The following is a 57671-nucleotide window of genomic DNA, read 5'->3' on the forward strand; positions in this document are numbered from 1 at the left end:
GGAGTAATTGCTCCATCAGATAACGGTTTACCAGCACGAACGAAATCGTTCTCTTGTGTTAAGATGTGCTTAGATAATGGTACTAAGTACTTACGTTTCTCACCTGTCTTAGACTCGATGATTACCTCACGGTTACCACGTTTGATTTTACCGTAAGAAGCAATACCGTCGATTTCAGAAACCACAGCTGGGTTAGATGGATTACGTGCTTCGAAAAGCTCAGTTACACGAGGAAGACCCCCTGTAATATCCCCTGTCTTACCACCTGTTCTTGGTATCTTAACTAAGAAGTCACCCGCTTCTACTTTGTCACCCTCGTTTACAGAGATGTGAGCGTTAACTGGGATAGAGTATGATTTCAATACTTCTCCTTTGCTGTCAACGATTTCAATAGTAGGGTTTTTCTTCTTATCCTTCGTTTCAGTAATTACCTTCTCCGTAAATCCTGTTTGCTCATCGACTTCTTCACGGTAAGTAATCCCCTCGATAATGTTATCGAATTGGATTTTACCTTTCACCTCAGATAAGATAACGGCGTTATAAGGGTCCCACTTACAGATAACGTCACCTTTCTTCAAGTCTGCGTTGTTATCTGCGATCATGATAGCACCGTAAGGGATGTTACCCGTCATTGCTAACGAACCATCTCTCTTGTCTACCAATTTCATTTCAGCTGAACGACCAATAACGATTTCTTGTTTGTTACCGTCTTTATCTGTTTTCGTAATTGTTCTAAGCTCGTCGATTTCTAATTTACCATCTGCTTTCGCTTTGATATCATTTTCATCGGCAATGTTAGAGGCAGTACCCCCAACGTGGAACGTACGAAGTGTAAGCTGTGTACCAGGTTCACCAATAGACTGTGCTGCTACTACTCCAACAGAATCACCATTTTGTGCCATTCTGTGTGTAGACAAGTTTCTACCGTAACATTTCGCACAAACTCCTCTTCTTAACTCACATGTTAATACTGAACGAATTTCTACTTCTTCAATGTCTGCAGCATCAATTGCCTTAGCAACTTTTTCATCTATCAATCCACCAGCTTCAACGATTAAGTTGTCTTCATCATCGTAGATATCATTTACTGAACATCTACCGATAATTCTGTCTGCTAATGGTTCAAAAATTTCATCATTTTTCTTCAATGCAGTTGTTGCTAAACCTCTTAAAGTTCCACAATCTTCTGCATTAATAACCACGTCTTGTGCAACGTCTACCAATCTACGTGTCAAGTAACCTGCATCGGCTGTTTTTAAGGCTGTATCGGCCAAACCTTTACGGGCACCGTGAGTAGAGATAAAGTACTCAAGGATAGAAAGACCTTCTTTAAAGTTCGATAAAATCGGGTTTTCAATAATCTCTTGAGCTGAAGCTCCAGACTTCTGTGGTTTCGCCATCAATCCACGCATTCCAGATAACTGACGAATCTGCTCTTTAGATCCACGTGCTCCTGAGTCGAACATCATGTAAATTGAGTTAAATCCTTGGTTATCGTTTTTCAACTGCTCCATTAACGTGTGCGTTAATCTTGAGTTGGTACGTGTCCAGATGTCAATAATTTGGTTATAACGTTCGTTGTTTGTAATAAGACCCATGTTATAGTTCTCCATTACTTCACGTACGTTTTCATCCGCTTTAGCAACTAATTCATCTTTTTCTTTCGGAATGATGATATCGTCAAGGTTGAATGATAATCCACCTCTAAATGCCATCTCGTATCCTAAAGATTTGATATCATCCAAGAACTGAGCAGTTCTTGCTGTACCAGAAATCTTCAATACGTGTCCAATGATATCTCTTAACGCTTTCTTCGTTAATACTTCATTGATGTATCCTACTTCTCTTGGAACTCTTTCGTTGAATAAAACTCTACCTGCAGTAGTTTCTACCAACATTAATTCTGGTTCTCCTTGCTCATTTAAATCGTAAGTTTTCACTTTGATATGTGCGTGAAGATCCAATGCTCCCTCGTTGTAAGCAATAGTTACCTCTTGTGGAGAGTAGAAAATTCCACCTTCTCCTTTTACAATTCTTTCTGGTGTTGACTTTCTACCTTTTGTAATGTAGTAAAGACCCAAGACCATATCCTGAGATGGTACGGCAATAGGTGCACCATTCGCAGGGTTCAAGATATTGTGTGATGCCAACATCAACAACTGTGCTTCCAAAATTGCAGCGTTACCTAATGGTAAGTGAACCGCCATCTGGTCACCGTCGAAATCGGCGTTAAATGCTGTACAAACCAATGGGTGAAGACGAATTGCTTTTCCTTCGATCAATTTCGGTTGGAAAGCCTGGATACCCAATCTGTGCAACGTAGGTGCACGGTTTAATAATACTGGGTGACCTTTCAATACGTTTTCAAGAATATCCCATACAACTGGTTCTTTTCTATCAACAATTTTCTTAGCAGATTTAACTGTCTTTACGATACCTCTTTCTATCATCTTACGGATGATAAATGGCTTGTAAAGCTCAGCCGCCATGTTTTTAGGTAAACCACACTCGTGTAACTTCAATGTTGGTCCAACAACAATTACCGAACGTGCTGAGTAATCCACACGCTTACCTAATAAGTTTTGACGGAAACGACCTTGCTTACCTTTTAACGAGTCAGATAAAGACTTTAATGGTCTGTTAGACTCTGTCTTTACTGCACTTGCCTTACGAGAGTTGTCGAACAATGAGTCAACAGACTCTTGCAACATACGCTTCTCGTTACGTAAGATTACCTCAGGAGCTTTAATCTCGATCAAACGCTTCAAACGGTTGTTACGGATAATTACTCTACGGTAAAGGTCATTTAAATCTGAAGTAGCAAATCTACCTCCATCTAAAGGAACTAACGGACGTAATTCTGGTGGAATAACCGGAACCACTTTAATGATAGTCCACTCTGGACGGTTATCAATACGCGTTTGAGAATCACGCATCGCCTCAACTACTTGTAGTCTCTTCAATGCTTCATTCTTACGCTGTACTGATGTCTCAGTGTTTGCTTTGTGTCTTAATTCATAAGATAATGAATCCAAGTCCAAACGTTGTAATAAATCGTACAACGCCTCCGCACCCATCTTAGCTACGAATTTGTTTGGATCAGTATCTTCTAAATATTGGTTCTCTTTTGGTTGAACATCCAAAATATCCAAGTACTCTTCCTCTGTTAAGAAATCGTACTTCTGTAATGGATCTCCTTCTGCATTTACTGCATTACCTGCTTGAATAACAACGTAACGCTCGTAGTAAATGATTTGATCTAATTTCTTAGTCGGTAAACCTAATAAGTAACCAATTTTATTTGGTAAAGATCTAAAGTACCAGATGTGAGCTACAGGAACAACTAACGAGATGTGTCCCATACGCTCTCTACGTACTTTCTTCTCAGTTACCTCAACACCACAACGGTCACAAACGATACCCTTATAACGGATACGCTTGTATTTACCACAGTGACATTCGTAATCTTTTACAGGACCGAAGATACGCTCACAAAATAGACCGTCTCTTTCTGGCTTGTAAGTTCTATAGTTAATCGTTTCAGGCTTAAGCACTTCACCACTAGACTGCTCCAAAATCTCCTCTGGCGATGCCAAAGAGATGGTAATCTTGTTAAAGCTACTCTGCTTTTTTGCTGTTTCTTTTCTATAAGCCATTTTAAACTCCTTCTTTTATCAAATTAAACACCGACAATTAGTCCATTGTAACACTTAAACCAAGTCCTCTCAATTCATGTAATAATACATTGAATGATTCTGGAATACCTGGAGTTGGAAGGTTATCTCCCTTAACAATCGCTTCGTAAGCTTTTGCTCTACCTGTTACGTCATCCGACTTAACTGTCAAGATTTCCTGTAGGATGTTCGCTGCACCAAACGCTTCAAGTGCCCAAACCTCCATCTCACCAAAACGCTGACCTCCGAATTGAGCTTTACCACCCAATGGCTGTTGTGTAATTAATGAGTAAGGTCCGATAGAACGTGCGTGCATCTTATCATCTACCATGTGAGAAAGTTTCAACATGTAGATAATACCTACCGTTGCCGTTTGGTGGAATCTTTCACCAGTACCTCCGTCGTATAGGTAAGTCTTACCTGAACGTGGAATACCCGCTTTATCACAGTATTCATCTATCTCTGATGGGTGTGCCCCGTCGAAGATAGGCGTTGCGAATTTCACACCTAATTTCTCACCTGCCCAACCTAAAACAGTTTCGTAAATCTGTCCAAGGTTCATACGAGAAGGTACCCCTAATGGGTTTAACACGATATCTACAGGAGTTCCGTCTTCTAGGAATGGCATGTCTTCGGCTCTAACGATATTTGCAACAATACCTTTGTTACCGTGACGACCCGCCATCTTATCTCCTACTTTCAGTTTTCTCTTCTTAGCTACGTATACTTTTGCCAATTTCACAATTCCTGATGGAAGTTCATCTCCAACTGAAATGTGGAATTTCTTACGCTTGTAGTTACCCAATAAATCGTTCGCCTTGATGTTGAAGTTGTGGATAACACGTTGTATCAATGAGTTCACGTGAGTATCCGCAGTCCATTTCGCTGGGTTCACGATAGTGTAATCAATGATAGACAAATTCTTTTGTGTGAACTTAGAACCTTTCTTGATGATTTCTTCACGGAAGTTGTTAGTTACACCGTCAGACTTGTGTCCTTCTAATACAACCAATAACTTGTCAACTAATCTATCTTTTAAAGCTGCTAAATCCTTTTCGTATTCCGTATCTAATTGCTCTAAGATTGGTTTATCTTGAGCTTTAGTTTTTCTGTCTTTAATTGCTCTAGAGAACAATTTCTTACCGATAACTACACCTCTCAATGATGGGCTAGCTTTTAACGATGCATCTTTCACATCACCTGCCTTATCACCGAAGATAGCTCTCAATAATTTTTCTTCTGGAGATGGATCAGTTTCTCCTTTTGGTGTAATCTTACCAATAAGGATATCACCTTCTTTAATCTCAGCACCAACTCTGATTAATCCGTTTTCATCTAAGTCTTTTGTAGCCTCTTCAGAAACGTTAGGAATATCAGCAGTTAATTCTTCCATACCTCTTTTCGTATCTCTTACTTCTAGAGAGTACTCATCGATGTGGATAGATGTAAAGATATCATCTCTTACTACTTTCTCAGAAATTACAATCGCATCCTCGAAGTTGTACCCTTTCCAAGGCATGAAGGCAACCTTCATGTTTTGTCCAAGTGCCAACTCACCAGCTTGCGTTGCATAACCTTCACAAAGAACCTGACCTTTTTCAACTCTATCACCTTTCTTAACGATAGGCTTCAAGTTCATTGTAGATCCTTGGTTAGTTTTCTGGAACTTCGTTAATTTATACGTTTTAGTTTCACCGTCGAAGCTTACTAACTTATCTTCTTCCGTTAAATCGTAACGGATAGAAATTTCATTAGAGTCAACGTATTCCACTACTCCATCTCCCTCTGCGTTGATTAATACACGAGAATCTCTAGCTACAAGTCTTTCGATTCCTGTACCAACGATAGGAGAATTTGGTTTCAATAAAGGAACTGCCTGACGCTGCATGTTCGATCCCATCAATGCACGGTTGGCATCATCGTGTTCCAAGAAAGGAATAGATGAAGCGGCAATAGATGCAATCTGGTTAGCTCCAACGTCCATAAGGTCGATCTTCTGTGGTTCAACCACTGGGAAATCACCTTCCAAACGCGCTTTAACAACTTCAGTCTGGAATTCACCTTTGTCGTTAATGTTTGCGTTAGCCTGAGCAATCATTTTTTCATCTTCCTCTTCCGCTGACAAGTAAATAGGTGGTGTGTTTAAATCAACTACACCATTATCTACCTTACGGTAAGGAGTTTCAATGAAACCTAATTTGTTCACTTTCGCGAATACACATAAAGAAGAAATCAAACCAATGTTTGGTCCCTCCGGTGTTTCAATCGTACACAAACGTCCATAGTGAGTGTAGTGAACGTCACGTACCTCGAATCCTGCTCTCTCACGAGAAAGACCACCAGGCCCTAATGCAGATAAACGACGCTTGTGCGTTACCTCAGAAAGTGGATTGGTTTGATCCATGAACTGAGACAACTGGTTGGTTCCAAAGAAAGAATTAATTACAGACGATAATGTTTTTGCATTGATAAGGTCAATTGGTGTAAAGACCTCATTATCTCTTACGTTCATACGCTCACGAATCGTACGCGCCATACGTGCAAGACCAACTCCGAACTGAGAGTACAACTGTTCACCAACTGTACGTACACGTCTGTTAGACAAGTGGTCGATATCATCCACCTCTGCCTTAGAGTTAATTAATTCAATTAAGTATTTAATAATTCGGATGATGTCTGTTTTCGTCATTACTCTTGACTCTTCAGAATCGTCCAAATTCAATTTTCTATTCATTCTGTAACGACCTACCTCACCTAAATCGTAACGTGTATCAGAGAAGAACAATTTCTCAAATACAGAACGCGCCGTTTCTTGATCTGGCGGCTCAGCATTACGCAACTGACGGTAGATGTGTTCTACAGCTTCCTTCTCAGAGTTTGATGTATCTTTTTGAAGGGTATTGTAAATGATAGTGTAATCTGCTGTGTTTACATCTTCTTTGTGAAGGATCACAGTTTTTACACCTGCATCTAAGATTTCATCTATGTGATGCTCTTCGATGATAGTCTCACGGTCTAAGATTACCTCGTTTCTTTCGATAGATACAACTTCTCCTGTATCCTCATCAACGAAATCCTCAACCCATGATTTAAGAACTCTTGCAGCAAGTTTTCTACCTACCAACTTCTTCAAGTTAGTTTTTGTAGCTTTTACTTCGTCAGCAAGACCGAATATCTCTAAGATATCCTTATCACTTTCGTAACCAATTGCTCTAAACAATGTAGTTACAGGTAACTTTTTCTTACGGTCAATGTAAGCATACATCACATTGTTGATGTCTGTAGCAAACTCTATCCAAGAACCTTTGAAAGGAATTACTCTCGCAGAGTATAATTTAGTACCGTTTGCGTGTCTACTTTGTCCAAAGAATACACCAGGAGAACGGTGTAACTGAGAAACAATAACTCTTTCAGCCCCATTCACTACGAATGACCCTTTTGGTGTCATGTAAGGAATAGTACCTAAGTAAACGTCCTGTACTATTGTTTCGAAATCCTCGTGTTCAGGATCTGTACAATATAACTTCAGTTTAGCCTTTAACGGAACACTGTATGTTAAACCTCTTTCTATACACTCTTCTAGTGAGTAACGAGGGGGATCTACGAAGTAATCCAAGAATTCCAATACGAATTGGTTTCTTGTATCTGTGATAGGGAAGTTTTCAGAAAATACTTTAAACAAACCTTCCTTCTCACGGTTCTCTGGAGTTGTCTCTAATTGGAAAAACTCCATGAAAGATTTTATTTGAATATCCAAGAAATCTGGATAGTCAAATGGACTTTTGCTCGAGGCAAAATTAATCCTTGTTGCTATGTTGCTTGTTGTTGCCAATGCTAAAAAATTTTATTAGAAAAAGGACCTAATAGTGCTTGTATGCACAAAAACAGGAGTAGGCACCACCAAATTTGGCGTGCCTATTCCTGTTATAAAAAGTAAAAAATTACTTAATCTCAACTTCAGCTCCAGCCTCTTCTAATGAAGATTTAAGACCTTCAGCTTCGTCTTTCGCAACACCTTCTTTCAATGCAGAAGGAGCTCCGTCTACTAATTCTTTAGCTTCTTTAAGTCCAAGTCCAGTTAATTCTTTAACCAACTTTACTACTGCTAATTTGCTACCACCAGCTGATTTCAATATTACATCGAATTCAGTTTTTTCTTCAGCAGCATCACCACCTGCAGCACCACCTGCAGCTACAGCTACTGCAGCAGCAGCTGGTTCAATTCCGTACTCATCCTTAAGGATAGTTGCTAGTTCGTTTACGTCTTTTACAGTTAAGTTTACTAACGTTTCTGCGATTTCTTTTAAATCAGCCATTTTATTTAATTTAAATAAATTCTTAAAAAATAATAATTAATTGTGTTACGCTCTTTCTTCAAGCGTTTTAAGGATACCTGCGATTTTTGCACCTTGTCCTTTAAGACCAGAAACAACGTTCTTAGCCGGGCTCTGAAGTAAGCTAATGATATCTCCGATAAGCTCTTCCTTGCTCTTGATAGATACAAGTGCGTCTAATTGCTCATCTCCAATATATACTGCTTCTTCAACGTAAGCTCCTTTAAGGATAGGCTTATCATTCTTCTTACGGAAATCCTTGATTACTTTTGCAGGCGCGTTACCTACCTCAGCAAACATGATAGATGTTGGTCCAGAAAGCACTGCTCTCAAGTCTCCAAAATCCTTATCTTCAACTCGATCCATTGCTTTTTCAAGCAAAGTGTTCTTGATAACTCTTAATTCGATGTTATTTTGGAAACACTTTCTTCTCAAGTTGTTGATCGCCTCAACAGTTAATTCTGCCGTATCTGCTAAGTAGAATATACCAGCTTCTTTTAATTCAGCTGCTAATTCATCTATGTATTGCGCTTTTTGTTCTTTAGTCATAATAATAAAGTTTTTAAGCTACAACAGATTTAGCATCAATTTGAACACTAGGACTCATCGTAGAGCTCAAGTAAATACTCTTGATGTAAGTTCCTTTAGCTGCTGCTGGCTTCATTTTAATTAAAGTCTGAATTAATTCCTTCGCGTTCTCTGAAATTTTGCTTCCGTCAAATGACACTTTAGCAATGTTTGAGTGTACGATACCGAATTTATCAACTCTAAAGTCAATTTTACCCGCTTTCACTTCTTGAACTGCCTTCGCTATGTCCATCGTTACTGTACCAGTTTTTGGGTTAGGCATTAAACCTCTTGGTCCTAAAATACGACCTAAAGCACCTACTTTACCCATTACTGATGGCATAGTGATGATAACATCAATATCAGTCCATCCACCTTTAATTTTAGCGATGTAATCGTCTAAACCTACGTAATCAGCACCTGCAGCTTTTGCTTCTTCTTCTTTGTCAGGAGTACACAATACCAAAACTTTGATATCTTTACCTGTACCGTGAGGAAGTGCTACTGTACCTCTAACCATTTGGTTAGCTTTACGTGGATCTACACCTAATCTTACGCTAATATCAACTGAAGCATCAAACTTAGTGTTTGTGATTTCCTTAACTACATCACACGCTTCTGTCAACGAGTACGCTTTGCTCAAATCAAATTTTGCAAGCGCTTCTTTTCTTTTCTTAGAAATACGTCCCATAATTCATGTAATTTAGTTAGAAGGAAAATCTCCTTTTACTGTGATACCCATACTTCTTGCTGTACCTGCAACCATCTTCATACCTGATTCAACTGTAAAACAGTTCATATCTGGTAACTTATCTTCAGCGATTGCCTTAACCTGATCCCAAGTAACTTGCGCTACTTTTACTCTGTTTGGTTCTGCTGAACCAGACTTGATCTTAGCCGCTTCTAATAATTGAACCGCTGCTGGTGGAGTTTTGATAACGAAATCAAAAGATTTATCACTGTAAACAGTAATAACCACTGGCAAAACCTTTCCTGCTTTATCCTGAGTTCTCGCATTAAACTGCTTACAGAACTCCATGATGTTCACACCTTTCGCACCAAGAGCTGGTCCTACGGGAGGAGAAGGATTGGCTGCACCACCTTTGATCTGCAATTTGATCAATCCTGCTACTTCTTTAGCCATTTGTTGTTTATATTATGTAGTCCTAACGTGGGAGTCAATGGGAAGCTTTAATCATTGCCCTCACTACTACTGATTAATTACAATTTTCTATGCTTCTTTTTCTACTTGCATGTAGCTTAACTCAAGAAGGTTCTTTCTACCGAAGATTTTAACCATAACCTTCAATTTCTTCTTCTCTTCGTTAATCTCATCAATAACACCGCTGAAATTGTTGAAAGGTCCGTCAATTACCTTAACAGATTCTCCAACAACAAAAGGAATTTTCATTTCCTCTTCAGTTTCAGATAACTCATCCACTTTTCCTAAAATACGGTTTACTTCTGCTTGACGCATAGGCATAGGATCACCGCCCTTCTCCGCTCCAAGGAATCCAATTACGTTTGGAATACCTTTGATAACGTGAGGAACTTCACCTACTAATGCTGCTTCGATCAAAACATATCCTGGTAAATAAGCTTTTTCTTTGCTTACCTTCTTACCGTTACGGATTTGAAACACTTTCTCTGTTGGAATCAAAACTTGATCAACATAATCAGTCAATTTCAATCTAGATATTTCCATATCTAAATATTCTTTAACCTTCGCTTCTTTTCCGCTCACGGCACGAACAACGTACCATCTCTTTTTTATATCAGCCACGAATGTCTTGTTTTAAATGATGTCGTAGATAATACCTAAAATACCTTTCCACCATGAGATACCTGTTGAATAACCAAAGATGTTATCCATCAAGAAAATCAAAAGTGAAAAAATAACTGAAGCAACAACCACTACAATGGTGTTGCTTTGTAATTCATTCCACGTTGGCCAAGTCACCTTGTGCACTAATTCGTGCACGGTTTCTTGTAAATAATTCTTAATATTCGCCACAATTATGTCTTTTGCACGGGCGGTAGGATTCGAACCCACGACCAATGGTTTTGGAGACCAGTACTCTACCAGCTGAGCTACACCCGTGTGTTAAAAAGAGGGAGAGGTTATCTCCCTCTTTTTATATCTTTAATAAGCTATGCTTATAAAATTTCAGTAACCTGTCCAGCACCTACTGTTCTACCACCCTCACGGATTGCAAAACGAAGTCCTTTATCCATCGCTACAGGTACGATCAAGTTAACGTTGATTGTTACGTTATCACCTGGCATTACCATTTCACGACCTTCTTCTAATAAGATCTCTCCAGTTACGTCAGTTGTTCTGAAGTAGAACTGAGGACGGTATCTGTTGTGGAAAGGAGTGTGACGACCACCTTCTTCTTTCTTCAATACGTAGATCTCAGCTTTGAACTTATCGTGTGGAGTAGTTGAACCTGGCTTACAGATAACCATACCTCTCTTGATATCTTTCTTATCGATACCTCTTAATAAAAGACCTACGTTATCTCCAGCTTCACCTCTATCTAAGATTTTACGGAACATCTCAACCCCAGTAACAGTTGACTTCAATTTCTCGTCACCCATACCTAAGATATCAACTTCTTCTCCAGAGTTAATAACTCCAGTCTCGATACGTCCTGTTGCTACAGTACCACGTCCAGTAATAGAGAATACGTCCTCAACTGGCATCAAGAATGGCTTATCAACATCACGTGGAGGAAGTTCGATGTAAGTATCAACTGCTTCCATCAATTCGTTTACAGTGTTAACCCACTTCTCTTCACCGTTCAATGCACCTAATGCAGATCCAGCGATGATTGGCGTGTTATCTCCGTCGTAATCGTAGAAAGAAAGCAATTCTCTAACTTCCATTTCAACTAATTCTAACAACTCTTCGTCGTCAACCATATCAACTTTGTTCAAGAATACAACGATTCTTGGAACACCTACCTGACGTCCTAAAAGGATGTACTCACGTGTTTGTGGCATTGGTCCATCAGTAGCAGCAACTACCAAGATAGCACCGTCCATCTGAGCAGCTCCAGTAACCATGTTCTTTACGTAATCGGCGTGACCTGGACAGTCAACGTGTGCGTAGTGACGGTTTAAAGTTTCATACTCAATGTGAGATGTGTTAATAGTAATACCACGCTCTTTTTCTTCTGGCGCGTTATCAATTGTATCGAAGCTACGGTTCTGAGCAAGACCTTGTGCAGCTAATACACTTGAAATTGCAGCAGTTAATGTAGTTTTACCGTGGTCAACGTGACCAATTGTTCCAATGTTTACGTGCGGTTTTGAACGCTCGAATGTTTCCTTAGCCATTGTTTTATTTGTTACTTGTTAATAAAATCTTTAAAATCTCAATTTTAAAATATGCGAAATTTCACCCAATGAATGGATGAATTCCTAATCTCTTTTTCTTTTGTTTTAGAGCCAATGACGAGATTTGAACTCGTGACCTCTTCCTTACCAAGAAAGCGCTCTACCCCTGAGCTACACCGGCACAAAGCTTTTTAAAAGAAAATGAAAAAGAGCGGGAGACGAGACTCGAACTCGCGACCCTCAGCTTGGAAGGCTGACGCTCTACCAACTGAGCTACTCCCGCAATTTCTTGAAATATTTTGGTGGGGGTGGCTGGACTCGAACCAGCGATACCTTACGGTGACAGATTTACAGTCTGCTGCAATAGCCACTATGCGACACCCCCTTTATCATAAAATAGAGCCGATGGAGGGACTCGAACCCCCGACCTGCTGATTACAAATCAGCTGCTCTAGCCAGCTGAGCTACATCGGCATCTTATGTTTTTATTTCACTAATCTTTTAAAGAACTTTCCGTCAGGTGTGAACCGTTTGGGGTTGCAAATGTAAGCAACTAATTTAAATCTGCAATGCTTTTTTCGAAAAAAAATAAAAAAAAATCTCACTTTTTTCAAGTGAGATTTATAACTAATTAATTATCAGTATTAAGCTGAAATCTTAGCTTTATGTTTTTTTACTTGTTTTCTTAAAGCATCGACTGCAAGATCTGCCGCTTCCTCAAAACTATCGCATTGTTTTTTGGCAAATAATTCCTTTCCAGGAATAGAAATTTTGATTTCTGCTATCTTATTTTCCTTAGAAGCTTTCTTGTCTACTTTCAAAAAGACCTCGCTTGAAATAATATGATCATAGAATAACTCTAATTTGTTTACCTTATCGTTCACAAAATTTATCAACTTTTGATCTGCTGCAAAATGAATTGCTTGAACTTTTACATCCATACTACTTCGTATTGTGCCCACCTCTGGGGTGCGCTTGTTTGTAAATCTTATTTATTTCATCAAACGAATTATGGGTATACACTTGCGTCGCACTTAAATTAGCATGCCCTAGCAGCTCTTTTATGGTTTCAAGGCCGGCACCATTGTTTAACATGTGAGTAGCGAAGGTGTGTCTAAGTACGTGCGGACTGCGTTTATCCAAATTCGTCACACATGAAAGATACTTATTAATTCGCCTATATACAAATTTCGGATAGAGTTTATTCCCCTTTTTTGTAATAAAAATGTAAGGTGTCTTCGCTAAATCTGACCGTTTACTTTTCATTTCATTCAGTCCAGCCAAGAGTTCACTAGAAATGGGTATTATCCTTTCCTTATTTCTTTTACCTAAAACTTTAAGACTAGCATTTTGAATATCAGTAAATTTCAAATTTATCAGCTCTGACAAACGCATGCCAGTTTGGTAAAATACCTCGACCATCAACATGTCTTCCACCTCTAGATTGGCCCCTACTTTTTGACTAATGTTAAAATTATCTAATTCTTCAACTTTAACGAATTCAGGTAAGCGTTTACTGGTTTTTGGTCCTTTAACAAGAAGCATAGGATTCTTTTCCACCACCTCTTCCTTTAAACACCATTTATAGAAAGTTCTGAGCGTGGATAGTTTTCTATTGACAGACCTATTAGAAACTCCATTATCTATAAGATGAACCATCCAAGATCTAACCAATTGATGATTGACCTCCTTGAGTTCTTCAAAATCATCAATGGCTAAAAAATCAAAAAAATCTTGTAAGTCTTTTTGATAGGCAATTACCGTATGCTCTGAAGCACGTTTCTCGGTTATCAGATATGTAAGGAAATTTTCAAGCATAAAAAAAGGAGTCTAAATTAATTAGACTCCTTAAATATAAATATTCTTCAGAAAGATATCCTAGATCTCAGCAGATCTCATTCTTTGCTTGTAAGCAGCTTTGATCTTTTGCTGTCTTTCAGTTACAGAAGGCTTTTCGAATTCTTTACGAGATCTCAATTCTCTCATAATTCCAGTCTTCTCATATTTTTTCTTATACTTCTTAAGAGCTCTTTCGATGTTCTCTCCTTCTTTAACAGGTACTACTAACATATCTTTTCTTGTTATTTTCAATATTATTGGTCTGCAAAAGTAGCAAACAAATTTTTATCAACAAATATTATTTTAAAATTTCTCGAGAAATTACAACTTTTTGAATTTCCGAAGTTCCCTCACCTATGGTCATTAACTTCGCGTCTCTCAAGTACTTCTCTGCTGGATACTCCTTTGTATAACCGTATCCACCCATGATTTGCACGGCTTCATTACCACACATTACTGCAACTTCACTGGCGAAATATTTCGCATAAGCCCCCTCTTTTGTTAGCGGCATTTTGTTGTTTTTCAAGTACGCTGCATTGTAGGTTAACAATTCAGCAGCCTTCACTTGCGTTGCCATATCCGCCAATTTGAAACTTATCCCTTGGAATTGTGCAATAGGCTTTCCAAACTGTTCTCTTTCTTTTGCATATTGAACAGAAGCTTCATAAGCTCCACGTGCAACACCACAACTTAAAGCAGCTATAGAAATTCTCCCACCATCTAATACTTGCATCGCTTGAATGAATCCCATTCCAACTTCTCCGATTACGTTTTCTTCCGGAACGCGTACATTATCAAAAATTAATTCAGCAGTTTCAGAAGCTCTTACTCCTAACTTATCTTTAATTTTTACAGCAGAGAAACCAGGCATACCTTTCTCTATGATGAAAGCAGTAATACCTTTACTATCCAATAACTCACCTGTTCTTACCAAAACAACCGCTACGTCTCCAGATAAACCATGTGTAATCCAGTTTTTAGCACCGTTAATTACCCATTCGTTCCCTTCTTTAACCGCAGTGGTTTTCATTCGCATAGCATCAGACCCTGTATTCGGCTCTGTTAATCCCCAAGCACCGATAAACTCACCTGAAGCTAATTTTGGTAAATACTTCTTTTTTTGTTCTTCTGTACCGTGGTAATAAATATGACCTGTACATAAAGAGTTATGTGCAGCTACAGACAATCCAACACCACCACATACTTTACCTAATTCAATTAATGCAGTAACATATTCATCATAAGAAAATCCTGAACCTCCGTATTCTTCAGGTATGTAAATACCTAATAAACCAAGCTCACCCATTTTTTTCATTACATCAACTGGGAAATGCTCTTCTTCATCCCATTTATTTCTGTTTGGGCGAATTTCTTTTTCAGCAAAATCACGAACCATTTGTTCGATCATTAATTGATTTTCGTTTTTTGCAAAATTCATTTTTGTTCTTTCTTTAATTGTACGTTAACAGCGGCTAACGCTTAATAGTTCACGATAGCCTGTATATTATCTGTAAATTGTTTTAATTTTTGATCTCCTTCTAAAAAATCAAGGCTTACCAAGAAGTTAAAAGCCTCAACGCTCGCTCCACATTTCTTAATCAAATGCGCAGCAGCTTCTGCAGATCCACCGGTTGCCAATAAATCGTCGTGCACCAACACTTTATCGTTTGCATCAACAGCATCCTCATGCATTTCTATCGTAGCAGAACCATATTCCAAATCATAACTATAGCTCACCTTTTTGTAAGGCAACTTTCCTTTTTTACGAATTAAAATAAAAGGGATTCCCAAACGCATGGCTAGTGGGTAACCGAATAAAAAGCCGCGACTCTCAATTCCTGCAATCTTTGTAATACCAGAATCTTTGTATTGCGTCGCTAAATGTTCTACGATTTCATTAGACAACTGAGGGTCTAACATGATAGGTGTAATATCTTTAAACACTATCCCCTCTTTTGGAAAGTCAACCACATCTCTAATCTCTGCTTTAACTTTCTCTACTAAATCTATATTCATTCTACCTTTAAGTAAGGCCTCACCTTGTTAAAGGTTTCGGCATTCATTAGCACTAGTTCCTTTAATTCCTCAACCGAAGAATACGCCCCATGTGTTTTCCTGTAGGCGATAATGGAGTTTGCTAATTTATAACTTATATACGGATGTTGCTTTAATTCCTGGAGATTAATTTCATTAATGTTATGTCTCTTTACAAAACTTGTATCAATGGTTATATTTCTAGAAATTAGGTCAGCTAAGCTATCTGGAAGATGATAAACTTCCTTCAATTGCTGGGTATTCACAAAACCTCCCAGTGCATCTCTGAAATTCAACACTTTAGTAGCGTAATAATCTCCCACACCTTTTAATTTCACCAAATCATCCTTGGTCATTATATTAATAGAATGAACCATTTGTTCCGGCGCTTTCTTCTCAACACTAAAACTTTCTAAGCTTTCTTTCTTCTCCAAGGTGTCTGGCAAATCTATGTAGGTATAAAGTTGAGCATAACTTTCTTCATCCATAATAAATAACTTTTTCAGGTCAGATTTCACCTTAAATTGAAAACCAGATGCTCTAAAATTCATTACTGAAGCTGCTTGTTTTTGACTATACCCCAAGCGCATCCAATCATCCAAGTTGTATTCATTCGGATTAAACTTAGCTTCTGGCACCTTAATACGCCATTTTCTCTTTTCCTGCCTTTTGTAATTAATCTGTTGTGGGAGTTCTGCAATTCGAGCTTTTTCTATCGGCGAAATCTGAACCGGAACATTCTTTAAAGGATGGGTGAGTTTGAAATAGACCTTCACTCCAACGATGACCAATACGCCTATAACAACAAGGGATAATATGGCGATACGTGATCGTTTCTGAAAACGTAAAAAGTCTTGGTTCCAATCTTTAAAGGTACTCATGGTGGTTGATTCATAAAAAAAGGTCTGCTACACCAAGTAACAGACCTTCAAGTTATGAATTTTCTATGAGTTATTTAAACTTTTTTATCGCTCCAGATTTAATGCGCTCGAAGTAATCCTTCAAATCGGCACTAACTTCTCCAGACATCAATATCAACCCTAAAATATTTGGGAAAGCCATCCCTAAAATCATAAGGTCTGAGAAATCAATTACGGCTCCTAGTCCTACAGATGATCCAATCACCACGAAAACTAAGAAGATAAATTTATACACTAATCCAGCTGATTTTGTCTCTCCAAACAAATAAGTCCACGCTTTCAAACCATAGTAAGACCAAGAAATCATTGTTGAGAAGGCAAACAATACTACGGCAAATGTTAATACGTATAACGACCAATCACCTAAAGAAGATGAGAAGGCGGCTGAAGTTAATGCGGCTCCCTCTAATCCTTCTGGATCTGCAGAATAACCCGTAAAAATAATTACTAAAGCAGTCATTGTACACACTACAACAGTATCAATAAACGGTTCTAATAAAGCCACTATTCCTTCTGAAATTGGTTCGTCTGTAATTGCCGCAGAGTGAGCGATAGCTGAAGATCCAACACCGGCCTCATTCGAGAAAGCTGCTCTTTGGAAACCTAAGATTAATACTCCAATAAATCCACCGTAAATGGCGTCTGGACTAAATGCTCCATTAAAAATAGTTCTGAAACCAAATCCTAAATTATCGTAGTTAAAACCAATAATTACCAACGCACTTATAACGTAAATCCCGACCATAGTAGGAACGATTTTATCTGTTACTTTGGCAATACTCTTGATACCTCCAACGATAACAACACCCACCAAGATGGCCATTACTATACCGAAGTAAAACCCGTAAGAAGAGAAACCTTCTAATCCTGGCAACTGAGACAATTGGTTAAATGCTTGGTTGGCTTGGAACATATTTCCACCTCCTAAAGAACCTCCTACACAAAGAATGGCAAATAAAAGCGCCAGTACTTTACCGAGTTGCGCAAAGAAAGGTCCTTTCTTTGCCAAACCTTTTGACAAATAGTACATTGGTCCACCGAAAACTTCACCATCTTCTTTTTGATGTCTGTATTTCACACCTAAAGTACATTCCACAAACTTTGAGGCCATCCCTAATAGTCCGGCTAATATCATCCAGAAAGTAGCACCTGGTCCACCCATAGAAATTGCAATTGCAACCCCAGCAATATTACCCAATCCTACCGTTGCAGAAAGCGCTGTAACCAATGCCTGGAAGTGAGAAACCTCACCGTGGTGTCCATCTGGATCATCGTACTTACCTTGTACTAATTCTATTGCGTGTTTTGGTCCTCTAAAATTGATGAACTTCATACGAACTGTAAAGAATACAGCTCCCAGAACTAACCAAAGTACTATTAAAGGAAATCCTTGTGTCTTGGTTGTTAAATTCTTGTGGTAAAAAGGCTGTCTATTTGGATAGTCAATTATTGCCAGTACTTTATCAGAACGGTTTCCTCTTTTATTTACAAAGTGCACCTGTTCTCCTGCCTTCGCTTTAATCTCTAGAACTCCTGTTCCTACAGCAAAGAGAGGAAATTCCTTCTCCCCATCCTTTAAAATCGCTATTGCTTGCTGGTGTTTAACCTTTGCTCCGTCTTCTACCAACCACTCCTTAACGAAATAGTCCTTTTTTGTTTCATCAAGCGCAAAAGGTGCTTTCAATACATTGTTTGGAACCTTAACGGTGTCTGCAAATACTTCATAAAAAAGTATACTTTGCATGAAGGCCACTGCCGGTTTCATTGCATTGTTAAAATGCTCTGGAATACTTTCGGCGTCAACTATACCCTTTTTAGTGATAGAGTTATTGGCAGCATCTATAACAGTAACAGCAATGGTATCTCCTTCTGATAAACCTGTTGCTTTACTTGTATAAATATTAACCCCTTTTTGCGACCAAATGTAACGATAAGGCTCAACTCCACCTTTTACTGTAACCTCTGCAGTTACATCGTCAATTTTATCTTCAAAATCTTGAACTTTTAAATCTACTTGTAATGTCTCTTGTGAAAATGTTAGAAATGTCGTTGTTAAAAATAAAAGCGTAAGTAATTTTTTCATAAAGTTTTTGCTTGATTTCTTCAAAAATATAAATATTTATTGCTTTGGAAAGAATTATAAACGTTCGAGTATCTGTTCCAAGGTTTTAGGATTATATCCTAGCTCATTTTTTGCTTTACTTAAATCAAAACCCGTTTTAGGTGGACGTTTTGCTTTTTGATTCAATGAGCTTGATTTAATGGGTTGAATAAGTTGGGTATTTAAGTCGTAATATTTACCAACGCGGTGCACAATTTCAAGTATGCTCAAAGTCTCTGGTCCGCAAATGTGATAAATCCCTTTTTTGTCTAATTCAACGATGCGTAGACAGGCCCAAGCTAAATCATCTGCCCAAGTTGGAGCTCTAAACTGATCGTCCACTATGGTCAACGCGTCTCCTTTCTCCAAAGCACCTTTAGCCCAAAGTAAAATGTTAGACCTGCTCATACCCGGAGTTTTTCCAAGAATAATAATGGTTCTAACAATAGACCAATTCGTGTTTTCGTCTTGTGTTAAAATATGCTCGGCATCTAGTTTAGACTGACCGTAAACACTGAGAGGATTGGGTTCATCTGTCTCTTTATAATTACCTTGTTTCCCATCGAAAACAAAATCCGTAGATAACAATTGTAAATGCGCCCCTATTTTTTTCGCTGCCTTCCATAAGATTTCAACTGCCTTCACATTCAACAACTCACAACCTTCAACATCATCTTCACACGCATCCACATTGGTCATGGCTGCGGTATTGATAACATGTGTTGGCTGTAATTTTTGAAAGCTACTCTCAACCTCGTCTTCCAAGGTTATGTCTAAACTATGGTATTTTTCTGGCGGACAATTTGGGTTTCTATTCTCTCCTCTACCGGTAGCAATATAATCTTGTCCTTTACTTTCTAATTGGTTAACAATTTTTTGCCCTAACAAACCATTGGCACCAGTAATCAATATTTTACGCATCAAATTCAAAGTATTTTCTCAAATTATCTATTTGTTCCTTATCCCCTAACATCAGAATTTTACAACCTTCTGTAATCAAGGTGTTTCCTGAAGGATTGATTTGATAATCTCCATCTTGTTCTTTAATCCCCACTACGGAACAACCAGAAATCTCAGCATCTTTGAACACCTGTAACTTCTGATCTTTAAACTTCAAGGGTAGGTTCTTGTAATTGATGGCTACAATATTTGGGGTATAGTCGGAGGATATAATAATTTCATCAATAAATTCCATAACATCTGGTCTCACAACCAAAGATGCCATGTGAGAACCACCTACAGAATCGGGCATAATAACAGAATTTGCACCTGCTATTTTTAGTTTATTATAGGTTTCATTCTTTGAGGCTCTTGCAATAATTTGAATGTTTTTGTTCATCTCTCTTGCTGCCAACACTACATAAACATTATTTGCATCTGAGGGCATACAGGTAATTATGGCTTTGGCATTTTCTAAGTTTGCATTTACCAAATTCTCATCCACTGTCGCATCACCCACTACAAAATTGTAATTCTCATCTTCCTCGTATTTTACAACACGTGCCGGATCCAGCTCTACAACCACAAAACTCTGATTAGTTCGGGCAAAATCTTCGGCCACTTGTCTTCCGACACGACCAAAACCACAAATTACCACATGATTTTTCAGGGCATCGATTTTACGTTTTTCCATGATAGCTTTTCTTAGTTTTCTAAAATCACCTCCAAAAAGGTAAGAGGATAGCGAGGTTATAGCATAGGCAAAAGTACCCAAGCTCATTATTATTAATAGTGAGGTGAAGATTTTTCCGTGAGGAGATAAAGATTGAACTTCACCAAACCCAACGGTGGAAATCGTGATCATGGTCATGTAAAAAGCATCCAGGGTGTCATATCCCTCCAACCCAACATAACCAAGAATACCAATGAGTATACACACTATAATTAGTGATATACTGTAGAGTAGTCGATAATATAACTTATGATAAGCTTTAAACATCTATAGTTCCCAAATTGATCTCGGTTTAGAACTTAGTCGCAAAGTATGTTTGTGTTCTAAGAGCCATCCCATAACAAGATACAACAATAATGGAGAGCCCAAACCGATAAAAGAAATGTAGATAAAAAATCTTCTTACGTGTTCGGTACGCAATCTAAGTTTTTTGGCCCACCAGGCACATACACCAAAGGAGCGTATTTCAAAAAACAAAACTATTTTTTGTATTGTTCTCATGATTTATTCGATAGCATAAAATTACCAATTTTACAGTGAAGACACTTCCTAATGCTACAAAAAAACTGATTTTGTTCTAAAAGAGCTTGCGTATCGAAAGCACTTTCTATATCTACTCCCCTTTTCTTCCATTTTTCTACTATCGCATTCTCCTCTGGGGGCAATTGTAGCAAAATGTCCATGGCCATCTGCAAATCTCTATCCTTCCCTTTTTGCTTGCCCCGAAACCAAAAAAACAAAGCAAAAGCATTGATGAATATTACATTTTGTGCCTTTTCACTTAAATGGGCTTCATGCTTTTTCAGGGTTCTAGACTTGAAGGAATAGTGATTTCTCCAAAATGGAGAGATATTACTTTTAAACTTTTCGCGTAACTGGTTTAAATTATTCGACTGAAAAGGTAAGAACTCGTATTTCCATTGCACTATGAAATGCGCCAACTGTACGATTTTTAAATTGGGAAAACTGCTCGGTCTTACACCACTAAAACGCCAAGCACTCGGATGCATCTCTATCAATCCATACTTCTGCTTTAAAAAATACCAATGCTCTTTTAATCTATCTGTATAAGGATGATTTGCTGCTGATGAAAGCAAGCCACTACTTCCCAACATAAGCGCTTCTACACGTTGTATATCCCAAGCCTCTCGTAACAAAAGTTGATAGGATAAAATTTGTGACAATTGCTGGAAGGGAAGTTTATTGACACGACCACCGAAACTTTGAAACAATAGATAATGCAAAACCTGTTTATAATCCTGATTCGCATTTTCAAACACTTGGTTTAACTCCTTAAATTTTCGATCAAATCGATGAGAAAAAGCTACACTTACCTGCTGAAAAACCAATAATTTATTCTGTTTGAGTTGAGGCTGACAGGGTAACACTTCATCCTTTTTAAACACATATTGGAAATTTTTAAAATGATCTAAATCTAAGTAGGCCCTCAATTCTAACGTTGGCAATTCGCGCCCATTCACAAATACGGCTTCATCATAGTTATAGACAACGTGTAATATTACATTGTTGTAGGTGGGGTCATGTTGATGCCCATGTTTGTACCAATCCGAAGAATTGACATGCATTTCTACATTGCCAGACCAAATCAATTCTTCTAAACGCAATTTTGCATTGAAAAAATCTGGACCGGTGTCGTGATTAAGTTGTCCAAATTCTAATATTTCTAAGGGGTTCCCATCCACAAGGACGAGTTTTTGCACAGGTAATCTTTTCGACTCCCATACATAATGGATATACTCTTCTTTCATAGCGATTAGGTTGAAACTAGAAGTTACGAAAAAGCGCAGAGCTAAAAAAATAAAGCACAAAAAAAGGTGAATTGTTTCAACCCACCTTCTTCCTAATTTTATTATGAATTACCAGCCTTTCGCTTGTAATATCTTGTGCATATCTTGCTGTATGGCCTGAGCAGCTTCAGCAGCTTTTTGAGCAAAATCTTCACCCTGTCCGGCATAAATAATACCGCGTGATGAATTCACCAACAAACCACAATCCTCATTGAATCCGTATTGAGCAACATCTTCTAAGCTTCCACCTTGGGCACCTACACCAGGCACCAAAAAGAAGTTATTTGGAACCGTTTTTCTTACCTCTCCAATACCTTCAGCACGCGTTGCACCCACTACATACATAAGGTTTTCTGGCGTACCCCATTCTGAAGTTTTACGCAAGACCTTTTTGTACAACTCCTCACCTTGTGCATCTTTCACAAATTGAAAATCAAGCGCACCTGCGTTAGAAGTTAAGGCTAAAACGATTACCCATTTATCTTCGAATTGTAAGAAAGGCGTAACAGAGTCTTCTCCCATGTAAGGAGCAACAGTTACCGAATCAAAATTTAAATATTCAAAGAAAGTTTTGGCATAATAACTAGAAGTGTTTCCTATATCCCCACGTTTTGCATCAGCAATGGTAAAGATGTTCTCTGGAATGTACTCCATGGTTTTCTCCAAAGACTCCCACCCCTTCTTACCTAAGCATTCGTAAAATGCAATGTTAGGTTTATAAGCTACACAGTAATCTTTAGTAGCATCTATAATCTGCTTGTTGAATTCGAAGATTGGATCTTCAGTATCTAACAAGTGCTTTGGAATTTTATTCAAATCTGTATCCAACCCAACACATAAGAAGGACTGTTTTCTTTTGATCTCAGCAACTAATTCTTCCTTCTTCATGCTTAAGCTGTTTCTCCTTTCATTTTCTCTGCATTCTCAGCAACCTTCAAGGCATCTATCATTTCTTGAATATCTCCGTTAATGAAGTTAGAAAGGTTATACATAGTTTTATTGATACGGTGATCTGTTACACGACCTTGTGGGTAGTTGTACGTTCTAATTTTGGCAGATCTATCTCCCGTAGAAACTAAAGATTTTCTTTGTTCTGCACGTTCCGCATTCTTCTTTTCCAATTCCTGCGTGTACATTCTTGAGCGCAATACAGAAATTGCCTTCTCTAAGTTTTTGTGCTGTGAACGTCCATCCTGACACTCTACAACTATACCTGTTGGAATGTGTGTTAAACGAATAGCAGATTCCGTCTTGTTAACGTGCTGTCCACCCGCACCAGATGCTCTAAAGGTATCTCTTTTCACATCCGACATGTTTAATTCAACATCCACTTCTTCTGCCTCTGGTAAAACCGCAACAGTGATTGCAGATGTATGCACACGACCTTGTGATTCAGTTTCAGGAACACGTTGTACACGGTGAACTCCAGATTCGAACTTCATGGTTCCATACACACCTTCACCTGCCACATTCATGGAGATTTCTTTGTATCCTTTGGTTCCCCCTTCGTTCGAGTTCAATACTTCAACTTGCCATCCTTTGTTTTTGAAGTACATGCTATACATTCTGAAGACATCCTCCACGAAAATACACGCTTCATCTCCTCCTGTACCGGCACGTAATTCCACAATAACGTTTTTATCGTCTTCCGGATCTTTAGGAATCAACAACATCTTCAACTCTTCTTCAAGAGCAGGCTTTTGCGATTCCAATTCGTGCAATTCCATTTTAGCCATTTCTTTCATTTCTTCATCTTCTTCCATTTCTAGAAGCTCCTTTGATGAAGTAATGTTGTCTAAAATGTTCTTGTATTTTTTATACGCTACAACTATCTCTTCAAGGTCTTTGTACTCCTTGTTCAATTTTACGTAACGTTTCATATCCGCAATGATGTCTGGATCGACGATCAAACGTCCAACCTCTTCAAAGCGGTAATTTATATCTTCTAATTTACCTAGTAAATCTTCCATTATTTATCGTAAATGAATTCTCCGTATGGAGATTGTATCGTTAATTTCTTTCCTTCATGCTCTTCCACTCTACCTACGATCTGAGCATCTACATTGAAAGATTTAGAAATTTCTATGATTGAAGCAGCGATTTCTTCTGGAACATAAATTTCCATTCTGTGCCCCATATTAAACACCTTGTACATTTCCTTCCACTCTGTTCCTGATTCTTTTTGAATCACATCAAACAATGGAGGAATAGGGAACATATTATCTTTAATCACGTGTACGTTATCCACGAAGTGTAACACTTTTGTTTGTGCACCACCACTACAGTGAACCATACCTGCGATATCTGCTCTGTGCTTGTCTAAAATTTTCTTGATAATTGGCGCGTATGTACGTGTTGGAGACAACACCATTTTACCTGCATCCACAGGAACACCATCTATCTGATCTGTTAATCCGTAAGAACCCGAGTATACTAAATCATCTTGAACTGATGGATCAAAACTCTCTGGGAATTTAGTAGCTAAGTCGTGCTTAAATACATCGTGACGTGCAGAAGTTAATCCATTACTTCCCATACCACCGTTGTATTCTTTCTCGTAAGTTGCTTGACCAAATGAAGCCAAACCAACGATTACATTACCACCTTTGATGTTGTGGTTAGAAACAACGTCCTCACGCTTCATTCTAGCTACTACTGTTGAGTCAACAATAATCGTTCTTACTAAGTCACCTACATCTGCAGTTTCACCACCTGTAGAGAAAATACCAATTCCTTGTTCTCTTAAATCAGACAACAACTCTTCAGTACCATTAATTATTTCGGCAATAACATCACCGTTTACTAGATTTTTATTTCTACCAATAGTACTTGATAAAAGGATATTATCTGTAGCTCCTACACACAATAAATCATCTATGTTCATGATCAATGCATCTTGAGCAATACCTTTCCATACAGATAAATCACCTGTTTCTTTCCAGTACATGTAGGCCAAAGAAGATTTTGTACCTGCACCATCAGCGTGCATTACTACACAGTAGTCTTCATCACCTGTTAAGTGATCTGGAACTATTTTACAAAATGCTTTTGGAAACAATCCTTTATCAACATTCTTGATTGCGTTGTGAACATCCTCTTTTCCAGCGGAAACGCCTCTTAAGTTATATCTAGTATCTGCCATAATAATTCTTGGACGGCAAAGATAACTATTATAATTTATCTAAGCGAGTCCGACTTTTATAAATCAAAAAATCCCGACGGCTTTCACCATCGGGATTTTCAAATATTTCTAAAACCTTGTTGTTATTCTGCTGAAGTTGTACCTCCTGCAACGTAGTCCATACTCACAACCTTTCCTTCCGTTCTACGGTTGAATTGGTGAAGTTTTTCAAACAACGTAGGATTTGATTTCTTGAACTTATTGATGTAAGACTCTGTCAACAATACTTCTTCGTAAACGGTTCCCATCTCTGGTTTGTCTACTACATAGTTTCCATTTACTAAGTATACTGTTCTTGGTTCATTTTCACCAGCTCCTTCAGGAACCAATCTTTCTCTTGGAACTCCTTTTTCATTCACTAAGTAATCAACACAAGATTGAGCTCTGGCTTGTGCCAACTTCTCATTTGCAGATGCGCTACCACGTGAATCGGTGTGTGACACTAGACGAATTACCATTCCTGGGTATTCTTCTAACATGTCGTAAACAAAGTTCAAGGAATCTTTTGAGTTAATTGAATCTTGAATAACCATCAACTTCGCACTACCAAGTTCGTAACGAACCTCAGGTAAACGAATTGGTGTTTTTGGTACCATGTTCATTGCAAAGTAGAAATCTTGGTTATCTGGCAATCCTTTTGTTGTAAACTCAACCATTTGTGGGTTGTCGTGGTACCCTTCTAATGGCAACAATTTCACTTTAAAATCACCTTCTTCTCCAATGTAACGGTCACCATTTGGTTTTTTCTCCCAGTACACCATTCCACTTTCGTTCGTTACTCCTGTAAAAGTTCCCTCTGCAGTTGTAATCTCAACTGATGCTCCATTTACTTTCTCAGAAGAACCTAACTTACTTACTACAACTTTAAGTGTAAATAAGTTTGGTGGAATTTCGTAAGAGTAAATGTTTGTAGCGTTAGAACCTTTCTTTCTATCAGAAGTAAAGTATCCTCTCTTCTCGTCTACTTGCGTTAAGTGGAAGTCATTATCTTTTGAGTTAAAAGGGTAACCCATGTTTTCTGGCGCTGCCCATTTGTACTCTGTACCTACTCTTTTCGCAACAAAGATATCCATACCTCCTAATCCAACGTGACCAGAAGAAGCAAAGAACAATTCTCCGTTCAATCCGAAAGTTGGGAACAACTCATCTTGAGCTGTATTAATTTCTGGACCCATATTTACAGGATCAGACCAAGAATCAGATCTTCTATCGTACTCTGTGTACCATAAATCTTTTCCTCCAAATCCACCTGGCATATCAGAAGCAAAGATTAAGAATCTTCCATCTTCTGAAGGACAAGGGTGACCAACAGAAATTGTATCGTTTGGCTTCAAGTTAATTTTCTCTGGAATATCCCAAGATTTTCCTTTTGCTTGAGAAACGAAGATATCACATCCAAAGAAGTTATCATCTGGGTTGTAACATCTTGTAAAGAACATTTGCTTGTAACGACCATCAAAAGCTACTGTTGCTTCGTGGTGTTCTGTATTAATACTATCGTCTTCTACTGGAGTTACCTCTCTGTAGTTTCCGTTTTTATCTAATTCTGAGTAAAAAATATCGTAGTACTTCTCTCCCGAACGTGGATCTATATCCTTTCCTAAAGACTCTGCTCTTGCAGAAGAGAACATGATTTTATCCCCTCTTCTATCAGCAATAACCAAAGCCATGTCTGAAGCCTTGTCATTAATTTTTTCTTCAGGTTTAATCGTAACCTTTTTTGCCAATGCTACAGTAATTGGAGCTTGCTCACATGACTTGATTGCATCCTCTGCAGCCTTATCACCAGGCACTAATTCTAAATACTCTTGGTATTGTTCTTTGGCTTTGTCGTAATCTCCCGTAAAACGGTGAGTTTCTCCATAGTTAAAATGAACTTTAGGATCTGTTTTAGCGAATCCTAAGTCTATAGCTCTTTCATACCATTCTTTTGCTGCTTCGTGTTGCTCTGTTAGGCGGTATGATTCTGCAACGCAATATGCCATTTCTGCTTTGTATTCCTTTGACTTCCCAGCCTTGTAAGGAATTTTATTATATGCTTTTTCACATTCTTCGACAGCCACAGCATAGTTCCTTCCAGAAAATGCTTTTCTTGCATCTTTGATAGGTCCTTTTTGCGCGAAAAGCGAAAGACTACAGAATGTTAACGTAACGACAAGTAGTGATTTATAGCTCATGTACGACATTGGTTTTATAAAATTTTACGAAAGAAAATAATTTTAATCGGTTTAAGCAAACAAAATAAAACAAAGTTTCCTAACCCTAAAGTCTTCCGTTCATTAATTTAGATATTTAACGTATTAGATTGAAAGGGTTACACTTCCCTCGATGACATGTACACTTCCCACTTATCTAAAACAGCCTGAAAATTGGCTGGAAGATCAGAATCAAAACGTTTATACTCATCTTTAACAGGATGCTGAAACCCTAAAGTTTTTGCATGTAATGCTTGTCCAGGCAAAAGCGCAAAACAGTTCTCTACAAACTGTCTATACTTAGTAAAAGTAGTTCCTTTTAAGATCTTATCACCTCCGTATTCGTTGTCATTAAACAAAGGGTGACCAATAGATTTAAAGTGCGCACGGATTTGGTGAGTTCTACCTGTTTCCAATTTACACTCTACCAAAGTAACATACCCGAATCGTCTGATAACTTTATAGTGTGTTACCGCATGTTTACCGTGTTCTCCTTCTGGGAAAACATCCATCACTTTTCTATTCTTTAAGGAACGACCTATATGCCCAGTAATGGTTCCATCTTCCTCTATATCACCCCAAACTAAGGCATGGTACCTACGTTCTGTGGTTCTATCGAAGAATTGTTTGGCCAAGTGAGTTAAAGCGTGTTCTGTTTTCGCAATAACCATTAACCCCGTAGTATTCTTATCTAAACGGTGCACCAATCCTGGTCTTCCGTAATAATCTTCCGTCTTCTGAGGTAAATTATCAATATGGTAAACCAAAGCATTCACCAAGGTACCCGTGTAATTTCCATAACCTGGGTGCACCACCATTTCCGCTGGCTTATTCACCACTAATAAGGTGTCATCCTCGTAATGGATTTCCAAAGGAATATCTTCTGGAATTAATTCGATTTCTCGAACAGGATAAGGAAACTCTACCGTGATTACATCATCTGGCTTTACCTTATAATTTTGTTTTACAGCTTTACCGTTGGCATGGATGTTACCATTTTTGGCTGCTGTTTGTATTTTATTACGCGTAGTATTTGGTAAGCGGTCCAATAAGAATTTATCTACCCTTAAAACCTCTTGCCCTTTATCCGCTACAACTTTATGATGTTCAAATAACTCTTCTGATTCTGAATTAAAGTCTTCTATCTCTTCGCTCACCTCTTAACTATTTTTGCCGTTTTCAATATTTGATGTTGTTCATCGTAAATGCTCACCAAATATATTCCGGCGTCAAAGTTAGCTAAATCTAAGGATAGCGCATTTGATTTTCTAAAAAGTTCTCTTCCTCCTAAATCATACACAGCTACCGTATAGTCTTTTTCATAATCCGTTTTAAGGTTCACCCAACCGCTCGAAGGATTTGGATAGAGCGTAAAATCGACCGCTTTCTCCTCCTCAATTTCTTCAGTAGACAACTGGTAATCTAATTTCGTAGAGAACATAGGACGCATCATAACCGACCCTTCAAAACCTGTATTCTCCCATGAATTTTCACCATCCAAACTGAAGAATATTTTATCGTTATTGGCGATATTCATATCTAAACCAACATTCAATCTATCGGCATCTAATTGTCTCCATCCTATGTAAAACACCTCATCAACCGGTACTTTTGCTGTATCCTTAAAATAATAAGTATAGAAACCATTGTTACCATAGGTATATTGCGGTTGACGCACAGAGATAAAATCATCTTGGTATAAAACAGCACCTGGCTCTCCGTTGTCATCTCCCCAAACCGTTAATAAAAACAACTTGTTCGAAACATCATTTGCCGCTGGCACAAAGTGGATCTGAATAGCCACCAAAGAATCAGCTTCATAGGCCTCAAACTTATAGGCAAGTCTTACCTGTGTTCCGTTTGGTCCGTAAGCCAACTCTGCCGTACCATCGTCATAAGCATAAACCGCTTTAAAGGTTTGCGTTCCGAAAGTAGAATCGTTGTAACTAAAGTCATTGAAAGGAACACTCGCTTCGGCTATCCAATCAAACTCGGCCATAGTATCATTGGCAAGGTTGGCGTCAAAACTATATCCTCCGCTCAAGTCAATTTCAGAAAAATAATGTGTTCTTGGTGCGTAATCCAAATCAGGGTTAGACAAATCGGCACCAACGAAATTGAAACTTCCTTCAAAAACATCGTTGTAATATACATTCAAACTTCCCCCTGCTGAGTTGTTGGCAGCAACTGACTGGTTATTGCGCAAAGCTATCTGTAAAGCATCAGTCATTTTACCATTCGGGTTGTTTCTGTAGTGATCCCAAGGCACCTGGGTGTAGTCCTTTAATAAAGTATATAAAGGATAAGCAAAAGCAAAATCCTCAAACAATGTATCGTCGTAGGCCGACATCTCTCGCAACATCACATAATCTACGTGAAACTGATCCAAGGCTCCAGATGGCAACCCATAATTCACAAAACGAAATTGAAAACCATCTGCAAAATATTTCGCATCGCTGATGCGGATATGTCCCGCGTTAAAGTTTGTTCCTTGTCCACCCTGCGTACTCCAAACTCTCTCCCAAACTTGATCTACAGGTGAGTAAAATTCAACATACAAAGAATCGTCAGACTCTGTAGGATCGCCCAAACCTTCTGTTTGGTACAGAAAACTAAAGTAAACAGAATCACTTGCCTGATATCCACCCATATTAATAGGCTTTGAGGTCAAATAATCACACAAAGCATTAGTTATGCTTCCAAAATTGTAAGGATATCCAAACTCGTTTAAACCATCAAAAGTAGCCACTCCAAGTGTTATGGGATTTTTAGCCATTCTGTAGTTGTGGTAAGCATAGGTGTCTAACCAAAGCTTCGTAGAGTCATTCAATTGCGTAAAGAAAATACGCGCTTCATATTGTTCAAATTCTGGATCTAATACAAAAACAGTATCTGAAGTCAAGTTCCCATTCTCCAAAGTATCAAACACAAAATAGTTGGGATAACCATAGTTCTGTATATAGTTCACCGGATAAATATCCAAGGCATTGTATTCGAAAACCGTGCTGTCGTAATATACCGTATCGCTGGTATTATTATCCACGTTCACATTCACTTTAAACGTCTTGCTTGTGGTAAACTTACTCCCTGCAGGCATAGGTGTTGTACTCGCCTCCATAAGCATAGAGTAGTACAATTCCTCCGTTACACCAGCACCAGTAAAATCAGTAGGATATACTTGAAAATTATTGCGCGAAAAATCATCAAAAAAAGGAAGTTCTAAACTATCCGATTGATACACAAAAGTACTATCAAAGGAATTCTCTAAACTTTTTTGATAGGCTACAGCATGCTCTTTTTGTAAGGATGGATTACCAATTAATGGCGCTACACTTTCCTGCGCATATGCAGTAATTCCTGATAGAAGGATGGATATAGCAAAAGCTATTCTTCTCATAATTTTATTTCTAGGGTTCTACCTCGCGGTTATCTACAAAATTCAACGTGGCAAAAGCGGTGATAGTTGCCCCACTTGGCACCATACTCCCTTCACCCGCCACGGGCGTTTGTGCATTAATTATGGCTTTCGCGCTATCTGCAGCACTTACGCACTCCGGACACGAAACATATAAATTCAAACCAACGCTCGCATTTAAACGGGTTTGCGCTTCATTTATTGTTAATCCATATAAATTAGGAACGGGTAATAATTCGCCGTTGGCATTTCGTCCAACCACCAATTCTACCACAGAATTTATAGGCAATTGCTCACCATACTTCATTTCCTTTCCTCTATACTTTACCTTCAAAACAGATCCAGGTGTTTCTGAGGCAACATAGGTCGTTTTCGAACGCAATCCAACCGTTGTAATCAAAGCCTCGGCAAAGCGTTGCGACTTATCAATCAACTTCGGCATTTTCACATTTCGTGTACGCTTAGATACGCGCAATTTTATTTTACGACCAGACTTTACGTACTGACCAGATTTCACTGTTGGCAAAGGATCCTGATAAATCACCGTTCCATCCACTAATCCGGGTTTGTAAACAGAGTCTAATACTTCATACTCCAAACCGGAACCATTCAATAGCGTTTCTACATCTTTTATGTTTACCACATACTCTTTTCCATCACTTACAAGCGTTGGAACTTCAATTTTCTCACCGTGTTTCGTGGTAGAATTAAAATAAGATAAAGCACCCCAAATAATGGCTACCCAAGCCAAAACAATTAGAAGGATATTGATCCAGAAAGCTTTAGATGTTAAAAGATTGAAGGTCTTTTTTATTAAACTCATTTCCGATTAGTTTGCAACAAATATAGAAATATACTCTTCCATTCTGAGCCCCTAAAGTCTATTCTTTGTTAAGAACAATTATTTGCTCATAACTTTTACGTATTTGACCACTTCTTCACTTAGATTAAGCTTTATTTTTGCTTCAAACATGTATTATGAAAAAGGTTGGACTTCTCTACGGTGGTTACTCATCAGAATTTGAAATTTCTAAGAACAGTGCGCAAACAATTTATAACAACAGCGCCAACAACTACCAACTTTATTTAATAGAAGTTAAAAAAGAAGCTTGGACAGTGGTCTTGGAGGATGAACGCATTCCTTTCGACTTTCAAAACTTCCAATTCCAACGCAACGGTGAAAACATTCAACTGGATGCAGCTCACATTTATATACATGGTAATCCTGGCGAGAATGGTAAAATCCAAGCCTTGCTAGACATGAAGGGTATTCCTTACGTAAACTCAAATGCTCTGGCTAGTGAACTTTCTTTCGACAAATGGTTTTGCAACCAATTCTTAAAAGGCTTGGGAGCTAATGTTGCCAAGAGTAAGGTACTGCAAAAAAACACGACTTATTCAACCGAAGAAGTTATCGAAGAACTCGGACTCCCCCTCTTTGTTAAACCTTGTGACAGTGGTTCTAGCTATGGTATTTCTAAGGTGAAAAATGCAGCAGATTTAACACCTGCCATAGAAGCAGCCTTTAATGAAGGTCAAACCGTAGTTATAGAAAGTTTCTTAGACGGTAGAGAATTCACCTGTGGTGTTTACCAAGACAAAGATGGCGTTCATGCATTGCCGGTTACTGAAATAATTTCTGACACTGACTTTTTCGATTTCACCGCCAAATACGAAGGGAAATCGAAAGAAATTACACCCGCAAATTTAGATCAAAAAGCTACAGAGGCCATACAAAAAGAAGCGGTTAAAGCTTACCAATTCTTACAGTTATCATCTGTGGCACGTATAGATTTCATGTTGGTAAAAGATACACCTTACATCATAGAAGTAAATACAACGCCAGGATTTAGCAAGGCATCTATTGTTCCACAAATGTTGGCCGCACAGGGTACAAAGATTTCAGATTTCTGGACCAACATTTACAATTACATTTTAGAAGACTAGGCTCCCTTTTCGCGCTATCCCTTATAGTCCCCAAAAGATAGTTTAAGTCGCACAACAAGCTACCATCACTTCCGCTGGTCGTAAGGGTAGCTCGTGGCTTACTAAAACTCTATCTTGGGGAGCTGCCAGTACTATCGCGGGTAGATTTACATATTTGCTATAGCATTAAACAAGGACTCAAACCTCACAACCATAGTTCTCGAACTCGTATTGAAATTTTGTGCTACTATGGCAAAAGCATATTTCTTACCCGATTTTCCATACACATATCCGGCATAAGACTTCACACCATTTAAAGAACCACTTTTGGCTTTAATTTTTCCGTGACCTGCCTCCCCATTACACACATATTTCAAAGTTCCGCTCACACCCGCTATAGGTAAAGTCGTTTCAAACTCACCCATTACCTTCGATTGATGCATGTAGGTCAACATCTCCACAAAGTGCTGCGCTGAAATTCTATTGGTTCTAGACAAACCACTTCCATCTGTCATCTCAAAACCACTACTGAGTTTATCCTTCCAATATTCATTAATAAACTTCAACCCCGATTTAATACTCGTATTGCCTTGTGCATCTTTGCCCAACCATGTCAACAATTGCTCGGCATATAAATTAATACTCTTGTGATTGGTTAACACTGCTATTTCTAACAGCGACTTTCCTTTAAAAGCACCTACAACCCTGTCCTCAACCTTGTAAATTTCTTCCAAATCTTGTCGTTGCTTATGCACAGCCTCAACCTCCCCTTCAATTTCAACTCCCTCTTGTTCCAAAGCCTGCTTAAAACTATACGCCATTAAATATTCTGGATCTGGTACTGAAGCTTTTACCACAAAATCACTTCTATTGTAGGGTATTTCACCCGTCACATACCTATTGTTTTGATGCGGTGCCCCGTATACGTAGGCATTGTCTGCATTCGATTGTGCTGCCACAACAAAATTCTCAAAAGCAACATTGGGCAACTCAGGTTCCACACGTGTAATCTTTGTTAATGTACCCACTCCTCCTGTTTTAAAATGGAGCTCCATCAAATTATCGAAAACTGTACATCCCGCCGGACCTGCACCGTAGTAATTCCCCATATCATTCCATGTCCAATCTTTTGGAATACCTTCATAGGCATAAGCACTTCCATCAGCTATAACCTTTCCTGTTATACGTTTGATTCCTTTAGTCCTCACCGCCTTAGTCCAATGTTTAATAAAGGCATACTTTTCCTCTCCTTCATAGAAATACTTGCTCCCCAAACTCGGATCACCACAACCTTGAATCACCAAATCTCCCTTCAACACGCTATCTTGAACAAACCCTGTGTAATACACTTTTGTACGCAGTGCATAATCACTCGGAAAAACTAAAAGGTTGGTAGCCGTAGTAAATAATTTGGCTGTAGAAGCTGTAGCTAAGGTTGCCTTCTCATTGTGAGCTATTACAATTTCATCATTGCTTAAATCCTTCACTACAAATCCAAGCGTAGCGTTTTGCATATCTGGTTTTTCCAACAAACTATTTAAACTTTGCTCTAAGCTTGTTATTTGTCCAAACCCGAATTGAATTTGACTTAAAAGGCACACTAATGCTATAATCTTCTTCATAATATCTATGTTCTTGATCAACCTACCGATTTTCTTTGAAGTTTGTCTAAAATTCAGATTTACTTAACTTAGGACTCCTATTTTTACAGAAAATACATTTACTTGACAAAGAAGATAAAAATACTCAGAATTATCAACCGGTTTAACATTGGAGGACCAACCTTCAATGCAACTTTTTTAACCGCGTTCCTTTCTGATGAATTCGAAACCAAATTAATTGGAGGCGTGCCAGACGAGGGTGAAAAAGACTCTCTGCACATTCTTCAACAATATGGTGTAGAACCTCAAATTATTACTTCTTTACAACGCAACCCTAATTATAAGTCAGACAGGGAGGCATACAAAGAAATCAAGCAAATCATTAAAGAATTCCAACCTGACATTGTACACACCCACGCCTCTAAAGCGGGTGCATTGGGAAGAAAGGCAGCGCATGCATGTAAGGTTCCTGTAATCGTTCACACTTTCCACGGACATGTTTTTCATTCTTATTTCGGAAAATTTAAAACCAAACTCTTCCAACAAATAGAACGCAACTTGGCAAAAAAATCCTCGCAGATTATTGCCATAAGTCCATTGCAAAAACATGAATTAACCACAGAGTATAAAATTTGCTCTCCCGATAAAACAAGTGTTATTCCTTTGGGTTTCGATCTTGCAAAATTCCAACTCAATCTGGAAGGGAACAGAACAAGAATTAGAGAACAATATAATATAACTCAGGAAGAAGTAGCTTTGGCCATAGTGGGTAGGTTAGCTCCTATCAAAGACCACGATTTCTTTCTCGACGCCATTGAGGAACTCGCACAACGAACAACCCGAAAATTTAAAGTTTTCATTGTTGGGGATGGTAGCGAATATTCCGCCATACATGCTAGAGTTCAATATTTAAAAGCCAAATATGGTTGTGAGATTATCATGACATCTTGGATCAAAGACATCGCTGAATTCAACGCAGGAATGGATGTAATTTGTTTAAGTTCTAAAAACGAAGGAACTCCGGTGAGTTTAATTGAAGCTCAAGCCACCAACCTACCTGTTTTAAGTACGGATGTTGGCGGTGTTCGCGACATCGTTCTCGACGGTGAAACAGGATTTATTGTAGAAAAAGGAAATCTTGAAACTTACACCGAAAAATTGCGTTTACTCATAGAGAACGATGAATTAAGGATAAGTATGGGGCAAAAAGGTTACCCACATGTTTCCGAAAAATTCCATTACTCGAGATTAGTTAAAGATATGGAAAGGCTTTACAAACAACTTTTAGAAAAATGAAAAACCTCTTTTACTTCCTTATAATAGTCGCTCTTACATCTTGTAACATCAACAGTAATTTGATGTTTAAAAATCTAGACAGATCTGATGTTGTAATCAAAGACAGCATTCCTATGGCTCCACAAGAGAGCTATAGAATGAGTACTAACGATAGATTTAGTTTTGAACTTTACCCGCAAGATGGAGAACAAATAGTTGAAAATACCGGACAAAAACAGTTCGAAATTACTCCTTTAGAGTATACCATACGTCCTGATGGAAAAGCTGAATTACCAGTAATTGGGGATATACACCTTGCAGGTTTAACCGTACAAGAATGTGAAGACACCTTGGAACACTATTTCTCTTTCACCCATAACAATCCTTTTGTACAGGTTAAAATTTTAAACAAGCGTGTTATTGTTTTCCCTGGAAATGGTAGTGAGGCAAAAGTGGTTAACCTCATCAATGAAAACACAACCTTGATGGAGGTTCTAGCCTTAGCAGGAGGTATAGCTGAACGCGGAAAATCTAAATCCATAAAAATATTGCGCAATGTGGGTAACCAAAGAGAGGTGTATGAAATTAACCTCAGTACTTTAGACGGCTTAAAGTACACCGATATGATTATCCAAGCCAACGATTACATTTACATAGAACCCACCAAAGAAATTACCCGTGGAATTTTGAGAGAAGTAACACCACTTTTAGGAATTATTACATCCTCTCTTGCTATAATTACTATCTTTTCGAAATTGTAAGTCATCCATGAACAGTTCTAAAAATCGATTTTTTGTAAACACTGAATTTGATCTCGACATCATCCGAAATGTCCTGAAAAAGAATTTCCTGTTTGCCTTATTGATTATTGCTTTTTTTGGAGCACTATCCTTCCTTTACTTAAGGTACACCAAACCGGTTTACCAATCTCAAATGGTTATTCAGATAGACAATGAAGACCAAGGGGCAAATGTTCTCGATTTAAAGAATGTGAATAACGACGGTAACATTTCGAAAGAAATCGAATTGTTACGCTCTCAATTCCTTTTCGAAGAAGCATTAAAACGTCTAAATTTAGAAGTGAGTCATTTTGCCAAGGGTGAATTTCTTACCGAAGAAAGGTATACACAATCACAATTTCAGGTGCAACTCTTTAAATTGAACGAACCTGATTTATACAACCTACCCATATACTTTTACAAAGACAACTCGAATCAATACAAAATAAAATATAACTACAAAGGCAAGGAATATATAGAAGAGGTCTTTTTAAATCAAGCTCACAAGAACGAATTCTTTCACATCTTTATTAAGTCAGAAAATGAAGAGGTTTTAAAGCGCGACATCAACGACAACGAACTTTATTTTGTTTTCAACAACACTCAAAGTCTTATGGCGCGACTCCATGGAGATTTAACCATAGCTCCTTTGGACGTTAAGGCGAAAAGTATCTTAATTTCTTACCGCAGTAACAACGCGCATCTCTCGCAAGACATCTGTAATGCCGTAGGTGAAAGTTTCTTTGATTATGACGACCACCTCCAGCAAGAAAGTAGCGAGAAAATATTGAAGTTCATTAATGCGCAGTTAGACTCTTTAAATAAAGAACTCATACTCTCTCGTAATGCTTTAACGGAGTTTCAACGTCGTGAAAATTTATCAGATCTCGAAAACATAGAGAGCAATCTCTCCGCGAAAGTAAACACGCTTGAAAATGAGCTTGAAAAATTAAAAATTGAACACCAAGATTTAAAGCGTATAAAAACAGAAATCAATAATTCACCGCGCAGCACAGAGGTATATAAGTTATTGCCCGTTCTCATAGAAAAAAGCTACCAAAATGCTTTAAAAGATCAAATTGAAACTCTTTTTTCCAAATTGGAACAAAGGGAAAACTTGCTTTATACGGTGACCGAAGAAAGTAGAACCATCACCCAACTCGATAAGAAAATTTCGGCAGACATTGAGATCACCAATAAAATCATCAATGCCTTAGAAGAGAAAACTGCTGAACGCATTGATTTCCTGGAAAATGAGGTAAAAGAAGCTCGCAGTCAATTCTTCTCTATTCCAGATAAAAAGATGGAATTGAGTCGTTTAAAAAACAAGCAAGACCTTAACGAAAAATACTACACATCACTCAACGAAAAAAAGGTGGCCTACGCTATTTCGAATGCAGGTTACACCTCAGAGAACAAAGTACTTTCTAAAGCACTACTGAATTCAACTCCTGTAGAACCGAACAAATTTCAGATTTATTACACCTATTTCATATTGGGTATTCTGCTGGCTTTACTTTTCCTTTTCTTCAAATATGTTAGTTATGATGAACTCAACAATTTGGGAGATTTAGAAAAACTGGCTCAAAACCAAATGAATATTTTGGGTTCAATTCCATTTCAGAATTCAGATTCACCGCACTCTCAGTTGGTGGTACACAATAATCCAAAATCTTATTTATCCGAAGCATTTAGAGGTATACGTAGTAACCTAAAATTCATTAATCCAGAGGCGAAAACCATAGCCATTTCTTCCTCTATTTCAGGAGAAGGGAAAACCTTTGTGGCTTTGAATTTAAGTGCAATTTTAGCCATGTCTGGCAAGCGTGTGGTAATTCTTGACTTAGACCTTAGAAAACCCAAAGTTCACTTGGGAGTATCTTTGGATAACAAACTCGGTGTTTCCGATTTTTTGAGTCAAAACTGCACCTTAGAAGAATGCATCAACAAAGATGTTATTCCAAATTTGGATGTCATTACAGCCGGAAGTATTCCTCCGAATCCATCCGAACTCATCCTAAGTAAATATTTAACTGAGCTTATCGAAAACCTTAAAACCAAATACGATTACGTATTAATCGACAATCCACCTGTAGGAATCGTATCAGATGGTGTACAATTACTCCACGATGCTGATATTCCCATTTACATTTTTAAAGCAAATTATTCCAAACGACAATTCATCAAACGCGTTTTGGAACTCAAGGAAATTCAGAAAATCAAATCTATTAACCTGCTCCTAAACGGAGTTGAGCAACGCAACTCGAAATACGGGTACGGCTATGGTTATGGATACGGGTACACTGCTGATCAAAAGAAAAATAGACGATTTAAAAAATGAAATTTACGAAAGGAGAAATAGAAGGACTTTGGGTAATTGAACCAAAGGTATTTGGTGATCACAGAGGTTATTTTATGGAGAGTTTTCAACGCGATAGATTTACAGCGGAAACGGGACAAGACATACAATTTGTGCAAGACAATGAATCACTTTCCTCAAAAGGAGTATTGCGTGGTATGCACTTTCAAAAACCACCCCATGCTCAAGGTAAATTGGTACGCGTTATTTCAGGAGCTGTTTTAGATGTTGCCGTAGATATTAGAAAAGACTCTCCTACTTATGGTAAACACCAAAGTATACTCCTAAGTGGTGAAAATAAAACTCAATTTTACATTCCTCCCGGATTTGCCCACGGATTTTTAACCCTCGAAGACAACACCTTGTTTAGTTACAAGTGTACAAATTTTTATCACCCAGAAAGCGAAGGTTCTCTTGCTTGGTTTGATAAAGATTTAGCTATAGAATGGGGAGACATTGCACCTGTAATATCTGAAAAAGATAGAGATGCAGACGCTTTTGCTTCTTTTGTTTCTCCCTTTTAACCCTTAGCACATGTCTATATTAATGGTTAAAATCATACAGATACTTATTTTCTTCTTTTTGGGAATTACTGTGTCTATTATGACCAATGGACTTATTTTGCATTTTGCTCAAACCTTAGGTATTCGTAATAAAAACGACGTAATTATTCGCTGGAGTAATGAATCTAAACCTTCACTAGGAGGGATTAGTTTTTTCGTTGTTTTCATGTTTTCTATTTTCGCTTTTGCAATTTTCTATGCAGACGCGAACATATTCAGGAATCACGAATTTCTTGGTTTATTAGCCGGATCGGTTGTTGCTTTTTTTATGGGAATGGCAGATGATGCCTACAATACTCGCCCCATGCTGAAGCTTTCCATGCAAATCCTTTCAGGAGTAATACTTGTGTTGTTTGATACCATTATTCAAATTACCCCATATTACTCCATCAATGCCCTATTCACCATCCTCTGGGTTGTGGGTATAATGAACAGTTTGAATATGCTCGACAATATGGACGGAATAACAGCAACTGTGGTGGTAGGAATATTAACCAGTTGTTTGTTTATTAGCTTCATCACCTTAGACATTAACACAAATTTCTGGACCATTATCTTAGTTACGCAAGTAGGAGGATTAATAGGGTTTTTGAAGTACAACATACACCCCTCTAAAATGTTTATGGGAGATACAGGCTCTCAATTCATTGGCTTGTTTGTGAGCTTTTTCTCTATAAAAGGATTATGGAATTCTACCTCAATTTTAGAATTAGCGGGATGGAAAGCCATAGTGATTACCCTTGTTGCATTTACCCCAGCCATCGTAGATACGCTTACGGTTACTATAAATAGAATCAAAGCAGGTAAATCTCCCATGGTAGGAGGAAAAGATCACACTACGCACCATATGGTTTACAAAGGAAAAACAGACTATCAAGTATGGTTTAACTTTCTACTGCTTTCAATTTGCTCTTCCGCGCTCAGCATATTACTCATAACTTTAATCGATGTCAATATTTATTTAAGCTGGGGAGTTGGACTAACGTACTTTCTTATTGTTTTCGCACGTCTTTACAGCAATACTCAGCGTTTTAAAGCACCTTCCAAATAGTGTAGAAAAGATAATTTTGTTATTTTACAGTATGACAAAATTTGCAACAATCTTCTTCTTGGGAAGCTTACTTTATGCATGTACACCTGCAGCTCCAGAGCAAACCAAAGAAATACAGATAGAAAACAATATTGAAAGACCCTTTAGTGATTTCGAACTTCCAGACCATGTCAATTTCTTAGGTACAGAAATTCAACTTAAAGATATAGACCTTAGAGAAAGATATGAAAGAGAAATCATCACAAATGCTTACTACCATTCGAGCACCTTTTTTATCTTAAAAAGAAGCAAGCGTTGGTTTCCTTTAATCGAAAAAATATTAAAAGAAGAAGGCTTACCCAATGATTTCAAATACTTGGCTGTAGCAGAAAGCGGACTTACCCAAGCTCGCAGCTATGTAGGCGCTTTAGGATTTTGGCAATTCATGGAAGGAACAGCCAAAGACTACGGACTTACCCTCAACAAAGATATAGACGAAAGAAAACACGTTGAAAAAAGTACACGAGCAGCTTGTGCCTATCTCAAAAGCGCTAAAGAAAAACTGGGAAGTTGGATACTGGCCGCAGCTGCCTATAACAGAGGAGTTAATGGTATACAAAACAATCTTGAAGCTCAATACGCTGATAACTTCTTCGATTTGAATTTGAATACAGAAACCTCTCGTTACGTATTTAGAATCATGGCTTTAAAGGAAATCATAGAACATCCTGAAAAATATAATTTTAAGATTAACACCTATTACAATCCTTATCAAATCAAAGAAATTAGGGTGGACAGCACCATCTCTGATTTGTCGCTTTGGGCTAAAAATGAAGGTTTCAATAAAAAAATTCTCAAAAAACTCAATCCGTGGTTAATTTCGAACCAATTAAGGGTTGAACCCGGTAAATCCTATGTAATTTTGTTGCCTGCAAAAGGGGCTAATTTAAACGCATACCGAGAAGATAATGGAGAGTAAAGATCAAAGAGAATTTATAGAAATTTACGGTGCTAAAGAACATAATTTAAAGAATGTTGACCTTAAAATTCCACGCAACGAATTGGTGGTTTTTACAGGTTTAAGTGGAAGTGGAAAATCTTCTTTGGCCTTTGACACCATCTTTGCTGAAGGTCAGCGTAGGTACTTAGAGACTTTCTCCTCTTATGCCCGACAATTTTTATCTGGTTTGGAAAGACCCAATGTGGATAAAATTGAAGGATTGAGTCCTGTAATTTCCATAGAACAAAAAACGGTTTCTAAAAGTCCGCGTTCTACAGTGGGAACCATTACAGAGATCTACGATTTCTTGCGACTTCTTTTTGCACGTGTGGGAACTGCTTACTCTTACGTGAGTGGTGAAGCCATGGTAAAATACTCAGATGATCAAATTACAGACCTTATTCTTCGCGATTTTGAAGGAGAAAAGATTGCCCTTCTTGCTCCAAAAATCAAAGGTAGAAAAGGACATTACCGCGAGCTTTTTGAACAAATTGGTAAGCTTGGATTTACCAAAGTGCGTGTAGATGGAGAATTACTCGACATCGAAAAAGGCATGAAACTCGACAGGTACAAAATTCACGATATAGAAATTGTGATAGACCGTTTATCTGTGGAGGAAAAATACAGAACGCGTTTAGCTAAGAGTATACAAACCGCCATGAAATATGGAGATAAATCCATGATGGTGATGCGTAAAGACGATGAAAAAAATGTGCGTCACTTCTCTAGAGCTTTGATGTGTCCAACTTCAGGTATTAGTTACCCAGAACCAGAACCCAATTTATTTTCGTTCAACTCGCCTTATGGAGCCTGTCCAAAATGTAGTGGATTGGGTGAAATCTCTGAGGTAGATGAAGATAAAATTATTCCGAATAGAGCTTTAAGTATAGCCAAGGGTGGACTTGCTCCACTGGGGGAGTACAAAAACAACTGGATGTTTGCTTTGTTGGAAGAATTCGTCGAGCAAAATGGACTTACACTAAAAAAACCTTTGAGTGATTTCCCAGAGGAGCTTATCGATAAAATTCTTTATGGTGCAAGTGGTTTAAAAGATGTACGCGGTAGAGATTTACCCGACTTCGAAGGTGTGGTCAACATCGTTAATCGTCATGCAGAGATGGCAAAAGGTGCGGCTGTAAAAAGATGGGCCGAGAGTTTCTTGAATAAGATTCCATGTCCAACGTGTCACGGTACCCGCATCAAAAAAGAAGCACATTACTTTAAAATATTAGACAAGAACATTGGTGATTTGGCCATGTTCGACATACAAGAACTACATGATTTCTTTGAAGGAATAGAAGCCAAACTTACAGATGATCAATTAAAAATTGGAAAAGAAGTCATCAAAGAAATTAGAGATAGAATCAACTTTATTTTAGAAGTTGGATTGGATTATCTCACCCTACACCGATCTGCTAAATCTTTATCTGGAGGTGAAGCACAACGTATTCGATTGGCCACGCAAATTGGATCCGAATTGATGAATGTATTGTACGTTTTAGATGAGCCTTCTATTGGTTTACACCAAAGAGATAATACACGTTTAATTGACTCTTTAAAGAAATTAAGAGATACAGGAAACTCTGTTATTGTGGTGGAACATGATAGGGAGATGATAGAGGCTGCAGACTTTGTGGTAGATATAGGTCCTGGAGCCGGTATACACGGTGGTGCCATTGTAAATGCAGATAAATTCTCCAATATCAAGGAGGTAAATTCACATACTACTTCTTACCTTTTGGGAGATAAAGAAATTGAAATTCCTGCAGAAAGAAGAAAAGGAAATGGCAACTATTTAAGTCTTTTAGGCGCAAGTGGTCATAACCTTAAAAATGTGGACATTGCCGTTCCTTTAGGAACTTTTACTTGTGTAACAGGGGTATCGGGAAGTGGAAAATCTACTTTGATCAACCAAACCCTCTACCCTATTTTAAATGCACATATCTACAACGGGGTAAAAAAACCTATGCCTTACAAAAAGGTGGAAGGTTTGGAGCACATTGATAAGGTAATCGAAATCGATCAGAGTCCTATAGGTAGAACTCCACGTTCTAACCCTGCAACTTACACGAATGTATTTACAGAAATACGTTCACTCTTCGCCTCCATGCCTGAAGCTCAAATTCGAGGGTACAAACCGGGAAGATTTAGCTTTAATGTGAAAGGCGGAAGATGTGAGACCTGTAAAGGGGCCGGAGTTAAGGTAATTGAGATGAATTTCTTACCCGATGTTCATGTTGAATGCGAAACCTGTAATGGGAAACGTTATAATAGAGAAACACTGGAAATCAGGTACAAAGGAAAATCCATTTCAGATGTTCTAGATATGAACATAGGAGCGGCTTCTAAGTTTTTTGAAAACATACCTAAAATTCACAGAATTCTGAGTACATTAGAATCAGTAGGATTAGGGTATATCAAACTTGGACAACCCTCTACCACTGTATCCGGAGGAGAAGCGCAACGTATTAAATTATCAACAGAACTCTCTAAACGATCAACTGGAAAAACCTTTTACATCCTGGATGAGCCGTCAACAGGATTGCATTTTGAAGATATAAGAATGTTACTCGAAGTATTGCAACGTTTAGTTGAAGAGGGGAACACTGTGTTGGTAATCGAACACAACTTAGATATCGTCAAAGTTGCCGATCACATCATAGACATAGGTCCAGAAGGAGGTAAAGGTGGTGGAAGTGTTTTATTCCAAGGTAGCCCGGAAGGTTTGGCCAATTTAAAAAGGTCGAAATCTCATACAGGAAAGTACCTGAAGAAAGAATTAAAACTCTAACGTATGAACAAAGTAAGAAAGGATTGGAATGAAATAAAAACAAACGATAGCTGGGCGATTTTTAAAATCATGTCTGAGTTTGTGGAGGCCTATGAAAAAATGGCCAAAATTGGACCTTGTATTTCTATCTTCGGATCTGCACGTACAAAAGATCACGACGAATATTATAAAATAGGAACTGAGATTGCTCAAAAACTTTCTCAAAAAGGATATGGTATCATTACAGGAGGTGGACCAGGAATTATGGAAGCCGGAAACAAAGGTGCTCAAGCCGGAGGTGGACAATCCGTGGGGTTGAATATAGACCTTCCCTTCGAGCAAAACTGTAATCCTTTTATTGACCCACAACACAACTTGCAATTCGACTACTTCTTTGTAAGAAAAGTGATTTTTGTAAAATACTCACAAGGCTTTATCATCCTTCCTGGAGGATTTGGAACCTTGGATGAACTTTTCGAAGCATTAACCTTAATGCAAACCAAGAAAATAAATAGACGACCTTTTGTTTTGGTAGGAAGCGATTATTGGTCGGGTTTAATTGAATGGATCAAGCGCACCATGTTGGAGAAAGAAAACAACATCAACGAAAAAGACTTAGAACTTTTCACCGTTGTGGATGATGCAGATGAGGCTATAGAATTCATAGACGACTTCTTTAAAATTCACTCTTTCACGCCAAACTTCTAGTGCCCTTAGGGCCTTTGGTAATTTTTAGAAATAAATTTTACTTTTGCGCTCTGGTAAAAAACTCCAACGATGAGATTAGCATATTTAGCACTGAAGTTTACGTTGAAATTTTCGCTATGGGTGTACTATCCAAGAACGAGAAAAATAAACGAACCCACAAAGAGATTTGCACGCACCATTTTCGTGAGTAATCACGCGGCCTCTTTTATGGATCCTTTGGTGGTAGCCTCTAATCAAAAGCCCATCGTGTTTTTTATGACCAGAGCCGATGTGTTTAAACCTATCATGATGCCTATACTGTGGGCGGCACACATGCTTCCTATCTACAGAGCACATGATGGTGAAGACACCAAAAAGAAAAACGAAGAGGTTTTTGAAAAGTGCAATAAGATTTTAAAAAACGGAAGAAGCTTATTAATTTTTGGAGAAGGATTTACAGATGATGTATTTATTCGTCGTTTGAAACCCTTGAAAAAAGGAGCAGCGCGTATAGGTTTTGGTGCGTTGGAAAAAATCAATTGGTCTAAGAATATCTACATCCAAACGGTGGGTGTAAACTACACAGAACCTAATAAATTTGGCAGTGGAACTCTCATTTCTAACGGAGACCCTATTTGTTTAAATGACTACCGTAAAGAATACGAAGAGAATCCAAACAAGGTCATTAATCACCTTACACAACACATAGAAAAAGACTTACGTTCGCAATTAACCCACGTGGACAAAAAAGAATGGGCACCTTTCCATGAAAACGTTATGCGACTTACGCGTAAGGGAATGAATCCAGATAATTTCGATAAGAAATACACCCTTGTAGAACGTTGGAAATACTCTCAACAATTAGCCAACTGGCTCAATGAACAAGATCTTGAAAATGATGAGCAATTAATTGGACTTAAAAAAGATACTGACAGATACTTCGCTTTATTGAAAAGAAGTAAACTGGATGAAAAGTATATGTTTAATTTAGTTAGCGAAGAAACTACACGCTACAAAGATTTATTGTTCTTGATTTTAAGTTTACCCGTTACGCTTCTAGGACTCATTCACGGATTTATTCCCTACATCATCACCAAGAAATTTGTGGAGAATACCATGAAGAGAAAAGTATTCTGGAGTTCGGTAAAAATGATGGTGGGGCATATTTTAATGGGACTTTATAACATAGGTATAGTCATGTTGATCAATGCATTGTTCATCAAAAACACACCAATAGCTTGGGCGTACTTTTTCCTTGTACCTATGCTATCTGGTTTAATTGCCTACAAAGCAATACAACACTTAAAAGATTACAAAATCAAATCGAAATTAGCCAAGCAAGATGTTTCTACTTTGGTTAAAATGAGAAAAGATATTTTAGAAAAGATAGGTGCAATTATCCCTGTTGCTTAGCTATAAACAACATCAAGCCAAAACAAATCAATACAGAGGCAGCTATGTTCATAAAGGCGTAGAAATACAACTTGTCTTGAAATAGCTGTACACTTTCTAAAGAAAAGGTAGAAAAAGTGGAGAATCCTCCGCAAAAACCTATGCCTATTAATGAATACAACCAAGGTTGTTCATTGATTTTATCTTTCAATAAGTAAACTGTAATGGCCAAGATAATACAGGCTAAAACATTGGTGAGTACAGTAGCCAGAGGAAAAGTTTTTTGCCATTGAAAACTTTTAAAAAGATAGCTTATTCCAAACCTTGAAAGGCTACCCAAACCTCCTCCTATAAATATTGCCAACCAGTTCATAGCACTAAAATAAGATTAATTTGAGGAACACTAAAGTTCTTCTACCGGGTGTATGAAACGTTGAAATAGGTATTTGTAAAGAAGATATGCAACACCACTCCCTACCAAAGCGCCAGCAGCGATATCACTTAAATAGTGTACCCCTAAATAGATTCTAGAAAAAGAAACCAAAGTAGCCCAAAACAACATCCATTTCATGATGTTTTTAAAGTAAGGTTTTAATACCAAACTACTCAGCATGGCTATTCCAAAGGAATTGGTAGCATGACCAGAAATAAAACTAAACTTCCCTCCTCTGTAGAACTCACCCGGTCTCATTTCATAGAAATGAAGCTGATCGGTAAGCAGCAAATTATGAGAAGGTCGCCAACGGGCAACTAAGGGTTTGAACAAGGTACTTGAAATTTGATCGCACAACAAAATGAGCAAAGCAAAGGTACCGAGGTAAATGAGAAAATTTTTGAGTTTGTACTTTTTGTAGACCAGTACAAAAAGCAAAAGATATAGCGGGAACCAAACAGGAATCTTGCTGGTGTACCACATCAACTCATCCAAAACTGGGTTGTGGAGTCCGTTAACGGCTACAACAATATTCCTGTCTAATTCTTCTAAATACGCTATCATTTATTCAAGTGTTTCCAGATCAAATCCTTCAACTCTACAATATTCATTTGTGCTACCGATGAAATAAAGATGTGTGGAATACCTGGTAAATCCTGTTCCATCTCTGCCTTCAATTCCTCATCCAACATGTCTGATTTGGTGATGGCCAACAACCTTTCCTTATCCAATAATTCAGGGTTGTACAACTTTAATTCATTCAATAATACTTTGTATTCTTTATGGATGTCATCGCTATCTGCGGGAACCATAAACAACAACAAAGAGTTACGCTCTATGTGTCTTAAGAATCGCAATCCTAAACCTTTTCCTTCGTGGGCTCCTTCAATAATTCCAGGAATATCTGCCATCACAAAAGATTGATTATCTCTGTACGAAACCATACCTAAGTTTGGTTTTAATGTCGTAAACGGATAATCTGCAATTTCAGGTTTAGCTGCAGAAACTACTGAAAGTAAAGTACTTTTTCCTGCATTAGGGAAACCTACTAAACCAACATCGGCCAACACTTTCAACTCTAAGATAATCCATCCTTCTTGGAAGGGTTCTCCGGGTTGTGCGTAACGTGGAGTTTGATTGGTAGATGATTTAAAATGATCATTTCCTAAACCACCTCTACCTCCAGGCATTACAATTTCTTCCTGACCGTGCTCAGAAATTTCATACATAATTTCCTTGGTTTCACCATCTCTTACGATGGTCCCCACAGGAACTTCTATATATACATCCTCCCCTTGTGCACCGGTTTTTAACTGGCCCGATCCATGTCCTCCATGTCCTGCCTTATGGTGCTTTTGGTACTTCAAGTGAAGTAAGGTCCACATTTGCTCATTACCTCTTACGATAATGTGTCCACCTCTACCACCATCACCTCCATCTGGTCCACCTTTGGGGATGTACTTTTCTCTACGCATGTGGGTAGACCCAGCCCCGCCGTTTCCAGACTTACAATGAATCCTTACATAATCTACAAAACTAGTACCCGCCATGTTATATTTTTACAATTTATCAATTGCTGTGTATAAACGCTCAGAAATCTCATCCATAGAACCTAATCCATCAATTGCAATAAATTTATCTTGCTTTTGGTAGAATTCTTTTACTGGTTCTGTTTCATTTCTGTACACGTTAATTCTATTCTGAATAATCGCTGGATCAGCATCATCTGCTCTACCGGAAACTTCAGCACGTTTTGCCAAACGCGTTTTTAATTCTTCTTCCGGAACTTCCAAGGCTAACATGGCAGAAATAGACATATCTAAAGAAGCCAAAAACTCATCCAAAGCATCTGCTTGTGCATTTGTTCTTGGGAATCCATCAAAAATAAACCCTTTCGCTGCTGGGTATTTTTTCACCTCTGATTTCAACATATCTATAGTTACAGCATCCGGAACCAATTGTCCTTTATCGATGTAACTTTTTGCCAAAACTCCAAGTTCTGTTCCACCACCTATGTTGGCTCTAAAAATATCTCCAGTTGATAAATGCACTAAATCATATTTAGTAATCAACCTTTCTGACTGTGTTCCCTTCCCTGCTCCAGGAGGGCCGAATAATACTATGTTTAACATATCTTTTTGTACTGTATTAAGTTGAAAAATGGCATCCAAATTTCTACCTTTTTCATTATAGTCTAAACCATAACCAACCACAAATGTATTGGAGATTTCTAAGCCCACAAATTTAGGCCTATCTTCGAATAAAAATGCATCTGGTTTAAAAAGAAAAGTAGCGACTTCAAAACTTTTACATTTTGCAACACCTACTATGTCTTTTACCTTTTCAATCGTTCTTCCCGTATCCACAATATCCTCGAGAATCACAACGTTTTTTCCTTCAAGTTCTACATCCAAGCCCAAGAGTGTCTCCACATTTTCGGTGCTTTTTGTTCCCTCATAAGATTGCACTTTCACAAAACTAATTTCACACGTCAAATCAACATGCTTCAATAAATCAGCTGCGAACATGAAAGCTCCATCTAAAATAGCCAAGAAAATGACTTCTTCGCCTTTGTAATGAGAATTTATTGATTGTGCTACAGACTTCACCGCCGCTTGAACGCGCGCAGCATTTATGAAAGTTGAAAATGTTTTGTCTTGCAGCCTTAACAAACCTGAGAATTGCCTTAAAAACTGCAAAAATAAGATTTTAGCTTAAAGAGATGGTCGTCAGATGCAATAACTCTGTAAAAATGGAAGATATTTTAGTAAAAGGCACTTATATTTGCAGCATGAATTCAATTTGGTACGGAAATAATTTTAAACTCGGCGTTTTAGGCGGAGGTCAACTAGGTAGAATGTTAATCCAAGAAGCGATTAATTACGATGTACACGTGCATTGTATGGATAACGATCCTGATGCGCCTTGTTCTAAAATTGCCAATTCGTACACTTTAGGAAAACTAACAGACTACGATGATGTGATGAACTTTGGAAAAGACAAAGATGTAATCACCGTAGAAATTGAACACGTAAATGTTCAAGCACTTAAAGAATTAGAAGCTGCAGGTGTAAAAGTTTATCCGCAACCGCATATCTTAGAAATGATTCAAGATAAAGGTTTACAAAAAGAATTCTATCAGAACAATGGTATCCCCACTGCTCCTTTTGCCTTGGTAAATTCGAAAGAAGAAATTTTTGACAATCTCGAGCTATTGCCCGTAATGCAAAAATTAAGAAAAGGTGGATACGATGGGAAAGGTGTTCAAGCGGTGAAAACTGAAGCTGATATTGCACATGGATTTGATGGTCCTTGCGTTTTAGAATCTTTCGTTGATTTCAAAAAAGAGCTTTCTGTGATCGTTGCAAGAAATGCAAAAGGTGAAATAAAAACTTTCCCAACGGTTGAATGCGAATTCAGTAAAGAACTAAACCTTGTTGAATTCTTGTTCTCTCCTGCTGAAATCTCTGAAGAAGTAGAAGTTAGATCACAAGAATTGGCCAAAGAAATCATTGAGAAATTAGACATGGTTGGAATTTTAGCCATAGAATATTTCTTAACGCAAGAAGATGAACTTTTAGTAAATGAAATTGCTCCCCGCCCTCACAATTCTGGTCATCATACCATAGAAGCGAACTTAACTTCTCAGTTTGAGCAGCATTTGAGAGCAATTACCAATACTCCTTTAGGGGATACAGCTATTGTTCAACCCGGCGTAATGATTAATGTTTTGGGAGATCCAAATTACGAAGGTCCAACCGTGTATGACGGACTTGACTTTGTGATGCAACAAGCTGGAGCTTACGCACATATGTATGGAAAGGCATCTACAAAGCCTAACCGTAAAATGGGACACATTACGGTAATAAATCCAGACTTGGAAAAAGCAAAGGAAACCGCTCGCGTGATTAAAAGCAGGTTTAAAGTGATAAGTGAATAAAGAAAGTTTTTATATTTACCTCTTCGCCTCCTTTTATTATTGAACGAAGCACTGCAAAAAAAGTTTAATGGTAAAATACTACTTTCTTAGTTTCCTTCTTGCTTCAATTTGGAGCTGTATTGGCTATGGCCAAACCTTCAAAGTGCAAAATTTTGATCACAAAACAGAAATAGGAACCAATATCATCAACACCCTTGCAGAAGATGAAAATGGATACATTTGGATAGGTACAGAAGGTTTAGGTATTGCACGGTATAACGGAACAAGTTTTCAGTACTACAACAACGTCTTGGTAAAAGATGGATTACATGTCAAATCCATTTCTTTTGACACGGATAAAAACATCTATATTGGATCTTACAACACAGGCTTTTTTCATAGTCACATAGATTCTTTAGCAAACGTTAGGCTACATCCCGACTCTAAATCACCATCTGTTTATTACGTAGAAAAAAAAGAAGACAGAACCATTATTGCTGGGCTTGATATTCTTACCCTTTATTCAGGAGGCCAAATCATCAACCAAATCACCTTTGAAAAGGGCGATGCCCCAAAAATATACAACACTTTAAAACTCCCTTCTTTTACCATACTATTAACCAACAGAGGTAACTTTGTCGTAGACGCGTATGAAATAACACCCTTAGACCAATGGTTAGGAACGGAAAAAGAACTGGCTAACAACTGTATACATGCCTTTCATGAAAACAATAAAATCACTTTATTAACTAAAGATGGAAAGCGCAGTGTAAATGTTTTTCTTAACGATGAACAGGCAAAGTTTTTCTATATAGACACGTTAAAACAGACAACTCCATTTTTACCCAATGAGTTCATCACTTATTCAGATAGATCTCAACAATACAGTTATTTCATCACCAACTTGGGAAGAGTGTTCAAAAGTGATGGTCATGTTAGCGCTCTACTAAAATCGAATTTCAAAGAATCTATCCGAGTTCCCACAGGTATTATAGTTGATAGAAATGAGAACTTATGGGTGAGTTCCAGGATTCAAGGACTTTTTAAGTTTAGTAAATGTGCTTTCACCCCGGTAAACTTTAACAAGGATCTTAAAGAACCAGACATCATCTTTTACCATGAGTTTAATGATAGCGTTATCGTTTTTACGCGTGACAATGATCAAAGTACCCTTATAGGGTTTCAGAATCAGGAGAGTCCGTTTACGAGCTACCCCTTTAGAGTTTACAGTCATTCCCAACAAAACTCGACCCATTTCTTTGGTACCACACATGGGGTTTACAAGTATGAAAACGCAAAACTTGTCAATGCAATTCCAGCACTGAAAAATAAAATGTGTTTCATCAGTAAAAAAAACGAAGAAGAATTTTTCATTTACGAGAAGGAAAAAGGACTTTACACCTTCCACCTAAAAAAGGGATTGAACTATCTTAAAAATCAACCCGAAGAAAATATTGACTTCCTTTACACGGGATCAAAAGTACCCGGAGAAAACAGTTATTTTTTTGGAGGTATAGGTTGTACACAACTCCTAAAAAATGAGAAGTGGTATAATTTGACTCCAAGCTTTAAAAATAAAGGTGCTGCAAACACTTACGTACATTCAATTCCAGACGATAAAAGAAAGATACTTTGGTTAATGAGTCCATCTTCTCTTGTGGGCTATCACCCCAATGGTGAGCTTCAAATAATAGATAAGTTATCTTGGATAAAATCTACCGTTGTTTACGACGCCATTTTAGATGAAGCTGGAAATCTCATTCTTGGAACAGCCAATGGTATTGTTTATTTAGAATTGAACGAAAAAGGTTTCCCTGTCTACTCTACGTTATACGGAAACCGTGAAGGCTACGAAGTTTATGAGGTAAACTACAATACGATAACTCATGTTGGTGAGGGACTTTACAGGTTTGCAACACTGGAGGGTGTTTATACTTTGGATGTTAAGGAATTACCATTATACCATACTCCGAAAGCACCTATAGTCGACCAAATTAGAATTGCCAATCAGCAAATTAAATATGGAGGTAAGGGAACTTACATTACGTTAAAAGATAACGAGGAGGTTCTCATCCAATACAACGTGATTAATCCACAAAGTAGTGTGGTGTATTATTCTTATAGAATAAATGATAAAAACAATGGTACCTGGAGTGTTTGGAGCAGAGAAAATTCTTCACTCATTAGTAGTGCTTTAGGACCGGGTATCTATCAACTTGAAATAAGAGCTTCCTTCAATAAAAAAACCAGTAGTCCGATTAGCAACCTTGAATTGGTAGTCAAACGACCTTTCTTTAAAAGTCAGAGTTTTATTGGTTCCCTTATCCTATTGCTTCTCATCTTAAATATTACCTATTTGGTAAGAAGGAAAAACCACAGCGTGGACCAAATGATACTGTCCAAAGATTTACACCTTCAATCAAAATCAGCTGGTTTTCTAATGATTTTTGGCGCCCTAACTATACTCCTCGTCTTTAACACAGCACATTTAATAGTTACAGATTTACCTTACTTTCCAATACTCACTTGGATACCAGGTGGTATTACGCTTATCCTGGGGCTTGGTGTTTTGATGGTCCCAAACATCAGGAAATCTCCTCAAATCCCAACGGTAATAGGATATTTATTGGTATTGGGATACAATCTCGTAGGTTGTCAACTCACCAATCTTCACCCCCTCTACATTTTAGGTGTGGTCTTAACCCTCATTGTTACACCTATCGTTATCACAAAATTCAGTCAGATAATTTCCGTATGCATCATTGTTTTAACTTCTTCCTTCTTTATCGTTTACACCGTAGAAGGAGAGTTGTTATTTTCTGATGTATTTTTTATCGTAGATATATTTATCACCTTGTTTTTAGTAATCATTACCACTTACGTAAGAAACGATGCCTTGGAAAAATTAATTTTCACTTCTGGGGTAATTAACAATGAAGACTTCTTGGTAGCCTCCTTTAAACCCAATCAGGAAATTGTTTACCTCAATGAAACCTTTAAGTATCTACTTCCTAGAAATTTAGAATCTTACATTAATAAAAATATCTCAGAGCTTTCCGTTATAGAAACCTTCAATCAAAACCCGTTTAACAAAGTAGTCTTAGAAGAGTTTAGAGACAAACATATGTTCAACATTACTTTGGAGTTAAACACGGGTGAACTCAAACACTTCCAATTTGCCTGTAAAGTGTTTAAGAACAAGTTAAGGGTAATAATCGGCCAAGATATTACGGAAAAAATTGAGCTTGAAAAATACTACGAAGTAATCGTAAACAATTCTCAAGACTTAATTTACAGATTAGATATATCTGGTCACCTGACCTTCGTAAACAAACAATGTGAAAAGACCCTCGGAATTAAATCTAAAGATGTAATCGGAAACTTCTACACCTCGGTAGTACATCCAGAATGGAGAGAGGAAGTTTTGGATTTCTACTCCCATCAATTTAAAAAACGTATTAAAAACACCTATTCTGAAATTCCAATTTTAACGAAAAATGGAAGTACGATATGGTTGGGTCAGCACATGACTGCCATCTTTAAAGAAGGAGACGAAAAAGTGATTACGGGTTACTTGGGTATTGGACGTAACATTACAGATAGAAGAAGAAAAGACGAAATCATTAATAACCAAAACAAGGATATACGCGACTCGTTGAACTACGCCAAACGTATACAAATGAATTTAATTCCTGATGCTGATAAAGTAGCTCAGCACTTTAAAGAATCTTTCGTTTATTTCTCTCCAAAGGATATTGTTTCGGGTGATTTCTATTGGATAGAGCGCCTTCAAAACAAAACGGTTTTAATTACAGCTGATTGCACCGGTCATGGAGTACCAGGTGCTTTTATGACCTTACTTGGAATTAACCTTTTGAATCAAATTATCCTAGAGAACAAAATAATTGATGCCGGAGAAATCTTGAATCAATTAGACCTTAGATTGACTCAGGCTTTACGTAGAAATAAATCGGAAGTACTGAACGACGGTATGGAATGTACAGTTTGTATTTTCGACGATGAAAACAACGAGTTGGAATATGCAGTTTCTGGTAGCAAGTTCTTTTTAGTACAAAACAAGGAAATCAAAGAAGTAAATGGAACCAGCTCTCATATAGGGGAAGGCCATGCGCTATCCACCCCTTACCAAAGCACAAAAATTCCCTTCCTAGAAAATGATGTTATTTATCTTTTCAGTGATGGTATCGTAGATCAATTCGGAGGAGAAAAAGGTAAGAAGTTAAAGAAATCTAGGTTCATTAACCTTATAGACAGCGTTCAAGAACTTCCAATGGCGGCACAAGAAAAAGCCATTAAAAACTTTATGGCAGACTGGATGAAAAATGAAGAGCAAACCGATGACATCTGTTTAATTGCTGTGAAAAGAGAGGGTGCAAACAGATTATAATCCATATTTTTGTGCAAAAATTATAGAATGGCAGAAGTAGGAATCATCATGGGAAGCAAATCTGACTTACCCATCATGCAAGAAGCAGCAGATATCTTAAAAGAGTTAGGTGTTGAATACGAAATGAACATTGTTTCGGCGCACAGAACTCCAGAATTAATGTTCGACTACGCGAAAAACGCGCATAAAAGAGGAATTAAAGTAATTGTTGCAGGTGCCGGTGGTGCTGCACATTTACCAGGTATGACTGCTTCCTTAACTCCACTTCCTGTAATTGGGGTTCCTGTAAAATCTAGCAATTCAATTGATGGTTGGGATTCTATTTTATCTATCCTTCAAATGCCTAACGGTATACCCGTAGCAACTGTAGCTTTAAACGCAGCAAAGAATGCAGGTATTTTGGCAGCTAAAATCATTGGAGCTTCTCGTCCAGAATTATTAGAGCGTTTATCTGCTTACATGGAAGAGTTAAAAGAAAAAGTAATGGAGAGTGCGAAAGATCTTTAAGCACGAAACTAAAGACATAAAAAAAGCCCACTGAAATTACTCAGTGGGCTTTTAATTTATTGATAAATCAAGTAAGCTTTTCTCATTTCCTTAAAGGCATCCAAATCGGCCTTCCACGAACCTCTAATTAAAGTTTCTGGTAAACCTTTTTCGATTTGTTTTCTCAACTCATCCGTACCGGCCAATAAATCAAACCAATTTCCGCCTTTGGTAAAGAATTCATCTACTTCCGTGTTTTTATAGGCATCGATTAACCAAGACAAGTACAGGTAATTCATTTTCTTTTTTCCTGCTTGGTGTAAATTTTTCCCTCTACAAAGTTCACCTTCTAATTTAGGATGTTTGGCTCCATAGCTTGGAGTTGGTGTAAAATTAAATGCTGTAGAACTATCGCCATAATTAGGGTGACCATACACCTCAAAAGGTGTATCCGTTCCTCTTCCCACACTCATTGCGGTTCCTTCAAATAAGCATAAACTCGGATACAGGTAAATAGCCTCTCTTGTTCTCAAGTTGGGAGAGGGTGCGATTGGCAAGACGTAGTTATCGGTTCTGCGGTAATTTAAGCAGGGAACAACAGTTAAATCACAGGAAATTCCATTTCCCAACCACTTTTCTCCGTTAATCATTTTCGCATACTCACCTATGGTCATTCCATGTAATATTGGAATAGGATGCATCCCTACGAAACTTTCGAAACCTTCCTTTCTTACCGGACCATCCACCACGTCTATGTTCGGATTGGGTCTATCCAAAACAACAACAGCTATCCCCTCCTCTGCGCAAGCCTCCATTACATAGTGTAAAGTAGATATGTAAGTGTAAAAACGCACGCCCACATCTTGTAAGTCAAAAACTACTACATCCAACCCTTTCAATTGTTCTGGACTCGGTTTTTTGTTACTCCCGTATAAGGAAACAAGCGGTAATCCGGTTTTTGCGTCTGTATCGCTTTTCACGTGTTCTCCCGCATCTGCATTTCCTCTAAAACCGTGTTCCGGAGAAAAAACGCGTGCCACTTTAATTTTTTCATTCAAAAGAAAATCTACCAAATGCAAGGTATCCTTTGTACTGGTTTGGTTGGCTACCACTCCAACGGTTTTGCCTTTCAATTGTTCTAGGTATGCTTCCGTATTCTCCGCTCCCATTTGTAACGGTCTTTTAAACTCCACTTGAACAGGTATTGTCTCTGTTGCTTGTGAGTCGTTTTGAGCGTGAAGCGAACCTACTCCCAAAGAAATAGTAAAAAGAAGTCCGAAAAATTTATGTATTGAGTACATTAGCAAATAAATTTTAAAATTGAATTTCGCGTATTACATAGCAAAAAGGTTGCAAAAGGGAAAAGACGAAGGAAAGAAAATCTCTCGACCTATCGTCAGAATCTCCGTAATCAGCATAGCCATTTCGCTAGCGGTAAATTTAATAACAATTGCCGTTGTTACAGGATTTCAAGAAGAAGTTAGAGACAAAGTTGCAGGATTTGGATCTCACGCTCAAATTTTAAAGGCTGGTGAGTATTCTACTTTTGAGGGAGAACCCATAGTAAAAGACCCTGAATTTGAACAACTCATCTTAAACTTACCTGAGGTAAAAAGCATACAAAGCTTCGCCTATAAGCCGGCATTACTTCAATCCAAACTTGATACCATTTGGTACAACATCAATGGAATTGACACGTTTCAATTGGAACAAGAGATACAAGGCGTTGTTGTAAAAGGCGCCGGTGCTGAATTCGATTGGAGCTTTTTTAAAGAGAATTTAGTAGAAGGAAAAATTCCAGATTTCACCGCAGAAAACAAATCGAATGAAATTCTAATTTCTGATAAAATTGCCCAAAACCTCAACCTAAAGGTCAATGAAAAAACCCGAGCTTTCTTTGTAGAAAACAACGCGGTTAAAAAACTTTTCACTGTTGCTGGTATATTCAATTCCGGCCTTGA

General features: G+C 37.9%; 46 protein-coding genes and 5 tRNA genes (2 of these 51 cut by a window edge). 14 read left to right on the forward strand and 37 right to left on the reverse strand.

What is annotated here, in order from left to right; all coding sequences use genetic code 11:
• From rpoC to BM327_RS14390, 31 genes are all read right to left on the reverse strand, one after another.
• On the reverse strand, nt 1–3656 hold the 5' portion of the coding sequence (gene rpoC / locus BM327_RS14235; protein WP_090252205.1) for a DNA-directed RNA polymerase subunit beta'. The gene continues 628 nt to the left of window position 1, outside the view; the window shows 3656 of its 4284 coding nt (coding positions 1–3656); the start codon lies at nt 3654–3656; the stop codon falls past the left edge of the window.
• A 37-nt stretch (nt 3657–3693) separates the two neighbouring features.
• A complete protein-coding gene (gene rpoB / locus BM327_RS14240) occupies nt 3694–7506 on the reverse strand; it encodes a DNA-directed RNA polymerase subunit beta (protein ID WP_090252209.1) in 3813 nt (1270 codons plus the stop codon).
• A 109-nt stretch (nt 7507–7615) separates the two neighbouring features.
• Nucleotides 7616–7990 (reverse strand): 50S ribosomal protein L7/L12, encoded by a 375-nt coding sequence (gene rplL / locus BM327_RS14245; RefSeq protein WP_090252214.1) that lies wholly within the window; start codon nt 7988–7990, stop codon nt 7616–7618.
• 45 nt (nt 7991–8035) lie between these two features.
• Nucleotides 8036–8557 (reverse strand): 50S ribosomal protein L10, encoded by a 522-nt coding sequence (gene rplJ / locus BM327_RS14250; RefSeq protein ID WP_090252217.1) that lies wholly within the window; start codon nt 8555–8557, stop codon nt 8036–8038.
• 13 nt (nt 8558–8570) lie between these two features.
• Nucleotides 8571–9266 carry a 50S ribosomal protein L1 gene (gene rplA / locus BM327_RS14255; protein ID WP_090252220.1) on the reverse strand — a complete coding sequence of 232 codons (696 nt, stop codon included), beginning with the start codon at nt 9264–9266 and terminating at the stop codon, nt 8571–8573.
• A 12-nt stretch (nt 9267–9278) separates the two neighbouring features.
• Nucleotides 9279–9719 (reverse strand): 50S ribosomal protein L11, encoded by a 441-nt coding sequence (gene rplK / locus BM327_RS14260; protein ID WP_090252226.1) that lies wholly within the window; start codon nt 9717–9719, stop codon nt 9279–9281.
• Between the two features lie 87 nt (nt 9720–9806).
• Nucleotides 9807–10358: a transcription termination/antitermination protein NusG gene (nusG, locus tag BM327_RS14265; protein WP_090252232.1), complete on the reverse strand. Its 552-nt coding sequence runs from the start codon at nt 10356–10358 to the stop codon at nt 9807–9809.
• Between the two features lie 12 nt (nt 10359–10370).
• Nucleotides 10371–10589, reverse strand: a complete 219-nt coding sequence (gene secE / locus BM327_RS14270; protein WP_170853774.1) for a preprotein translocase subunit SecE — start codon at nt 10587–10589, stop codon at nt 10371–10373.
• A 14-nt stretch (nt 10590–10603) separates the two neighbouring features.
• Nucleotides 10604–10676 (reverse strand) — tRNA-Trp (locus BM327_RS14275).
• 56 nt (nt 10677–10732) lie between these two features.
• Nucleotides 10733–11917, reverse strand: coding sequence for an elongation factor Tu (gene tuf, locus BM327_RS14280; protein ID WP_090252240.1), 1185 nt, complete (start codon nt 11915–11917; stop codon nt 10733–10735).
• 109 nt (nt 11918–12026) lie between these two features.
• Nucleotides 12027–12098 (reverse strand) — tRNA-Thr (locus tag BM327_RS14285).
• Between the two features lie 29 nt (nt 12099–12127).
• A tRNA-Gly gene (locus BM327_RS14290) sits at nt 12128–12200 on the reverse strand.
• A gap of 17 nt (nt 12201–12217) precedes the next feature.
• Nucleotides 12218–12302: transfer RNA gene (locus BM327_RS14295), tRNA-Tyr, on the reverse strand.
• 15 nt (nt 12303–12317) lie between these two features.
• Nucleotides 12318–12391, reverse strand: a tRNA-Thr gene (locus tag BM327_RS14300).
• Nucleotides 12392–12561: 170 nt separating this feature from the next.
• Complete coding sequence (hpf, locus tag BM327_RS14305; protein WP_090253011.1) at nt 12562–12858, reverse strand: ribosome hibernation-promoting factor, HPF/YfiA family; 297 nt, start codon at nt 12856–12858, stop codon at nt 12562–12564.
• A 1-nt stretch (nt 12859) separates the two neighbouring features.
• Nucleotides 12860–13735: a tyrosine-type recombinase/integrase gene (locus BM327_RS14310; protein WP_090252243.1), complete on the reverse strand. Its 876-nt coding sequence runs from the start codon at nt 13733–13735 to the stop codon at nt 12860–12862.
• Between the two features lie 60 nt (nt 13736–13795).
• Complete coding sequence (gene rpsU / locus BM327_RS14315) at nt 13796–13987, reverse strand: 30S ribosomal protein S21 (RefSeq protein ID WP_090252248.1); 192 nt, start codon at nt 13985–13987, stop codon at nt 13796–13798.
• Nucleotides 13988–14054: 67 nt separating this feature from the next.
• Nucleotides 14055–15194 carry an acyl-CoA dehydrogenase family protein gene (locus BM327_RS14320; protein ID WP_090252251.1) on the reverse strand — a complete coding sequence of 380 codons (1140 nt, stop codon included), beginning with the start codon at nt 15192–15194 and terminating at the stop codon, nt 14055–14057.
• A gap of 41 nt (nt 15195–15235) precedes the next feature.
• Nucleotides 15236–15772, reverse strand: a complete 537-nt coding sequence (locus BM327_RS14325) for an adenine phosphoribosyltransferase (RefSeq protein ID WP_090252255.1) — start codon at nt 15770–15772, stop codon at nt 15236–15238.
• On the reverse strand, nt 15769–16671 hold the full coding sequence (locus tag BM327_RS14330; protein ID WP_090252259.1) for a ComEA family DNA-binding protein: 903 nt from the start codon (nt 16669–16671) through the stop codon (nt 15769–15771). The genes BM327_RS14325 and BM327_RS14330 overlap by 4 nt, the downstream gene beginning before the upstream one ends.
• A 70-nt stretch (nt 16672–16741) precedes the next feature.
• Complete coding sequence (locus tag BM327_RS14335; RefSeq protein ID WP_090252262.1) at nt 16742–18793, reverse strand: alanine/glycine:cation symporter family protein; 2052 nt, start codon at nt 18791–18793, stop codon at nt 16742–16744.
• A 54-nt stretch (nt 18794–18847) separates the two neighbouring features.
• Nucleotides 18848–19732, reverse strand: coding sequence for an SDR family oxidoreductase (locus BM327_RS14340; RefSeq protein WP_090252266.1), 885 nt, complete (start codon nt 19730–19732; stop codon nt 18848–18850).
• Nucleotides 19725–20690, reverse strand: a complete 966-nt coding sequence (locus tag BM327_RS14345) for a potassium channel family protein (protein WP_170853775.1) — start codon at nt 20688–20690, stop codon at nt 19725–19727. Before BM327_RS14345 ends, BM327_RS14340 begins: the two co-directional genes overlap by 8 nt.
• Nucleotides 20691–20980: 290 nt before the next feature.
• Nucleotides 20981–22252 (reverse strand): DUF2851 family protein, encoded by a 1272-nt coding sequence (locus BM327_RS14355; RefSeq protein WP_090252277.1) that lies wholly within the window; start codon nt 22250–22252, stop codon nt 20981–20983.
• Between the two features lie 108 nt (nt 22253–22360).
• On the reverse strand, nt 22361–23179 hold the full coding sequence (pyrF, locus tag BM327_RS14360; protein ID WP_090252281.1) for an orotidine-5'-phosphate decarboxylase: 819 nt from the start codon (nt 23177–23179) through the stop codon (nt 22361–22363).
• 2 nt (nt 23180–23181) lie between these two features.
• Nucleotides 23182–24264 (reverse strand): peptide chain release factor 1, encoded by a 1083-nt coding sequence (gene prfA, locus BM327_RS14365; RefSeq protein ID WP_090252286.1) that lies wholly within the window; start codon nt 24262–24264, stop codon nt 23182–23184.
• Nucleotides 24261–25433, reverse strand: coding sequence for an AIR synthase related protein (locus BM327_RS14370; RefSeq protein WP_090252291.1), 1173 nt, complete (start codon nt 25431–25433; stop codon nt 24261–24263). The genes prfA and BM327_RS14370 overlap by 4 nt, the downstream gene beginning before the upstream one ends.
• A 122-nt stretch (nt 25434–25555) precedes the next feature.
• The gene (locus BM327_RS14375; protein WP_170853776.1) at nt 25556–27649 is read right to left on the reverse strand and encodes an OmpA family protein; all 2094 of its coding nucleotides are present in this window, start codon (nt 27647–27649) and stop codon (nt 25556–25558) included.
• Nucleotides 27650–27786: 137 nt separating this feature from the next.
• Complete coding sequence (locus tag BM327_RS14380; protein ID WP_090252299.1) at nt 27787–28824, reverse strand: RluA family pseudouridine synthase; 1038 nt, start codon at nt 28822–28824, stop codon at nt 27787–27789.
• Nucleotides 28821–31064, reverse strand: a complete 2244-nt coding sequence (locus tag BM327_RS14385; RefSeq protein ID WP_090252302.1) for a T9SS type A sorting domain-containing protein — start codon at nt 31062–31064, stop codon at nt 28821–28823. The genes BM327_RS14380 and BM327_RS14385 overlap by 4 nt, the downstream gene beginning before the upstream one ends.
• Nucleotides 31065–31074: 10 nt before the next feature.
• Nucleotides 31075–31905, reverse strand: coding sequence for a PASTA domain-containing protein (locus BM327_RS14390; RefSeq protein ID WP_090252306.1), 831 nt, complete (start codon nt 31903–31905; stop codon nt 31075–31077).
• A 155-nt stretch (nt 31906–32060) separates the two neighbouring features.
• Here BM327_RS14390 and BM327_RS14395 point away from each other — a divergent pair, with 155 nt between their 5' ends.
• A complete protein-coding gene (locus tag BM327_RS14395; RefSeq protein WP_090252311.1) occupies nt 32061–33029 on the forward strand; it encodes a D-alanine--D-alanine ligase in 969 nt (322 codons plus the stop codon).
• Nucleotides 33030–33175: 146 nt separating this feature from the next.
• On the opposite strand, the gene dacB is transcribed toward BM327_RS14395, so the two are convergent.
• On the reverse strand, nt 33176–34630 hold the full coding sequence (dacB, locus tag BM327_RS14400) for a D-alanyl-D-alanine carboxypeptidase/D-alanyl-D-alanine endopeptidase (RefSeq protein WP_139230405.1): 1455 nt from the start codon (nt 34628–34630) through the stop codon (nt 33176–33178).
• Between the two features lie 102 nt (nt 34631–34732).
• Here dacB and BM327_RS14405 point away from each other — a divergent pair, with 102 nt between their 5' ends.
• From BM327_RS14405 to BM327_RS14445, 9 genes are all read left to right on the forward strand, one after another.
• Nucleotides 34733–35905: a glycosyltransferase gene (locus tag BM327_RS14405; protein WP_090252320.1), complete on the forward strand. Its 1173-nt coding sequence runs from the start codon at nt 34733–34735 to the stop codon at nt 35903–35905.
• On the forward strand, nt 35902–36645 hold the full coding sequence (locus tag BM327_RS14410) for a polysaccharide biosynthesis/export family protein (protein WP_090252324.1): 744 nt from the start codon (nt 35902–35904) through the stop codon (nt 36643–36645). The genes BM327_RS14405 and BM327_RS14410 overlap by 4 nt, the downstream gene beginning before the upstream one ends.
• A 7-nt stretch (nt 36646–36652) precedes the next feature.
• Nucleotides 36653–39004, forward strand: a complete 2352-nt coding sequence (locus BM327_RS14415) for an exopolysaccharide transport family protein (protein WP_090252328.1) — start codon at nt 36653–36655, stop codon at nt 39002–39004.
• Complete coding sequence (gene rfbC, locus BM327_RS14420) at nt 39001–39546, forward strand: dTDP-4-dehydrorhamnose 3,5-epimerase (RefSeq protein WP_090252333.1); 546 nt, start codon at nt 39001–39003, stop codon at nt 39544–39546. Before BM327_RS14415 ends, rfbC begins: the two co-directional genes overlap by 4 nt.
• A gap of 10 nt (nt 39547–39556) precedes the next feature.
• The gene (locus BM327_RS14425; RefSeq protein ID WP_090252336.1) at nt 39557–40636 is read left to right on the forward strand and encodes an MraY family glycosyltransferase; all 1080 of its coding nucleotides are present in this window, start codon (nt 39557–39559) and stop codon (nt 40634–40636) included.
• A 31-nt stretch (nt 40637–40667) separates the two neighbouring features.
• The gene (locus BM327_RS14430; RefSeq protein ID WP_090252341.1) at nt 40668–41594 is read left to right on the forward strand and encodes a lytic transglycosylase domain-containing protein; all 927 of its coding nucleotides are present in this window, start codon (nt 40668–40670) and stop codon (nt 41592–41594) included.
• Entirely contained in the window at nt 41584–44406 is a 2823-nt protein-coding gene (gene uvrA / locus BM327_RS14435) for an excinuclease ABC subunit UvrA (protein WP_090252345.1), read from the forward strand. The genes BM327_RS14430 and uvrA overlap by 11 nt, the downstream gene beginning before the upstream one ends.
• Before the next feature lie 3 nt (nt 44407–44409).
• Nucleotides 44410–45093 (forward strand): LOG family protein, encoded by a 684-nt coding sequence (locus BM327_RS14440; protein WP_090252349.1) that lies wholly within the window; start codon nt 44410–44412, stop codon nt 45091–45093.
• A 69-nt stretch (nt 45094–45162) separates the two neighbouring features.
• Nucleotides 45163–46485: a 1-acyl-sn-glycerol-3-phosphate acyltransferase gene (locus BM327_RS14445; RefSeq protein ID WP_090252352.1), complete on the forward strand. Its 1323-nt coding sequence runs from the start codon at nt 45163–45165 to the stop codon at nt 46483–46485.
• On the opposite strand, the gene crcB is transcribed toward BM327_RS14445, so the two are convergent.
• From crcB to BM327_RS14465, 4 genes are read right to left on the reverse strand one after another with little or no spacing between them, the layout of a single operon-like run.
• Entirely contained in the window at nt 46469–46837 is a 369-nt protein-coding gene (crcB, locus tag BM327_RS14450) for a fluoride efflux transporter CrcB (protein ID WP_090252357.1), read from the reverse strand. The two genes, BM327_RS14445 and crcB, sit on opposite strands and share 17 nt — an antisense overlap.
• A 30-nt stretch (nt 46838–46867) precedes the next feature.
• Nucleotides 46868–47461 (reverse strand): phosphatase PAP2 family protein, encoded by a 594-nt coding sequence (locus tag BM327_RS14455; protein WP_090252366.1) that lies wholly within the window; start codon nt 47459–47461, stop codon nt 46868–46870.
• A complete protein-coding gene (obgE, locus tag BM327_RS14460) occupies nt 47458–48447 on the reverse strand; it encodes a GTPase ObgE (RefSeq protein ID WP_090252370.1) in 990 nt (329 codons plus the stop codon). The genes BM327_RS14455 and obgE overlap by 4 nt, the downstream gene beginning before the upstream one ends.
• A 9-nt stretch (nt 48448–48456) precedes the next feature.
• Entirely contained in the window at nt 48457–49596 is a 1140-nt protein-coding gene (locus tag BM327_RS14465) for an adenylate kinase (RefSeq protein WP_244526232.1), read from the reverse strand.
• 53 nt (nt 49597–49649) lie between these two features.
• Between BM327_RS14465 and BM327_RS14470 the strand changes: the two genes are divergently transcribed.
• The 3 genes from BM327_RS14470 to purE all read left to right on the forward strand — a co-directional run bounded on the left by BM327_RS14470 (nt 49650) and on the right by purE (nt 55731).
• Nucleotides 49650–50837, forward strand: coding sequence for a 5-(carboxyamino)imidazole ribonucleotide synthase (locus tag BM327_RS14470; RefSeq protein ID WP_244526233.1), 1188 nt, complete (start codon nt 49650–49652; stop codon nt 50835–50837).
• Between the two features lie 67 nt (nt 50838–50904).
• On the forward strand, nt 50905–55224 hold the full coding sequence (locus BM327_RS14475) for a SpoIIE family protein phosphatase (RefSeq protein WP_090252382.1): 4320 nt from the start codon (nt 50905–50907) through the stop codon (nt 55222–55224).
• Nucleotides 55225–55251: 27 nt separating this feature from the next.
• Nucleotides 55252–55731: a 5-(carboxyamino)imidazole ribonucleotide mutase gene (gene purE / locus BM327_RS14480; RefSeq protein WP_090252390.1), complete on the forward strand. Its 480-nt coding sequence runs from the start codon at nt 55252–55254 to the stop codon at nt 55729–55731.
• A 56-nt stretch (nt 55732–55787) separates the two neighbouring features.
• Here the strand turns inward: purE and BM327_RS14485 are convergent, their stop codons facing one another.
• Nucleotides 55788–57011 carry an exo-beta-N-acetylmuramidase NamZ family protein gene (locus BM327_RS14485; protein WP_090252395.1) on the reverse strand — a complete coding sequence of 408 codons (1224 nt, stop codon included), beginning with the start codon at nt 57009–57011 and terminating at the stop codon, nt 55788–55790.
• Between the two features lie 49 nt (nt 57012–57060).
• Between BM327_RS14485 and BM327_RS14490 the strand changes: the two genes are divergently transcribed.
• Nucleotides 57061–57671, forward strand: the beginning of a protein-coding gene (locus BM327_RS14490; RefSeq protein ID WP_170853777.1) for an ABC transporter permease. The gene runs 1081 nt beyond the window's last position; the window shows 611 of its 1692 coding nt (coding positions 1–611); it begins with the start codon at nt 57061–57063; its stop codon lies beyond the right edge, outside the window.

Source organism: Lishizhenia tianjinensis (genome assembly GCF_900116425.1).
Taxonomy (GTDB): Bacteria; Bacteroidota; Bacteroidia; order Flavobacteriales_D; family Crocinitomicaceae; genus Lishizhenia; species Lishizhenia tianjinensis.

Coding starts and splice junctions, on each gene's coding strand:
- rplL (WP_090252214.1), bottom strand. CDS start 7,990: ATGGCTGATTTAAAAGAAATCGCAGAAACGTTAGTAAACTTAACTGTA.
- rplJ (WP_090252217.1), bottom strand. CDS start 8,557: ATGACTAAAGAACAAAAAGCGCAATACATAGATGAATTAGCAGCTGAA.
- rplA (WP_090252220.1), bottom strand. CDS start 9,266: ATGGGACGTATTTCTAAGAAAAGAAAAGAAGCGCTTGCAAAATTTGAT.
- rplK (WP_090252226.1), bottom strand. CDS start 9,719: ATGGCTAAAGAAGTAGCAGGATTGATCAAATTGCAGATCAAAGGTGGT.
- tuf (WP_090252240.1), bottom strand. CDS start 11,917: ATGGCTAAGGAAACATTCGAGCGTTCAAAACCGCACGTAAACATTGGA.
- hpf (WP_090253011.1), bottom strand. CDS start 12,858: ATGGATGTAAAAGTTCAAGCAATTCATTTTGCAGCAGATCAAAAGTTG.
- BM327_RS14310 (WP_090252243.1), bottom strand. CDS start 13,735: ATGCTTGAAAATTTCCTTACATATCTGATAACCGAGAAACGTGCTTCA.
- rpsU (WP_090252248.1), bottom strand. CDS start 13,987: ATGTTAGTAGTACCTGTTAAAGAAGGAGAGAACATCGAAAGAGCTCTT.
- BM327_RS14320 (WP_090252251.1), bottom strand. CDS start 15,194: ATGAATTTTGCAAAAAACGAAAATCAATTAATGATCGAACAAATGGTT.
- BM327_RS14325 (WP_090252255.1), bottom strand. CDS start 15,772: ATGAATATAGATTTAGTAGAGAAAGTTAAAGCAGAGATTAGAGATGTG.
- BM327_RS14330 (WP_090252259.1), bottom strand. CDS start 16,671: ATGAGTACCTTTAAAGATTGGAACCAAGACTTTTTACGTTTTCAGAAA.
- BM327_RS14335 (WP_090252262.1), bottom strand. CDS start 18,793: ATGAAAAAATTACTTACGCTTTTATTTTTAACAACGACATTTCTAACA.
- BM327_RS14340 (WP_090252266.1), bottom strand. CDS start 19,732: ATGCGTAAAATATTGATTACTGGTGCCAATGGTTTGTTAGGGCAAAAA.
- BM327_RS14355 (WP_090252277.1), bottom strand. CDS start 22,252: ATGAAAGAAGAGTATATCCATTATGTATGGGAGTCGAAAAGATTACCT.
- pyrF (WP_090252281.1), bottom strand. CDS start 23,179: ATGAAGAAGGAAGAATTAGTTGCTGAGATCAAAAGAAAACAGTCCTTC.
- BM327_RS14370 (WP_090252291.1), bottom strand. CDS start 25,433: ATGGCAGATACTAGATATAACTTAAGAGGCGTTTCCGCTGGAAAAGAG.
- BM327_RS14375 (WP_170853776.1), bottom strand. CDS start 27,649: ATGAGCTATAAATCACTACTTGTCGTTACGTTAACATTCTGTAGTCTT.
- BM327_RS14385 (WP_090252302.1), bottom strand. CDS start 31,064: ATGAGAAGAATAGCTTTTGCTATATCCATCCTTCTATCAGGAATTACT.
- BM327_RS14390 (WP_090252306.1), bottom strand. CDS start 31,905: ATGAGTTTAATAAAAAAGACCTTCAATCTTTTAACATCTAAAGCTTTC.
- BM327_RS14395 (WP_090252311.1), top strand. CDS start 32,061: ATGAAAAAGGTTGGACTTCTCTACGGTGGTTACTCATCAGAATTTGAA.
- dacB (WP_139230405.1), bottom strand. CDS start 34,630: ATGAAGAAGATTATAGCATTAGTGTGCCTTTTAAGTCAAATTCAATTC.
- BM327_RS14410 (WP_090252324.1), top strand. CDS start 35,902: ATGAAAAACCTCTTTTACTTCCTTATAATAGTCGCTCTTACATCTTGT.
- BM327_RS14415 (WP_090252328.1), top strand. CDS start 36,653: ATGAACAGTTCTAAAAATCGATTTTTTGTAAACACTGAATTTGATCTC.
- rfbC (WP_090252333.1), top strand. CDS start 39,001: ATGAAATTTACGAAAGGAGAAATAGAAGGACTTTGGGTAATTGAACCA.
- BM327_RS14425 (WP_090252336.1), top strand. CDS start 39,557: ATGTCTATATTAATGGTTAAAATCATACAGATACTTATTTTCTTCTTT.
- BM327_RS14430 (WP_090252341.1), top strand. CDS start 40,668: ATGACAAAATTTGCAACAATCTTCTTCTTGGGAAGCTTACTTTATGCA.
- uvrA (WP_090252345.1), top strand. CDS start 41,584: ATGGAGAGTAAAGATCAAAGAGAATTTATAGAAATTTACGGTGCTAAA.
- BM327_RS14440 (WP_090252349.1), top strand. CDS start 44,410: ATGAACAAAGTAAGAAAGGATTGGAATGAAATAAAAACAAACGATAGC.
- BM327_RS14445 (WP_090252352.1), top strand. CDS start 45,163: ATGAGATTAGCATATTTAGCACTGAAGTTTACGTTGAAATTTTCGCTA.
- crcB (WP_090252357.1), bottom strand. CDS start 46,837: ATGAACTGGTTGGCAATATTTATAGGAGGAGGTTTGGGTAGCCTTTCA.
- BM327_RS14455 (WP_090252366.1), bottom strand. CDS start 47,461: ATGATAGCGTATTTAGAAGAATTAGACAGGAATATTGTTGTAGCCGTT.
- obgE (WP_090252370.1), bottom strand. CDS start 48,447: ATGGCGGGTACTAGTTTTGTAGATTATGTAAGGATTCATTGTAAGTCT.
- BM327_RS14470 (WP_244526233.1), top strand. CDS start 49,650: ATGGAAGATATTTTAGTAAAAGGCACTTATATTTGCAGCATGAATTCA.
- BM327_RS14475 (WP_090252382.1), top strand. CDS start 50,905: ATGGTAAAATACTACTTTCTTAGTTTCCTTCTTGCTTCAATTTGGAGC.
- purE (WP_090252390.1), top strand. CDS start 55,252: ATGGCAGAAGTAGGAATCATCATGGGAAGCAAATCTGACTTACCCATC.
- BM327_RS14485 (WP_090252395.1), bottom strand. CDS start 57,011: ATGTACTCAATACATAAATTTTTCGGACTTCTTTTTACTATTTCTTTG.